54 protein-coding genes and 1 riboswitch (2 of these 55 cut by a window edge) are annotated in these 56,651 nt (G+C 71.5%); of the genes, 30 read left to right on the top strand and 24 right to left on the bottom strand.

Annotated features, from left to right (window positions below):
• The 4 genes in view from KBX71_RS05435 to pseB are tightly spaced (at most 10 nt apart) and all read right to left on the bottom strand, a layout consistent with a single transcriptional unit that may run on beyond the window.
• Positions 1–1,240 carry the 5' portion of a class I SAM-dependent methyltransferase gene (locus KBX71_RS05435; protein WP_210816825.1) on the bottom strand. Its footprint begins 587 nt before the window's first position, so 1,240 of the gene's 1,827 nt are visible here — the first part of the coding sequence; its start codon is at positions 1,238–1,240; its stop codon lies beyond the left edge, outside the window.
• Positions 1,230–2,078, bottom strand: a complete 849-nt coding sequence (locus KBX71_RS05430) for a hypothetical protein (protein WP_210816824.1) — start codon at positions 2,076–2,078, stop codon at positions 1,230–1,232. The genes KBX71_RS05435 and KBX71_RS05430 overlap by 11 nt, the downstream gene beginning before the upstream one ends.
• Before the next feature lie 10 nt (positions 2,079–2,088).
• Entirely contained in the window at positions 2,089–3,246 is a 1,158-nt protein-coding gene (locus KBX71_RS05425) for a DegT/DnrJ/EryC1/StrS aminotransferase family protein (protein WP_210816823.1), read from the bottom strand.
• Positions 3,243–4,226 (bottom strand): UDP-N-acetylglucosamine 4,6-dehydratase (inverting), encoded by a 984-nt coding sequence (gene pseB / locus KBX71_RS05420; protein WP_210816822.1) that lies wholly within the window; start codon positions 4,224–4,226, stop codon positions 3,243–3,245. Before pseB ends, KBX71_RS05425 begins: the two co-directional genes overlap by 4 nt.
• Before the next feature lie 366 nt (positions 4,227–4,592).
• Between pseB and KBX71_RS05415 the strand changes: the two genes are divergently transcribed.
• Positions 4,593–6,329 (top strand): hypothetical protein, encoded by a 1,737-nt coding sequence (locus tag KBX71_RS05415; RefSeq protein ID WP_210816821.1) that lies wholly within the window; start codon positions 4,593–4,595, stop codon positions 6,327–6,329.
• A gap of 102 nt (positions 6,330–6,431) precedes the next feature.
• Here the strand turns inward: KBX71_RS05415 and KBX71_RS05410 are convergent, their stop codons facing one another.
• Positions 6,432–6,968: a GNAT family N-acetyltransferase gene (locus KBX71_RS05410; RefSeq protein WP_307846967.1), complete on the bottom strand. Its 537-nt coding sequence runs from the start codon at positions 6,966–6,968 to the stop codon at positions 6,432–6,434.
• A 73-nt stretch (positions 6,969–7,041) separates the two neighbouring features.
• On the opposite strand from KBX71_RS05410, the gene KBX71_RS05405 reads away from it, so the two are divergent.
• The 4 genes from KBX71_RS05405 to KBX71_RS05390 are packed head-to-tail and all read left to right on the top strand — an operon-like array spanning position 7,042 to position 9,793.
• Complete coding sequence (locus tag KBX71_RS05405) at positions 7,042–7,293, top strand: acyl carrier protein (protein ID WP_091401397.1); 252 nt, start codon at positions 7,042–7,044, stop codon at positions 7,291–7,293.
• Positions 7,290–8,573, top strand: coding sequence for an AMP-binding protein (locus KBX71_RS05400; RefSeq protein ID WP_210816820.1), 1,284 nt, complete (start codon positions 7,290–7,292; stop codon positions 8,571–8,573). The genes KBX71_RS05405 and KBX71_RS05400 overlap by 4 nt, the downstream gene beginning before the upstream one ends.
• Positions 8,566–9,321 (top strand): SDR family NAD(P)-dependent oxidoreductase, encoded by a 756-nt coding sequence (locus tag KBX71_RS05395; RefSeq protein WP_196927507.1) that lies wholly within the window; start codon positions 8,566–8,568, stop codon positions 9,319–9,321. The genes KBX71_RS05400 and KBX71_RS05395 overlap by 8 nt, the downstream gene beginning before the upstream one ends.
• Positions 9,305–9,793, top strand: a complete 489-nt coding sequence (locus tag KBX71_RS05390; protein WP_307846966.1) for a hypothetical protein — start codon at positions 9,305–9,307, stop codon at positions 9,791–9,793. Before KBX71_RS05395 ends, KBX71_RS05390 begins: the two co-directional genes overlap by 17 nt.
• A 30-nt stretch (positions 9,794–9,823) precedes the next feature.
• Here KBX71_RS05390 and pseI read toward each other — a convergent pair whose 3' ends face one another.
• Together pseI and KBX71_RS05380 are read right to left on the bottom strand one after the other, a co-directional pair.
• Positions 9,824–10,876, bottom strand: coding sequence for a pseudaminic acid synthase (pseI, locus tag KBX71_RS05385; protein WP_210816819.1), 1,053 nt, complete (start codon positions 10,874–10,876; stop codon positions 9,824–9,826).
• A gap of 133 nt (positions 10,877–11,009) precedes the next feature.
• Entirely contained in the window at positions 11,010–12,173 is a 1,164-nt protein-coding gene (locus tag KBX71_RS05380) for a glycosyltransferase (protein ID WP_307846965.1), read from the bottom strand.
• A gap of 299 nt (positions 12,174–12,472) precedes the next feature.
• Between KBX71_RS05380 and KBX71_RS05375 the strand changes: the two genes are divergently transcribed.
• The 5 genes from KBX71_RS05375 (at position 12,473) to KBX71_RS05355 (ending at position 17,492) form a co-directional block, all read left to right on the top strand.
• A complete protein-coding gene (locus KBX71_RS05375; protein WP_247682955.1) occupies positions 12,473–13,708 on the top strand; it encodes an acyltransferase in 1,236 nt (411 codons plus the stop codon).
• Positions 13,709–13,800: 92 nt separating this feature from the next.
• Positions 13,801–14,199 carry a hypothetical protein gene (locus KBX71_RS05370; RefSeq protein WP_210816818.1) on the top strand — a complete coding sequence of 133 codons (399 nt, stop codon included), beginning with the start codon at positions 13,801–13,803 and terminating at the stop codon, positions 14,197–14,199.
• A gap of 132 nt (positions 14,200–14,331) precedes the next feature.
• Entirely contained in the window at positions 14,332–15,102 is a 771-nt protein-coding gene (locus KBX71_RS05365; protein ID WP_210816817.1) for a hypothetical protein, read from the top strand.
• A 284-nt stretch (positions 15,103–15,386) separates the two neighbouring features.
• Positions 15,387–15,528, top strand: a riboswitch (cyclic di-AMP (ydaO/yuaA leader).
• A gap of 243 nt (positions 15,529–15,771) precedes the next feature.
• The gene (locus KBX71_RS05360; protein ID WP_210816816.1) at positions 15,772–16,608 is read left to right on the top strand and encodes a C39 family peptidase; all 837 of its coding nucleotides are present in this window, start codon (positions 15,772–15,774) and stop codon (positions 16,606–16,608) included.
• A gap of 137 nt (positions 16,609–16,745) precedes the next feature.
• Positions 16,746–17,492 carry an alpha/beta fold hydrolase gene (locus tag KBX71_RS05355; RefSeq protein WP_210816815.1) on the top strand — a complete coding sequence of 249 codons (747 nt, stop codon included), beginning with the start codon at positions 16,746–16,748 and terminating at the stop codon, positions 17,490–17,492.
• A gap of 4 nt (positions 17,493–17,496) precedes the next feature.
• Here KBX71_RS05355 and KBX71_RS05350 read toward each other — a convergent pair whose 3' ends face one another.
• The 4 genes from KBX71_RS05350 to KBX71_RS05335 all read right to left on the bottom strand — a co-directional run bounded on the left by KBX71_RS05350 (position 17,497) and on the right by KBX71_RS05335 (position 22,570).
• On the bottom strand, positions 17,497–19,167 hold the full coding sequence (locus tag KBX71_RS05350) for a CDP-glycerol glycerophosphotransferase family protein (protein WP_210816814.1): 1,671 nt from the start codon (positions 19,165–19,167) through the stop codon (positions 17,497–17,499).
• Positions 19,168–19,201: 34 nt separating this feature from the next.
• The gene (locus KBX71_RS05345; RefSeq protein WP_210816813.1) at positions 19,202–20,719 is read right to left on the bottom strand and encodes a bifunctional cytidylyltransferase/SDR family oxidoreductase; all 1,518 of its coding nucleotides are present in this window, start codon (positions 20,717–20,719) and stop codon (positions 19,202–19,204) included.
• A 146-nt stretch (positions 20,720–20,865) separates the two neighbouring features.
• A complete protein-coding gene (locus KBX71_RS05340; protein WP_112585647.1) occupies positions 20,866–21,642 on the bottom strand; it encodes an ABC transporter ATP-binding protein in 777 nt (258 codons plus the stop codon).
• Positions 21,643–21,676: 34 nt separating this feature from the next.
• Positions 21,677–22,570, bottom strand: coding sequence for an ABC transporter permease (locus KBX71_RS05335; RefSeq protein WP_124822709.1), 894 nt, complete (start codon positions 22,568–22,570; stop codon positions 21,677–21,679).
• Between the two features lie 180 nt (positions 22,571–22,750).
• On the opposite strand from KBX71_RS05335, the gene KBX71_RS05330 reads away from it, so the two are divergent.
• The 3 genes from KBX71_RS05330 (at position 22,751) to KBX71_RS05320 (ending at position 27,618) form a co-directional block, all read left to right on the top strand.
• Positions 22,751–23,389: a TetR/AcrR family transcriptional regulator gene (locus KBX71_RS05330; RefSeq protein ID WP_210816812.1), complete on the top strand. Its 639-nt coding sequence runs from the start codon at positions 22,751–22,753 to the stop codon at positions 23,387–23,389.
• A gap of 125 nt (positions 23,390–23,514) precedes the next feature.
• A complete protein-coding gene (locus KBX71_RS05325; protein WP_210816811.1) occupies positions 23,515–25,632 on the top strand; it encodes a DUF6077 domain-containing protein in 2,118 nt (705 codons plus the stop codon).
• Between the two features lie 228 nt (positions 25,633–25,860).
• Positions 25,861–27,618 (top strand): CDP-glycerol glycerophosphotransferase family protein, encoded by a 1,758-nt coding sequence (locus KBX71_RS05320; RefSeq protein WP_210816810.1) that lies wholly within the window; start codon positions 25,861–25,863, stop codon positions 27,616–27,618.
• 73 nt (positions 27,619–27,691) lie between these two features.
• Here KBX71_RS05320 and KBX71_RS05315 read toward each other — a convergent pair whose 3' ends face one another.
• Positions 27,692–28,030, bottom strand: coding sequence for a DUF952 domain-containing protein (locus KBX71_RS05315; protein WP_124822712.1), 339 nt, complete (start codon positions 28,028–28,030; stop codon positions 27,692–27,694).
• Between the two features lie 113 nt (positions 28,031–28,143).
• Between KBX71_RS05315 and KBX71_RS05310 the strand changes: the two genes are divergently transcribed.
• The 3 genes from KBX71_RS05310 to KBX71_RS05300 all read left to right on the top strand — a co-directional run bounded on the left by KBX71_RS05310 (position 28,144) and on the right by KBX71_RS05300 (position 30,649).
• Positions 28,144–28,455, top strand: coding sequence for a hypothetical protein (locus KBX71_RS05310; RefSeq protein ID WP_210816809.1), 312 nt, complete (start codon positions 28,144–28,146; stop codon positions 28,453–28,455).
• Positions 28,456–28,552: 97 nt separating this feature from the next.
• Positions 28,553–29,209 (top strand): response regulator transcription factor, encoded by a 657-nt coding sequence (locus tag KBX71_RS05305; protein WP_210816808.1) that lies wholly within the window; start codon positions 28,553–28,555, stop codon positions 29,207–29,209.
• 9 nt (positions 29,210–29,218) lie between these two features.
• Positions 29,219–30,649 (top strand): HAMP domain-containing sensor histidine kinase, encoded by a 1,431-nt coding sequence (locus tag KBX71_RS05300; protein WP_210816807.1) that lies wholly within the window; start codon positions 29,219–29,221, stop codon positions 30,647–30,649.
• A gap of 10 nt (positions 30,650–30,659) precedes the next feature.
• Here the strand turns inward: KBX71_RS05300 and KBX71_RS05295 are convergent, their stop codons facing one another.
• From KBX71_RS05295 to KBX71_RS05280, 4 genes are all read right to left on the bottom strand, one after another.
• Positions 30,660–31,577, bottom strand: a complete 918-nt coding sequence (locus KBX71_RS05295; protein WP_247682999.1) for a TAXI family TRAP transporter solute-binding subunit — start codon at positions 31,575–31,577, stop codon at positions 30,660–30,662.
• Between the two features lie 103 nt (positions 31,578–31,680).
• The gene (locus tag KBX71_RS05290; RefSeq protein WP_210816805.1) at positions 31,681–32,397 is read right to left on the bottom strand and encodes a hypothetical protein; all 717 of its coding nucleotides are present in this window, start codon (positions 32,395–32,397) and stop codon (positions 31,681–31,683) included.
• Between the two features lie 106 nt (positions 32,398–32,503).
• Entirely contained in the window at positions 32,504–33,301 is a 798-nt protein-coding gene (gene yaaA, locus KBX71_RS05285; protein WP_210816804.1) for a peroxide stress protein YaaA, read from the bottom strand.
• A gap of 65 nt (positions 33,302–33,366) precedes the next feature.
• Complete coding sequence (locus tag KBX71_RS05280) at positions 33,367–34,992, bottom strand: hypothetical protein (RefSeq protein WP_247682953.1); 1,626 nt, start codon at positions 34,990–34,992, stop codon at positions 33,367–33,369.
• A gap of 119 nt (positions 34,993–35,111) precedes the next feature.
• Between KBX71_RS05280 and KBX71_RS05275 the strand changes: the two genes are divergently transcribed.
• The 5 genes from KBX71_RS05275 (at position 35,112) to KBX71_RS05255 (ending at position 38,255) form a co-directional block, all read left to right on the top strand.
• Complete coding sequence (locus tag KBX71_RS05275; protein ID WP_124823489.1) at positions 35,112–36,152, top strand: App1 family protein; 1,041 nt, start codon at positions 35,112–35,114, stop codon at positions 36,150–36,152.
• Positions 36,153–36,210: 58 nt separating this feature from the next.
• Positions 36,211–36,456 (top strand): Arc family DNA-binding protein, encoded by a 246-nt coding sequence (locus KBX71_RS05270; protein WP_210816802.1) that lies wholly within the window; start codon positions 36,211–36,213, stop codon positions 36,454–36,456.
• Positions 36,453–36,878 (top strand): type II toxin-antitoxin system VapC family toxin, encoded by a 426-nt coding sequence (locus KBX71_RS05265; RefSeq protein WP_210816801.1) that lies wholly within the window; start codon positions 36,453–36,455, stop codon positions 36,876–36,878. The genes KBX71_RS05270 and KBX71_RS05265 overlap by 4 nt, the downstream gene beginning before the upstream one ends.
• A gap of 488 nt (positions 36,879–37,366) precedes the next feature.
• Entirely contained in the window at positions 37,367–37,900 is a 534-nt protein-coding gene (locus tag KBX71_RS05260; protein WP_210816800.1) for a hypothetical protein, read from the top strand.
• Between the two features lie 10 nt (positions 37,901–37,910).
• Positions 37,911–38,255, top strand: coding sequence for a hypothetical protein (locus KBX71_RS05255; RefSeq protein ID WP_210816799.1), 345 nt, complete (start codon positions 37,911–37,913; stop codon positions 38,253–38,255).
• A 57-nt stretch (positions 38,256–38,312) separates the two neighbouring features.
• Here the strand turns inward: KBX71_RS05255 and glgB are convergent, their stop codons facing one another.
• Positions 38,313–40,415: a 1,4-alpha-glucan branching protein GlgB gene (gene glgB, locus KBX71_RS05250; RefSeq protein ID WP_210816798.1), complete on the bottom strand. Its 2,103-nt coding sequence runs from the start codon at positions 40,413–40,415 to the stop codon at positions 38,313–38,315.
• Positions 40,403–42,598, bottom strand: coding sequence for an alpha-1,4-glucan--maltose-1-phosphate maltosyltransferase (locus tag KBX71_RS05245; protein WP_210816797.1), 2,196 nt, complete (start codon positions 42,596–42,598; stop codon positions 40,403–40,405). The genes glgB and KBX71_RS05245 overlap by 13 nt, the downstream gene beginning before the upstream one ends.
• 128 nt (positions 42,599–42,726) lie before the next feature.
• Here KBX71_RS05245 and KBX71_RS05240 point away from each other — a divergent pair, with 128 nt between their 5' ends.
• Entirely contained in the window at positions 42,727–42,984 is a 258-nt protein-coding gene (locus KBX71_RS05240) for an AbrB/MazE/SpoVT family DNA-binding domain-containing protein (protein ID WP_307846964.1), read from the top strand.
• Positions 42,985–42,997: 13 nt separating this feature from the next.
• Complete coding sequence (locus tag KBX71_RS05235; RefSeq protein ID WP_307846963.1) at positions 42,998–43,429, top strand: type II toxin-antitoxin system VapC family toxin; 432 nt, start codon at positions 42,998–43,000, stop codon at positions 43,427–43,429.
• 513 nt (positions 43,430–43,942) lie between these two features.
• Here KBX71_RS05235 and KBX71_RS05230 read toward each other — a convergent pair.
• On the bottom strand, positions 43,943–44,170 hold the full coding sequence (locus KBX71_RS05230) for a winged helix-turn-helix domain-containing protein (RefSeq protein ID WP_112699780.1): 228 nt from the start codon (positions 44,168–44,170) through the stop codon (positions 43,943–43,945).
• Positions 44,171–44,638: 468 nt separating this feature from the next.
• Here KBX71_RS05230 and KBX71_RS05225 point away from each other — a divergent pair, with 468 nt between their 5' ends.
• On the top strand, positions 44,639–45,817 hold the full coding sequence (locus KBX71_RS05225) for a helix-turn-helix transcriptional regulator (RefSeq protein WP_307846962.1): 1,179 nt from the start codon (positions 44,639–44,641) through the stop codon (positions 45,815–45,817).
• 29 nt (positions 45,818–45,846) lie between these two features.
• Here KBX71_RS05225 and KBX71_RS05220 read toward each other — a convergent pair whose 3' ends face one another.
• A complete protein-coding gene (locus tag KBX71_RS05220) occupies positions 45,847–46,416 on the bottom strand; it encodes a TetR/AcrR family transcriptional regulator (protein WP_210816794.1) in 570 nt (189 codons plus the stop codon).
• A gap of 100 nt (positions 46,417–46,516) precedes the next feature.
• Here KBX71_RS05220 and KBX71_RS05215 point away from each other — a divergent pair, with 100 nt between their 5' ends.
• Together KBX71_RS05215 and KBX71_RS05210 are read left to right on the top strand one after the other, a co-directional pair.
• Complete coding sequence (locus KBX71_RS05215; RefSeq protein ID WP_124823469.1) at positions 46,517–46,933, top strand: nuclear transport factor 2 family protein; 417 nt, start codon at positions 46,517–46,519, stop codon at positions 46,931–46,933.
• Positions 46,930–47,760: an NAD-dependent epimerase/dehydratase family protein gene (locus tag KBX71_RS05210; RefSeq protein WP_210816793.1), complete on the top strand. Its 831-nt coding sequence runs from the start codon at positions 46,930–46,932 to the stop codon at positions 47,758–47,760. The genes KBX71_RS05215 and KBX71_RS05210 overlap by 4 nt, the downstream gene beginning before the upstream one ends.
• Positions 47,761–47,775: 15 nt before the next feature.
• On the opposite strand, the gene KBX71_RS05205 is transcribed toward KBX71_RS05210, so the two are convergent.
• Entirely contained in the window at positions 47,776–49,026 is a 1,251-nt protein-coding gene (locus KBX71_RS05205) for an HNH endonuclease signature motif containing protein (RefSeq protein WP_210816792.1), read from the bottom strand.
• A 141-nt stretch (positions 49,027–49,167) separates the two neighbouring features.
• On the opposite strand from KBX71_RS05205, the gene KBX71_RS05200 reads away from it, so the two are divergent.
• Positions 49,168–50,112: an inositol-3-phosphate synthase gene (locus KBX71_RS05200; RefSeq protein ID WP_210816791.1), complete on the top strand. Its 945-nt coding sequence runs from the start codon at positions 49,168–49,170 to the stop codon at positions 50,110–50,112.
• An 11-nt stretch (positions 50,113–50,123) separates the two neighbouring features.
• Here KBX71_RS05200 and glgA read toward each other — a convergent pair whose 3' ends face one another.
• On the bottom strand, positions 50,124–51,329 hold the full coding sequence (glgA, locus tag KBX71_RS05195; RefSeq protein WP_247682952.1) for a glycogen synthase: 1,206 nt from the start codon (positions 51,327–51,329) through the stop codon (positions 50,124–50,126).
• 72 nt (positions 51,330–51,401) lie between these two features.
• Between glgA and glgC the strand changes: the two genes are divergently transcribed.
• Both glgC and pgm read left to right on the top strand, forming a co-directional pair.
• Positions 51,402–52,634 carry a glucose-1-phosphate adenylyltransferase gene (gene glgC / locus KBX71_RS05190; RefSeq protein ID WP_124823459.1) on the top strand — a complete coding sequence of 411 codons (1,233 nt, stop codon included), beginning with the start codon at positions 51,402–51,404 and terminating at the stop codon, positions 52,632–52,634.
• Positions 52,635–52,665: 31 nt separating this feature from the next.
• A complete protein-coding gene (pgm, locus tag KBX71_RS05185; protein ID WP_210816790.1) occupies positions 52,666–54,309 on the top strand; it encodes a phosphoglucomutase (alpha-D-glucose-1,6-bisphosphate-dependent) in 1,644 nt (547 codons plus the stop codon).
• 36 nt (positions 54,310–54,345) lie between these two features.
• Here the strand turns inward: pgm and KBX71_RS05180 are convergent, their stop codons facing one another.
• Both KBX71_RS05180 and wecB read right to left on the bottom strand, forming a co-directional pair.
• A complete protein-coding gene (locus KBX71_RS05180) occupies positions 54,346–55,257 on the bottom strand; it encodes an NAD(+)/NADH kinase (protein ID WP_231397250.1) in 912 nt (303 codons plus the stop codon).
• Between the two features lie 58 nt (positions 55,258–55,315).
• A complete protein-coding gene (wecB, locus tag KBX71_RS05175; RefSeq protein ID WP_210816789.1) occupies positions 55,316–56,398 on the bottom strand; it encodes a non-hydrolyzing UDP-N-acetylglucosamine 2-epimerase in 1,083 nt (360 codons plus the stop codon).
• 178 nt (positions 56,399–56,576) lie between these two features.
• On the opposite strand from wecB, the gene KBX71_RS05170 reads away from it, so the two are divergent.
• Positions 56,577–56,651: the 5' portion of a Gfo/Idh/MocA family oxidoreductase gene (locus KBX71_RS05170; RefSeq protein ID WP_210816788.1), read on the top strand. The gene runs 2,094 nt beyond the window's last position; the window shows 75 of its 2,169 coding nt (coding positions 1–75); the start codon lies at positions 56,577–56,579; the stop codon falls past the right edge of the window.

Raw genomic sequence — 56,651 nt, 5'->3', positions numbered from 1 at the left:
CCGCGTACCGCTCGCCGTCGACCACGACGTTGTCGGTGCCGGCCAGCGCCGCCGCGCCGGCGATCCGACCGTCGGTGTCGGCCTGGTCGGCGAGCCAGCCCGCGTACCCGTGCAGCAGCGCGCGCAGGGTGGCCAGGTCGCGGCGCAGGGCCGCGTCGAGCAGCAGGGTACGCAGCAGCCGGCCGGACGGCACCGGCCCGGACAGCGCGTCCACGTCCCGGTAGGCAGCCTCGCGGCTGGCGAACGGCGCTCCGGCCGGCGTCGTCGCGTCGACGGCCGGGATGAGCCCCCAGCGCCAGCCGGAGGGGCCGTGCAGCACCTCCAGCACGCCGATCCCGGGGCGACCGGTCTGCACGAGAGCCACCGGCAGGTCCGGATCGGCGGTCGGCGTGGTCGGGTCCGTGGGGTCGGCGGGCCGGCGGGCGAGGGTCAGCCAGCTCGGTGCGAGGTCGGCGGCGCGTCCGGCGTGCAGCGCGTCCACCGCCAGCCGGGCCGGGTCCTGGAGCACTGTGGCGCTGGTGAAACCCCCCGCGCAGGCGCCGTGCAGCACCGCGTCGAACAGACCGGAGCCCGCGTCCCGGTCGAGGTGGTCGGCGTCCAGCAGCGCCGTCGGGGTGTTGACATCGGGGTACGCGGCCCAGCACGCGGCCGGCCGCAGCCCCACCGCGCGGAGCCGCTCGCGCAGCTGGTCCCGGTTGGCCGGGTGGGCGCGGTCCAACACGCCGCCGATCATCCAGGCGGAGTCGTCCCGGAGGGCGTACCAGGGGGTGGTGTCGACGAGCCGGTGCAGGCCCAGCGGGTTGTCCAGGCGCAGCAGCAACGCGCCACCCGGTCGTACCGCGGCGGCGAGTCGGGCCAGCACACCGTCCCAGCCGAGCCGGGCACCCTCCACCGACTCCACCGGGTCCAGCCCGGCGGCCGCGATCACCACGTCGTACGTCTCGTCGTCGGGCAGCCCGCCCGGGCCACCCACCACCACGCGGGCCGCCCGGTGCGCCAGCGCCACCGCGTCCGGGTGGCTGCGCAGCAGGCAGGTCACCTCGGCATGGGTGAGCCTGTCGAGCAACGCCGGGTCGTGTGGACCGGCCACCAGGACCCGGGCGCCGGGCGGCACCAGCCGGGCGGCCAGCGCGGCGAGGGGTCCACCGTTGGCCAGCCGCTCCTGCGGCAGGTCCGACCAGGCCAGCATCTCGCCGCCCGGCAGGGTGATCCGGCCGGCGGGTGCCGTCTCAGTCGTCACGGTCTTCCTCTTCCTCCTGGAGGTGCGCCCAACCGAGCAGCTCGCGGAGCTCGGCGGGCGTGCAGCGGTGGTCGGTGCCCAACTCGGCGCGGGCGATCTCGACAGCGGTGGGCAGGTCGACACTGGTGCCGTGCAGCTGTGGCCACTGCCGTCGGATCCGGGCGGTGCCGCCGAAGGTGGGGTCCTCGTTGGACAGGATCATCGGGTCGCCGTAGACCGCCGGCTCGCACCCTGCCGCGATGCCGTAGAAGATCGCGCTGGTCAGCCGGTTGGATGCTACCCGGCGGTGACGGCGCAGCTCGGTGAGCTGTCGGTCGAGGAACTCCGGGTCGGTGTCCTTCCACCAGTGTCCCCGGTAGCCGTGGCAGATCACCCGGAACCCGGCGCGCTCGTAGAGCCGGCGCACGTTGCGCATCCGGTACTCGTGCCAGTAGAGGCAGACCGTGACCGGACCGGGCTCGGTGTCCTGGATGAGGGCGATCAGTTTGCGGTGGTCGCCCTTGACGTGCTGACCCTCCCAGCCGTGGAACGGGTACCAGATGGTGCCCTCCCGTTCCTCCGCCGGGGGTTCCTCGGGTCGCAGGGCCAGCAGGTAGCTGAACGGCGCGCCGATGACGACCACGTTGCGTCGCCCCACCGACCAGGCCCGGCGGCGGGTCTGCTCGGACCAGAGCAGGCTGGGGGTGCGTTCGGCGTACGGGTGGCCGGGGGCGAGGCCGTCACCGATGTTCCAGCCGTGCTGCACGTACCCGTTGATCCGGGGTGGGTGCCGGTCGCCGAGGCCGGCGTACCGGGCCAGCACGTGCGCGTGGCCGTAGAAGTGGTTGGCGTGGTGCATCAGGTTCCCATCAGGCGGCGGAACGCACCGAGCCGACCCGCACCGCGGCGGTCAGCGCGTCGATGACGCGGTCCTGGTCGGCGTCGCTGAGCCCCGGGTAGAGCGGTAGCGACAGCTGTTGGGAGTAGAACGACTCGGCCACCGGGCAGGATCCGCGCCGGTAGCCCAGGTCGGCGAAGGCCGGGTGCCAGTGCACCGGGAGGTAGTTGACCTGGACCCCGATGCCGGCGGCCCGCATCCGGTCGTACACCTCGCGACGGCGACCGTCGAGCACCCGGATCGGGTAGAGGTGCCAGGCCGGGTCGGCCCACGACCTGCGGGTCGGCAGCAGCACGCCGTCCAGGTCGGCCAGCGCCTCGTCATAGCGGGCGACCAGGGCGGCGCGGCGGGCGGTGAACTCGCCGAGCCGACGCAGTTGGCTGCGGCCCAGGGCGCAGAGCACGTCCGGTAGCCGGTAGTTCAGCCCGAACTCGTGCACCTCCTGATGCCAGCCACCCTCGTCGGGGAAACGCAGGTCGTCACGTTCGCGGACCACGCCGACGCCACGGAACCGGCGGGCCCGCCTCAGGATCTCCGGGTCCAGCGCCGCGACGGCGCCGCCCTCGGCGGTGGTCAGGTTCTTGGTGGGGAAGAACGAGAACGTGGTCAGGTCGGCGAGCGAACCGACCGGCCGACCGTGGTACGTCCCGCCGATCGAGTGCGCCGCGTCGGCGAGCAGCAGCGCGTCGCTGCCCTCGACCGACGTGCGCAGCGCGTCGTAGTCGGCGGGGTGCCCGGCGTAGTCGACAGCGGCGACGACCTTCGTCCGTGCGGTGACCGCGGCGGCGGCCGCCGCCGGGTCGAGGCAGAACGTCTCGTCGTCGACGTCGGCGAACACGATGGTCGCGCCGAGGGCGACCGCGCTGCTGGCGGTCGCCACGAACGTCATCGGCGGGACGACCACCTCGTCGCCCGGTCCCACTCCGGCCGCCGCGTACGCCACGTGCAGCGCAGCGGTGCCGTTGGAGACGGCGGCGACACCGACCCCGCCGGTCCACCGGGCGAGGTCGGCCTCGAAGGCGTCGACCTGCGGGCCTGTGGTGAGCCAGTCGCCGCGCAGCACGTCGGCGACGGCCGCGACGTCGTCCTCGCTGATCGACTGCCGGCCGTACGGGAGCATCCCCGTCATCCGTTGATGCCGAGCATGTCGCGCAACTGCTCGACGGTGAGCCACTCGTCGTTGGTGTCCGACTGGTAGGCGAAGCCGTCCGGCACCGGGTCGCAGTCCACCGGCGCCTGGTAACCCCAGGTGGCGATGGTGGGCTGGACGATGAACCGGCCGTCGGCGCGCAGCGTCCGCCGGCTGTCGTCGGGCGCGATCATCTCCTCGTGCAGCTTCTCGCCCGGCCGGATCCCGATCTCGTGGGTGGTGGCGTCCGGGGCCACGGCCTCGACCAGGTCGAGGATGCGCATGCTCGGGATCCGCGGCACGAACAGCTCGCCGCCCTGCATCTGGTCGAACGAGTCCATGACGAACTGCACGGCCTGGTCCAGGGTGATCCAGAAGCGGGTCATCCGCTTGTCGGTGATCGGCAGGCTCTTGCCCTCGGCGGCCAGCCGACGGAACAGCGGGACCACCGAGCCGCGGCTGCCCACCACGTTGCCGTAGCGCACCACCGAGAACCGGGTCGGGTGCTGGGCGGCGTAGTGGTTGGCCGAGACGAACAGCTTGTCGCCGACCAGCTTCGTCGCGCCGTACAGGTTGATCGGGCTGGACGCCTTGTCGGTGGAGAGCGCGATGACCTTCTTGACGCCGGCCTCGATCGCCGCGTCGACGACGTGCTGGGAGCCGGTGATGTTTGTGGCGATGTACTCCGAGGGGTTGTACTCCGCGGTGTCCACCTGCTTCAACGCGGCGGCGTGCACCACGTGGTCCACGCCGTGCATGGCCCGGGTCAGGCGGTGCCGGTCCCGGATGTCGCCGATGAACCAGCGCAGCCGCGGGTCGTCGCCGAGTTGCTGACGCAGCTCGTACTGCTTGAGCTCGTCGCGGGAGAACACCACCACTCTGGCGGGGTCGGCCTCGTTGAGGATGTGCCGGAGGAACGTCCTGCCGAAGGAACCAGTTCCTCCGGTGATCAGAATGGACGATCCATTCAACTCACTCAATGTGGGGCTCCCGTGTTCGTGGATGAACGAGCGGCCCTGGGCCGGCCGACCGGGGTGACACGCTAGCCATGGCGGGTTAACTCCTCGGCGCTCGCGGGTGAACCGCAACCTCTGCTCCCGTGAATGCCGGACACCGCGTAGGCGAACACTTCCGACCGCCCCGGATGTGGGCTGACCTGGCCGGATCGGGCCGCTACAGTGACCGCGCGAACGACCCGGCGGCCCCTGCGCCCAGCCGGGTCCCGCGTTCACCCGACATCCACACCGGCTCGGTGCGAGCGGGTCACCCCGTGCGTCACCGACGCCGGCCGGCGGGCCCGTCGGGTCGGCGTGGGCCCGGTCCGGCCGGCAATTCTGGAGGCGTTGATGGCACCCGGTAGTGACGTGATCGAACGGCCGGTGGTGGCGGCCGAGACGCCGAGCGGCCCGACCGCCCGGCGTTGGCTCGTGCCGCTGCTGCTGGTCGTCGGTTGGGTGCTCAGCGTGGCCTGGCGGCTGTGGTGGTCCCGGCACATCGTGCTGCCGATCGCGCACACCGACGAGGACAGCTACCTGAACACCGCCCGCGCGCTCGCGGGCGGCCCGGGGGGCTTCAGCAGCGAGAACGACCTTTTGCGCCGGGTCGGCTACCCGATGCTGATCTCGCCGGCGTTCCTCGGGGACCGGGACTTCACCGACAGCTACCGGATCGTCCAACTGATCAACGCGATGGTGAACTCGACGCTGCTGCCGCTGGCGTACCTGTTCGGTCGCCGGCTGTTCCAGCTGCGCCGCTCGTACGCGCTGCTCGGCGCGGTCGGGGCGGCCACCCTGCCGGCCACCGCCTTCTACGCGGGCGTCGCCATGATCGACGCGGTGATGGCGCCGCTGGTGGTCGCCTGGCTCCTCGCCGTGCACCGCTGGATCTCCCGGCCCGGCCCGCTCGCCGCCGCCACCGTCGGCCTGCTGGTCGGCGGGTTCCACCTGCTGCACTCCCGTGGCCTGGTGATCGTGGCCGTACACGCCGGGCTGGTCCTGCTGCTGTTCATCCGTCGACGGATCAACCCGCCAGTGGTGCTCGCGGCGCTGCTGCCGGTCCTCGCCATGGCGCTCGTCAACGAGGCCGCCATCCGCCACCTCGGCGGCAAGGTCTACCTGCTCGGCAGCACCCCCGGCGGCAGCACGCTCGAGGCGCTCGCCTCCGCCCAGGGGGTGGCCCGGGTGAGCGCGGCGGTCACCACCCAGCTCTGGTACCTCGTGGTGATCACGTTCGGAATGGCGGGGGTGGCCTGGGCCGGAGCCGTGCGCGAGCTGTGGCGCCCACGGCACGGCGACGCGGCCCGCTGGACGATGGGCGTGGCGCTTGTGGTGACCGTCGGGGTGGCCGGCGGCGCGTCGGTGATCCTGTCCGGCATCACCGGCAAACCGCTGGACGCGATCTACGGCCGCTACGTGCAGATGCTCGCGCCGTTCTGGCTGCTGGTCGGGCTGGGAGTGCTGTTCACCGCCGGGTGGCGGGTGGTGCTGCGCCGGGCGGCCGTCGCGGTGGCGCTGCTGGTCGGTGGCGGCGCGCTTGTCGCGGCCCGACTCGCGTACGTGGCCAGCCAGGGCCACCAGCTGCGCTACGGCGGTTTCAGCGCGCCGGACCTGGTGGCGTTGACCGGGGGCTGGCGGGAGCTGCGACCGGTGGTCGGCTCACTGGTCGGCATCGCCGGCTGTGCGCTGCTCGTCGCCGCGGTCCGGGTGCCCCGCCTGCGGCTGCCGATCCTCGGCGCCCTCGTGGTGGTCAACCTCGTCACCATGCAGGTGATCGACAAACGGATCGTGCAACCGGCCGCCGCGAGCACCGCGCCGACACCCCGGGTGGCCGACGTCGGCGTACGCCCCGGCGAGCGGGTGTGGGCCTCGACCGGCGTGCACTACGTCCTGCGGTTCAACCTCAGCCACCAGGTGACCTGGACCGACGTCCGGTGGTTCGGCGTCGGGCAGCCGCCGGCCGCGGCGCAGGTGGTGTTCGCCCGCTGGGCACCCGGGCAGGCCGACGACTGGAACGGCACGGCGTACGGCTTCGTTCGACTCGGTGGCAACCCGGCGCAGCACTGGGCGGCCTGGCGGCGGGTCTGATCCGCCGCGCCCCGGTGGACACCGCTATTCGTGAACGGCGGATGTCCACCGGGAGCACGGCCGGTTAATGGTTCCGGTCCATTGCGGAGAAGTGTCCGGCAATCAGCGCTGACGGCGGTCTGCCCGAGCCAGGGAAATCGGGATGACGGTGATTCCCCGACCGTCGGACAACTCCTGTCGTGGGGTGCCCTCGACAAATCGGAAACGTCGGTTCATCTGTCGTACGACGGTATTGTGGCCGAGCACCTCGCCGTCGAGCCGGTCCAGGTGCAGCCCGTCGAAGGCATACTCGACGGCCTCCCGCATGACCCCCAGCCAGGCCGGCAGCGTCTCGTCCCGCCCGGCCAGCCCGTCGGCGTCGAGATAGAAGCCCCACGCGCCGGTGCGAGGGCCATCCAACCGCAGGTCGAAGAAGGTGACCACACCGCAGGGCCGGTCGTCGCGGACGTACACCAGGACTCGCCGGGACCTGTCGTCGCGGACCGTCGACCACCACCGGGCGTGCTCCTCGGCGGTGATCTCGTGACTGGTCTTGCTGACCTGTCGATTGGTTTCCTGATTACGCCAGGACAACATCAGATGAACGTCGTCCGTCGTCGCTTCGCGCAGCACGTACGTCTCGCTTTCCTCGCCGTTCACGTCGGGTCGAGGCACCTTACCCGGGCCTACCGGGAAATCGGATATCCATTCGTTGGGTTGTAGACTGCGGCGCATGAACGAATTGAGTCGCGCGCAGATCCGCGACCTCATGGCTCAGGTGCTGAAGAACCAGGACAAGGAGCTGCCCGCGGACGACGCGGCGCAGTTGCGGGAGATCGGCTTCCGGTCGCTCGACTTCTCCGAGCTGGCCCTGCGGGTGGAGGACGAGACGGGGGAGGAGCTCAACTTCGACGCCCCCGGGCTGCGGCGCATCGCCACCGTCGGGGACGTCCTCGACTTCCTCGTCGAGCTTCAACACCAGTGACCGTCGCGACGTCGCGCCACCCCGCGCCCGCGCACCCGGAGCCGGCCGGAGTCGACAATCGACTCGTCGTCGGTGGCGCCGAGCTGACCTGGCGCTCGCTGCCGACGCCCACACTGCCCGACCCGGCGGCGGTGCTCGCCCACTCCGCCGTGCACGCGCTCACCGCGGCGCGGCAGCACGCCGTGCACGGCACCGAGCTGCTGCTGAGCACCGCCAGTCGGGTCGACACCGCGATGCGTGCCGAGCTGCTGGAGGCCGGGTTCACCGTCAGCGTCCTCGACGACGACGGAGTGCGCCCGAGTGTGCCGGCCCGGCCGCGAGCCGCCGAGCCCGGCCGGCTGTGGCTGCTGACCTCGGGCTCGACGGGGCGTCCGAAGCGGGTCGGGCACACCCTCGACACGCTGACCACCGTCCGGGCGGACCAGCCCCACCGGACCTGGCTCTGCCCGTACGCCCCCGGCACGTACGCCTGGTGGCAGGTGGTCACCCTGTCGCTCACCCAGCCCGGTCAGCACCTGGTGGTGGTCGAGCCCGACGAGTTGGACGACTGGCCCTCGGTCGCGGCCGCGCACGGGGTCGACGCCGCCTCCGGCACCCCGACCTTCTGGCGGCGCACCCTCTACCGCGACGCCGACGCGCTGGCCCGGGTGCCGCTGCGTCAGATCACCCTCGGCGGAGAACCGGTGGACCAGGCGATCCTGGACCAACTGCGGGAGGTCTTCCCGGCGGCCCGGATCTCCTGGATCTACGCGTCCTCAGAGGTGGGGGCGTCCATTGTGGTGCACGACGGGCGGGCCGGGTTCCCGGTCGACTGGCTGGACCGGGAAACCCCGGGCCGGCCGACGCTCTCCGTCCGCGACGACGAACTGGTGGTCACCTCCCCGTACCACGGTGCCGGTCTCGCCGGCCCGATCCGCACCGGCGACCGGGTGCAGGTGCTCGACGGCCGGGTGCTGATCACCGGCCGACTGGACTCCGACGAGATCAATGTCGGTGGCAGCAAGGTCTCCGCCGGTGTGGTCCGTGGCGTGCTGGCCGGTCATCCGGCGGTGGCCTGGGCCCGCGTGACCGGCCGCCGCGCCCCGGTGCTCGGGCGGATGGTGGTCGCCGAGGTGGTCCTCGCCCCCGCCGACCCGGCGGCCCCCGCCGACGCCGGCGTGCCGGACGAGGCCGCGCTGGTCCGCTGGTGCGCCGACCGGCTTCCCGAGCACGCGGTGCCGCGCCGCATTCGCGTCCTGACCGACATTCCCGTCAAGGAGACCCTGAAGAGCGATGTCTGAGCCCGCCGACACCCAGCTCGTCCCGCCCAGCTCCGTGGTCCTCGTCTCCGGCGGTTCCCGCGGCCTGGGCCTGGCTATCGTCACCGACCTGCTCGACGCCGGCGTCAAGGTGGCCGCGTTCGCCCGCACCATCACCCCGGAGCTGGAGAAGCTCGCCGCCGAGCACCCCGACCGGGTGCACGTCGGCGCGGTGGACGTCACCGACCTGCGCGCCGCGCAGAGCTTCGTCCGCGAGGTGGAGCAGCGTCTCGGCCCGATCGACGGCATCGTCAACAACGCCGCCATGGGGCAGGACTCCCTGCACGCGCACACCGCCACCGACGACATCGCCCGGATCATCGAGACCAACCTGACGGCCCCGCTGCAGCTGACCCGGCTGGTGATCCGCCGGATGCTCGCCAAGGGACTGCGCGGCCGGATCGTCAACATCACCTCGATCTGCGGACAGCGCGGTTTCCCCGGCCTCGTCGCGTACTCGGCCACCAAGGGCGGCATGGACGCCGCCACCCGCTCGCTCGCCCGCGAACTGGGCGGCCGGATGCTGGTCAACTCGGTCGCGCCCGGCTTCTTCGCGTCGGAGATGTCCGCGGTGCTCGGTCCGACCCAGCTCGACCAGATCGTGCGCCGCACCCCGACCGGTCACCTGACCGAGCCGGTGGAGGTCACCCCGGTCGTACGGATGCTGCTGCGCGAGCACACCAACATCAACGGCCAGGTCATCGTGGTGGACGGTGCCGCCGCCATCTGACCTGGACCGGCTGGTCCGGCCCCGTCCGGTACCGGGGTTGCTCGTCGCCGCCGAGCGGCACCTGCGCATCGGCCCTCCCGCCGACCTGGCCGACGCGGTGACCCGCAGCCACCTCGACGACGGACGGTGCGTCGGCTGGTACGGCCCATCGGCGCCCGGTTGGCGGGTGGCCATCGACGCGGAGCGCGCCGACGCCCCGGTGCCCTCGGCGCTCGCCCGCCGGTTCGGCGTGCAGGACTTCTGGGCGCGGTGGACCCGCGCCGAGTGCTGCTGCAAGCTGACCGACGTGCCGATGGCGGTCTGGTGGCGGCGCCACGGTCTGGGTACGCCGGCCGACGGATCGGCGGTCTGGCGGACCCTCGCCGTGGCCGACCTGGTGGTAACCGTCGGCTTCGCCCCGACCCTCCCGCCCCGCGATCTTGCACTTTCTGACGCCGAATCGCGGCTTACACGCCTTTCGCCGGGACAGTAAGTGCAAGATCGGCGGGGAGAGGGTTACGGGTTAGATCTGGTCCCAGCTCAGGGGGGTGCCGCGGGGGACGTCGGTGGTGAAGGCGCGGCCCAGGACCCGGTCGATCTCCACGGGGGCCAGCCCGCCGGCCGGCCGGATCGAGCGGACGTTGTGCGAGGTCACCAGGTCGCCGGCCCGGACGTCCTCGACCACGAAGAGCGACCGGCGGAACCGTAGCCCCTCCCGCTCGGCGGGGGTGGGGCCGATCGCGGTGCCGCCCAGTGCCGCGTACGCGCGGCCCGACTCGGCGACCAGGGCCGTGAGCTCGGCCGGGTTCAGGGAGAAGTCCGAGTCCACGCCGCCGTCGGCCCGGTCCAGCGTCACGTGCTTCTCGATGAAGCAGGCGCCGAGCGCCACCGAGGCGACCGCCACCCCGATGCCGGGCGTGTGGTCGGAGAGCCCGACCGGGACGTCGAACGCGCCGGCCAGCACCGGCAGCCGGCGCAGGTTGCTGTCGGCCGGCGGCGCCGGGTAGGACGCGGTGCAGGCCAGCAATACGATGCCCGCCGCGCCACCGGCTCGGGCGGTGCGTACGGCGGCGTCGATCTCGGCGACCGTCGCCATTCCGGTCGAGATCACCATCGGCTTGCCGGTGCTGGCCACGAGCCGGATCAGTGGCAGGTCGACCAGTTCCGACGAGGCGATCTTGTACGCGGGCGCGTCCAGCGACTCCAGCAGCTCCACGGCTGTCGCGTCGAACGGCGACGAGAACACGGTCAGGCCACGCTCGCGGGCCCGTTCGAAGATCGGGGCGTGCCACTCGTACGGGGTGTGCGCGCGCTCGTACAGGCGGTACAGGTTTTCCCCGCCCCACAACTCGTGCCCGCTGGAGATCCGGAACGCCGGGGTGTCGACGTCGATGGTGATCGTGTCCGGCCGGTACGTCTGGAGCTTCAGCGCGTGCGCCCCGCTGTCGGCCACCGCGTCGACGATGGCCAGCGCCCGGTTCAGATCGCCGTTGTGGTTGCCGGACATCTCGGCGACCACGAACGGTCGCTCCCCGGCACCGACCGCGTGCGGTCCGATCTTGATTGTCGCCGTCATTCCGACCTCTGCTCGGGTACGCCCACACCGGGGTGCGGTGGTGCTGTCGTCGTCCACCCGGCGGGCGGACGACCTGGAAAACGAGGGCGCCGGGAGCCGCCCCGGCTCCCGGCGTGCGGTGTGGTGGGGCCGTTCACGGCAGCCGGCCCGCGGCCAGCACGTCCCGTCGCTCCGGCGTGAGTCCACCGTCGCGTGTCGGCGCGGCGCCCGCCCCTCGGCCCGGGTCCTCGTCGGCGGCGACCGAACCGTTGTCGGCGCCGACCACCGGGCCGGGCCGACGCAGGCGACCAGCGACCCGGTGGGCCTGGCGCAGCGCCGAGTACGCCAACCAGTCACCCCGCCCGACGAGGCGGTGCTTGAACCCGGTCACGCCGGGGGGCAGCGGGTAGCCGCCGGTGGGCAGGTACCGACGGTAGTGCGCGGCGGCCCGGTGGAAGAAGGCGCGCCGCAGGTGTGGGTGCAGCCGGCCGTCGTTGCCCACCACCACCAGGTAGTGGCTGATCATCAGCTCGAACAATTCGGCCTGCAACCGCTCGTCCGGGTGCTTCCGTGCGACCCACCCCATCAGCCGCTCGTACTGGGCGAAGGCGTCGAAGTGCCGGCCGCTGCGGGTGGAGGTGATCGCGCCCTGTCGGCCCTGGCGGTACAGGTAGCAGACCCGGTCCAGCACGGAGACCTTCTCGGCCCCGATCAGCAGAGGGTGGCTGAACGGGATGTCCTCGTACCAGCCGGGGAAGAATCGCAGCTCCAGCGCGTCCATGAAGTCCCGGCGGACCACCTTGTTCCAGGCGGTGTGTTGCACCCGCAGCAGCTGCGGCTGGTCGGCCAGCCGGGTCACGCCGGTGATCCCGCGCAGCAGCGGGCTGCTCGCGTCGACCTCCCGCCGGCCGTCCTCGTGGACCCGCAGGTGGTCGAGCATCAGCACGTCGGGCTGGTGCTGGCGCAGCCGGTCCAGCACCGCAGCGATAGTGCCCGGCGGCAACCAGTCGTCGCTGTCGACGAACCAGACGTAGCGGCCGGTGGCCACGTCGAGCCCGGCGTTGCGGGCCAGCCCCAGACCCACGTTGCTGCTCAGGTGCACGACGCGCACGCCGTCGCGGCTGACCGCGTACGAGCGGAGCATGGCGCCGCAGCCGTCCGGGGAGGCGTCGTCGACGGCGATCAGCTCGACCGCGTCCGACTCGCCCGCCGGGATGTCGGCCCGGATCGACTCGAGGCACTGGTACAGGTACGCCTCGACGCCGTAGACGGGCACGACGATGCTCAGCAGCAGTGCGTGCGTCGGCTCATTGACCACGTCCGCCACCTTCGACGACCCGGGTGGCCGGCCCCGGAACCTGACGTTGCCGCCGATTGTGGAATCTCTGAACTCCCGCCCAGCGGAAGGTTAACGCCGTCCGGAGGCCGGTTCCCGGCCCGGGGAACGAGGGGCTGGTGGGGCGGGTGGGATGCGTCCGGTTCACCCGGGAGTGACCCGGTAGGGTGCCTCGGTGCGGCCCTGCCGGGCCGTCGCGGGCGTCGCCGTCGCGGCGTCCGACGCCGCGCCGAGGAGGATACGACAGTGCTGGTGACCCTGCCGAGCGTCGGGATCCCGGCATGACGAGCGTCGCCGCGGTGTCGGCCGTCCGGCCCGCACCGGCCCCGCCCCGGCTGCCCTCGCTGACCGGGTTGCGGTGGATCGCCGCCCTTGTGGTTTTCGGCTTTCACGCGGGCACCATGCGGATCATCGCCGAGCCGGACTACAAGGCAGTGGTCGACGAGCTGTTCACCCTGGGCCTCTCCGGGGTGCAGTTCTTCTTCATCCTCAGCGGGTTCGTGCTGGTCTGGTCGGCCCGCGAGGGGGACTCCCGGCGTACCTTCTGGCGGCGACGGATCGCCAAGATCTACCCGAACCACCTGGTGCTGTTCGCGGCGACGCTGGTGGTCGCCTGGTGGTTCGCCGACCCGGTCCTGCCGGCGGCCGCGCTGGAGAACCTACTGCTGTTGCAGGCGTGGGACCCCCGGCCGGGCTGGTTCTACAGCATCAACACCGTCAGCTGGTCGCTGTCCTGCGAGTTCTTCTTCTACCTCTGTCTGCCGCTGGCGCTGCCGCTGCTGCGCCGGGCCCGGCCGAAGGTGCTCTGGGCGCTGATCGTCGCGCTGCCGCTGCTGATCCTCGCGCTCTGGCCGGCGCAGGAGTTGGTGCCGGAGGTGAGCCGGTGGTGGTTCACCCAGATCTTCCCGCCGGCGCGGTCGCTGGAGTTCTGGTTGGGCGCGGTGGCGGCCGAGTTGATGCGCCGAGGGCTCTGGCGCGGTCCCAATCTGACAGTGGCCAGCGGAATCTTCCTGGTCACCTGGGTGACGGCCGCGCAGTGGATCCGCGCCGAGCTGTGGACCACGCTGCTCGCGGTCGTGTACCTGTTGGTGATCACCGCTGCCGCGGACGCGGACGTGCGGGGTCGGCGCTCGCCGTGGCGGTCCCGGCCGCTGGTCTGGCTCGGTGAGGTCTCGTTCGCCTTCTACCTGGTGCACGTGCTGGTGATGACGAGCGTGCTGCGCTGGAGCGAGACCTGGGGGATCGGCTTCGCGGGCTGGCGTGGCCCGGCCGTGGTGCTCGGCTTCCTGGTGGCGAACCTGGTCCTCGCCGGGCTGCTGCACCGCTTCGTCGAGACCCCGATGATGCGCCGGCTAGCGCCGCGCCGTCCGGCCCGTCCGGCACCCGTCCCCCGACCACGCACGGCCGGCCACGACGACGCACAGGCCCCCGCGAGCAGCGCCCGCGACGAGGCCGACGGGGCCGCCGACGAGGTCGGTCCGGCCGGGGGTCGATCAACGTACGTCGACAGGCGCTGACAGCGTCCACCCTGGTCAACGGGGTCGGCGCGGCGTGATCCGACACGCCCGTGGTCGGTGCGTCCGGGTCGGCGCGACGGTAGCGTGGGGACGTGCTTCCGGTCGCGTTCACCTGTCCGTTGTGGTGGGTGGCGCGCTGGGCGACGCGGGTGCTGACCAGCCTCGCCGTCGTCGCGGCCCTGACGCTCGGCGCGGGCCCGGCCACGGCCGCCGCGCCAACGTCCAGCCCGGTGCCGGCCCCGAGCGCGATGCCAGCCGGCGGGCCGCTGGCGGCCTCCTTCCGGCACGTGGGGGCGCACAGTGCGGCGATACCGCCGGAGGCCGCCGAGGACTCGGTGCCTGCATGGTCGGTCGACACGTCGGCGGTGCTCCCCGCTGACCGGGGCACCGCCGCGGCGGGGTTGCTGCCGATCCGCGCGGCCGAGTCCGACCGGCTGCCCCTCGTCGACGCTGCGAGCGGCCGGGCCTCCCGGGCCCCACCCCGGCGCTGAGCCACCGGGACGACCGTCCCGTCACCGCGCCCTGTCGACCCACCCGCTTCCTACCCCGCCGACCCGTGGTCCTCCGTGGCCCGCTGGCCGGCGCGGCTCCCATCGCACTGCTCTCTCCCCGAGGTGCCGACCATGGAGACCGTCGTCTTCTACCAGTTCGTGACCGAGGTGCCGCAGGCCGCCGCCATCTGGTCGACCCTGTTCCTGTTGACCCTGGGCCTCCTCACCGTGCTGGCCGCCCGCCCCGAACGGGACCAGCCCACCGACGACCCGCCCCCGGCCGTACCCACAGCGCGGGAGTTGGCCGCCGCCGAGGCCGTCGACAGGCGTCGCTACGCCGAGGAGGTGGCCGTCGCCGCGGCCGGCGCGGCCACCACCGCCCGGCGGCGACGCGCCGCCTGGCTGACCGCTCAGGAGCAGATGGAACGGGCCTGGATCGGGTACGACGAGGCGGACATCGCCGCGCGTCGCTTCGCGGGCGCCGGCGCACTGCCCACTCCGCAGACTCCGCACACCCCCTCCGAGTACGCGGCCCGGGAGCGCTATCTGCACCGCGCGGCGATGGCGGCGTACTGGCGGGGCGATCTGACCATGGCTCAGCTCGGCGACGTGTTCGGGCACCGGCACGGCTGGGATCCCCGACGACACCCGGTCGAGCAGGAGGCGCTGATCAGCCGGGTGATCCGGGATGCGCGGCTGGTCGACTACCAGGTGGCCACCGGCCGCGAGCGGGCCGCCTGGCGCGACGCCGAGTTGGCCGCCGAGTCGGCTCGCACCCTCGCCGAGGAGGCGTACGCGGCGGAGGCCCGGCTGCGTCCGACCCCGGCGCCCACGCGCCAGACGGTGGCCAGGGCGTTGCGTCCCGCCGTCGTGGCACGGTGGCGGCCGGCCCGGGTGGGTTGAGCCCGATCCGTGATGTGAGGCCGGTCACCGGATTGCTGAACCGGACGTCCGGCGCGATCGGCGTCATTGTTCCCGCGATTGTGGTCGCGTTCTTTGCGGCCTGTCCGGTTGTCGCCCGGAGGCGTCACCGTAACCGGTTGTCCCATCGAGTCACATCATCTGCAATACGCGCAGAAATTGGCGCGTCAATTGGGGTTTACGCAGGTGAACCTGGCTTGGCAGGGCGCGAAGTGGCCAGTAGTGTCGTCCCGTCCGGTGCGGTAACCGATCGCAAGACGCGACGCCGCATCGACCCGCTCAATCGTGATCTACGAACCGGGGACCCATCAGTAAGTCCGGGGTGAATCCGCGAGCCACGGCCCGCGGTAGGGCGATCTTCCCGCCCGAATCCGTCAGCTAACCCGGTAGGCGGTGTCGGAAGGAGTCAACTCCTCGTGCAGCACCTTTCCACCCCTCGGTTGTTCCCTCGCCTCCACGGCGCGGCGGTGCGCCCGCTCATTCGTCCAGTGACGGTGAGCTGACCCCCGGGTCATCGCCTTTCCCGCCCGGCCACTCCGGGCGTTCCCCTGAGCGGTTCACCATCCGCGGGCCACGGTCCGCGCGCTGGCGCCTGCCCGGATACCGGTCCGGCCCCGGTGTGCCGCTCTCCCCCCGATCCGTGGAGGACCCGTGAAGCACACCCTGCAGCGTCAGCTCCGCCGCCTCGCCACCGAGCGTCCGTACCAGATCGTCGCCGCCTCCGCCGCGGCCCTCGCGATCGCCACCACCACCGGCGCCCTGCTCACCACGGCCGACGACGCCCCGGCCGGCCAGCGCACCGCGACCACGGTCGCCGAGATGCGCAGCGACGTCGCCGCCTCCCGCGGTGACGTTCGGGACGCGTCCCCCTCGGCCAGCGCCGCGCCGAGCACGGCCGCCCCGGCCACCAGCGCCGCGTCACCCGCCGCCAAGGCCAGCAGCAACCCGGACCTGACCCGGAAGCCGGAGCGGCCGAAGCCGCCCGCGACCAAGGTGCTCGACTACGACTACGAGGCGCAGAACACCTACTACAACTGCGGCCCGGCGGCCACCCGGAACGCGCTCAGCGCCGCCGGCATCGACCGCACCCAGGAGGAGCTCGGCGCCGAGCTGGGCACCACCGAGATGGGCACCAACTCGGCCGAGGACACCACCCGGGCGCTCAACGCCGAGGTGAAGGGCTCCCCGTACCGGACCAGGATGTTCCCCGGCGCGCCCAGCCCGGCACAGATGGACCGGCTCCAGGCCGACGTCGTGAAGGCCATCACCGACGGCCGGGGCGTGGTGGCGAACGTCGTCGGCGACGCCACCGACACCGACGGCGGCTGGCACTCGTACGGCGGTGGGCACTACATCGCCGTCGTGGGTTACAAGGACAACGGTCGCACCGTGCGGATCGCCGACTCGGCGAACCCGGCCGACCCGTCGTACTGGGTCACCACGATCGACCTGGCCAACTGGATCACCAGCCGGGGCTACTCCGCCTGACCCGGGCACACCGACCGCCGCGGGCGTCGTCTCCCACAAGGAGCCGGCGCCCGCGGCATCTTCGCGCGGTGGCAGCCGGGCGTGCGCCGTCGTCGACGACTCTCGTGGCGGGCCGTGAACCGTGGGAGACTGCGGCCGTGGTGGAGAAAACGGGTGGTCACGCCGGCCGCAGGCCGGTCCTGCTGCTACTGCACGGCATGGGCGCGACCGGCGACGTGTGGTTGCCCTGGGCGCCGTACCTCGAGCAGCACTGGCCCGGTCGGTGGCTGGCACCGGACCTCGCCGGCCACGGCTGGGCGCCGCCGCTGCCGTCGTACTCCTTTGTGGGCTTCGCCCAGCAGGTCGCGCAGGCCCTCGCCCCCGACGACCGGCTGGTCGTGCTCGGGCACTCGCTGGGTGGGGTGGTCGGCCTGGCGCTGGCCGCCCGTGACGCCGGAACGCCTGTGGACGCGGTGGTCGGGCTGGGCATCAAGGCGCTGTGGTCACCCGCGGAGCTGACCCGCGCCGCCGAGGTCGCCGCCCGCCCGGTGAGCTGGTTCGCCAGCCGCACCGAGGCGGCTCGCCGCTACCTGCGCGTCTCCGGACTGGCCGGCCTGCTGTCACCGGACCACCCGGTGGTGGACGCCGGTCTGCGGCAGGTCGACGGCCGCTGGCGTCTCGCCATGGACCCGACCGCCTTCGCCGTCGGCGAACCCGATGTGGCCGCGCTGCTCGCGGCGACCGACGTGCCGGTGGTCCTGGCGCGCGGGGAGAACGACCCGATGGTCACCGACGAACAACTCAAGGAGTACGGCGTACCTGTCGCCACGCTGCCGGGTCTGGGCCACAACGCGCACGTGGAGGACCCGGCGGCGGTGCTGGCGCTGCTCGACAGGTACCGCTGAGCGGCTAGGCCGACGCCGACGCGGTAAGTGTCTCCGCGGGCGCCAGCTCCCGGCGGGCGGCGGTCAGGAACATCTCCGCGTACGACTCGGCCGGGAAGTCACCCAGGTAGCGGCGGCGGGTGGCCCAGCGGGCCTCGGCCAGCGGGTCGGTGTCCAACAGTGCGGTCAGCACCTCGTCCACGTTGGACATGTCCCGGCGCAGCACGTAACCCGACCCGGCCAGCGGGAACCGCTCCACGAACCGGTCGCCCTCGTCGCCCATGTCGGTGACCGCGTACGGCTTGCCGGAGTAGAGGAAGTCCGAGATCACGCCGGACACGTCGGAGACCAGCGCGTCGGCGGAATTGACGCACTCGGTCAGGCTCAGCTCCCGGGCCGCCGCGCCGACCACGTGCTGGCGGCCGGTGCGGGCCCGGTCGGCGACGAGCAGCTCGGTCAGGCGGCCCAGCTGGCGGGCCGACGCCGGGTTCTGCCCGGTGTACGGGTGGGCCCGCAGGATCACCGTCGCGCCGCGCTCCAGCAGCCGGTGCAGCAGCTCCTCGGCCACCGGTAGCGAGCAGTAGTCGGCGTCGGCGTGGTGCCCGGTCCAGGTCGGTGTGTACAGCACCGTCGGGTGCGCCAGCCCAGGAGCGGGCTCCGGGCGTACCTCGATCGACTCGACCTGTGGGCGACCCACCACCACGAACTTGTCCGCCGGGATCTGCACCCCGGCGCGGCCGTACCTGTCGATCGCCGCCTGCCCGGCCACGAAGATCCGGTCGAAGATCCCCGACACCGGGTTGGCGCTCGGTGCCTTGTCGCTGTCGCCGTGGTGCAGCTGGATGTGGGTGAGCTGGGTGAAGCGGACGCAGTGGCTGTTCTTCGCACCGTGGTTGACGTAGAACGCCACTCGCAGGCTCGGCACCAACGCCTCGTCCAGCGCACCCAGGGTGGGGCAGTAGACCACCGGCGCGTCGGTGGCCGCAGCGATCGGGGCCAGGAACTCCGGCTCGCGCAGCACGACCAGGAACGGCCGGCCGATCCGTTCCAGGTACGGCAGCCACATGGTGACCTGGTATTCGGACCCGGGAGGCGCGGAGAAGTAGAGCAGGAACTCCGGCTGGTACCGGCGCAGCGCGGCGGCCACCGACCCGCCGCCGGCCCTCGGCCGGAACCGCCGCCGGGCCAGGTCCAGTGCGACCGCGCCGGCGCCCGCGCCGACCAGCAGGCTGGCGGCGAGCGCCACGCCGGCCGGCAGGGCGAGCGCGGCGGCGAGCGCCAGGGCGGCGAGCAGCCCGAGCAGGGCCGTGCCGAGCCGGTCGGCGATCAGCGGCGTCCACGCGCGGACCGGCAGGTTGACCGTCCGGATCTCCAGGCTGCCGGCGGTACGCAGCGGCCCCACCAGAAGCACCAGCCCCAGCAGGACCAGCCCGGTGGCGACCAGCGCGAGGTTGAGCCCGTCATCCAGTCGTCGGGAGTAACCGGCCAGGATCGCGGCGGCGATCAACGTGGTCTCCGCCACGAGGTCGGCGCTGGGCCGGATCCGTTGCTCGGCGGCCGAGGCGGCCAGCGCGGCGACGGCCAGTGCCAGCCCCCAACCTGTGGCGCCGGTGAGCGCCAGCACGACAAAGGCCAGCACGGCCAACCCGGTGGTCAGGCACCGGGCGGCCAGCTTTCGGACCAGATCGCCGCGCATGTCGCTCCGTTCGTGGTTCCGCCGGCCGTCGGCGTCAGTTCGTGGACGTCGCGCCGGCCGGTGCCTCGACCCGACCCGACCCGGCCTGGGTCGGCACGCTCGGCGTGGGCCCGTCACCGGGCGCCCGGCGTACGTCGATCACCTGACCGGTCAGGTCGGAGATCAGCACGTCCAGCGACGACTGGGCGACGGCCTCCGCGGCGAGCAGGGTGTGCTCCGGCTCCTCGCCGAAGGCCCGCGTCCGCATCGGGGTGGCGGTGCGCTCCGGGTTGATGCAGTTGACGCGGACGCCGACGTCGGCCCACTCGTCGGCGAGCGCCTGGGTGAGGTTGACCAGGGCGGCCTTGGTGGCCGAGTAGAGCGCGTAGCGGGCCCGGCCCCGGGTGTAGGAGCTGGAGGTGTAGAGCAGCAGCTGACCCTTGGTCTGCTGGAGGTAGGGGAGGGACTGGCGGGCGATGGTCACCGGGCCGACGAAGTTGACCTGGAGCAGTCGGTCCATCGTCTCCTCGTCCATCTCGGCGAGGGCGCCCTTCTCCAGGATGCCGGCGGTGACCACCACGTGGTCGATCCGGCCGGTGGCCTCGAAGGCGGTGGTCAGCGCGGCCTCGACGTCCTCGGCCCGCTCCACGTGGGTGCCGGTGCTGGAACGGCTGAACGGGAAGACCTGGGCGCCGTAGCGTCGGGCCAGCTCGGTCAACTCGTGGCCGATGCCGTAGCTGCCGCCGAACACCACGATGGTGCGGCCGGTCAGCTCCTCGCTGTAGCTGCGGTGGTCGGTCAGCCGGGGCGCCTGCGCCGCGGCGAGCTGGAAGAGCTTGTCCGCCAGGTGCACGTCGACCGGGTGGGTGACCTTGATGTTCTCGTCCGAACCGTCGATCACCTTGATCGGGGTGCCGGGGAGGTAACGCAGCACCACGCCGCAGTCGTCGGTGGCGGCGAAGTCCGTGTCGTCCTCGGCGATCCGGTACGCGGCACGGATCGTGGGGGAGCGGAACGCCTGCGGGGTCTGGCCCCGGCGCAGCCGGGAGCGCACCGGGATGTCGGTGATGCAGTCGTTGTCGTCGACCTGGATGATCGTGTCCGCGGAGGGGATGGCCACGTCAACGGCGTCGTAGCTCCAGAGCGCGTTGACGCACTCACGCACGATCCGGCCGCTGAGCAGCGGGCGCACCGCGTCGTGGAAGAGGATGTTGCAGTCTTCCGGGCCGACCGCGTCCAGAGCGATCCGGGTGGTGGCGTTGCGGGTGTCACCGCCCTCGATCACCTTGGTGACCTTGCGCAGGCCGGCCTTCTCGACGATCTGCCGGGCGTCCTCGACGTGGCCGGTGGCCATCAGCACGATGATCTCGTCGATCTCCGGTGCCGTCTCGAAGACCGCCAGGGTGTGCTCGATGATCGGCTTACCGGCGATCTTCAGCAGCTGCTTCGGGATGCCGAGACCCAGCCGCGTTCCGGTGCCTCCGGCCAGAACCACCGCCACTGTCCGCGAGGGCCGCCACGGCGTCGGGGTCTCCGCTTCGGCGTCCGGGCCAGTGGTCTGGTCCTGCGTCATTGCCGGATCCTCACTCTCAGGGATGCGTTAACGGAAGGTTCCGCCCGAGCGGCGACGGAATGAACCTTAACGCGCGGACCGCGCCGCCCCAACGCGGGCGACGCGGTCCTCGGGTGCCATGTCGATGCCGGACGTTCGCCGGAACTCTACTTGCTGTTCGCGTACGCCTCGTACGCCCGGATGACCTCGTCGGTGGGGCCGTCCATCCGGATGACGCCCGATTCCAGCCAGATCGTCCGTTCGCAGGTGTCGCGTACCGAGGAGAGCTGGTGGCTGACCAGGAACACCGTTCCCGCGCCCTCCCGCAGCTCCCGCACCCGCTGCTCGCTGCGCCTGCGGAAGCCCTTGTCGCCGGTGGCGAGTGCCTCGTCGATGAGCAGCACGTCGTGCTTCTTGGCGGCGGCGATGGAGAACCGCAGCCGGGCCGCCATGCCGGACGAGTACGTCCGCATCGGCAGGCTGGCGAAGTCACCCCGCTCGTTGATCCCGGAGAAGTCGATGATCCCCGCGGCCTGCTTGGCCACGTCATCGGGGTGCATGCCCATGGCCAGGCACCCGAGAACGACGTTGCGCTCCCCGGAGAGGTCGTTGAGCAGGGCGGCGTTGACGCCCAGCAGCGACGGCTGCCCCTGGGTGTGGATGGCGCCCCGGTTGACCGGCAGCAGGCCGGCGATGGCCCGCAGGATGGTGGACTTGCCGGAGCCGTTGCTGCCGATCAGCCCGATCGCCTCGCCCCGGTACGCGGTGAAGGAGATGCCCTTGACCGCGTGCACCTCCCGGACGTTCGGCGCGTGGGTGCGCTTGACCAGCCGGCGCAGCGCCGCCACCGGCGTGGTGCCACCGGCCGCGCCCTGGTGCACCCGGTAGATGATGTGCGCGTCGTCCACGACCACTGTCGGGATGCGCTCCTGCGTCCGGGTCATCGTCGCGCTCGCCTCGATGGGGGCGTCGAAGTGCTCAACCACGGCCGTACTCCTGTTCGCCGCGCCAGAAGTAGATGAAACCGCCGATGCCGGCCACCAGCGCCCAACCGGCGCCGACCAGCCAGAGCTGGGTCAGCGACTCGTTGAGCAGCGGTGCCTCCTCGAGCAGCGTGTACCGCGCCAGCTCGATGTAGACCAGGAGGGGGTTGTACTGCACGAGCGTCGTCGCCCAGCCGGGCAGCCGGTCGAAGAGGCTGACGCTGTAGAGGACGCCGGAGCCGTACATCCAGGTCCGCATGATGAACGGCATGACCTGCTTCAGGTCGCTCGACTTGGCGCCCAGCCGGGCCACGAGCAGCACCACTCCGGCGTTGAACACCGCCTGCAGCAGCAGCGCCGGCACCAGCAGCAACCACTCCCAGGTGAGCGGCTCGCCGGTGACCAGGACGATGCCGATCAGCACCACCATCGAGGCCAGCAGTTGCTGGAACTGGGTGATCGTGGTGGACAGCGGCAGGCTGGCCCGGGGGAAGTGCAGCGCCCGGATCAGCCCCAGGTTGCTGCTGATCGACTGGGTGCCGGCCAGGACCGCGCTCTGGGTGAAGTTGAAGATGAACAACCCGGTGGTCAGGTACGCGATGAAGTTCGGGATGCTGTTCTGTGCGAGCACCACCCCGAAGATCAGGTAGTAGACCGCCGCGTTGGTCAGCGGGGTGAGCACCTGCCAGAGTTGACCCAGCTTGGCGTTGCTGTACGAGGCGACGAGCTTGGCGTTGGCGTACGCGGCGATGAAGTGCCGGTAGGCCCATAGTCGGCGGCTGTACTCGACGAGGCTGGGTCGCTCACCGGCGACCCGTAGCCCGTGCCGAGCGGCCAGCTGCGCCTGGGTCAGGCCCGTGGCGGGGTCGACCAGCGCGGTGGTGGCCATGGAAATGGCGCTCCGATCTTTCGTGCAGACGGGGGTTGCTCGCGACGATCGAATCCTAGTGGGAAATTTGCGCGGGGCGCCGCCTCGTCGCTGCGAGGACAGTAGTCCGAAACACGTCGGGACGCAACCGTACCGTCGTTGCGCTACGCTATCCGGCGTGACCTGCGATAAGAGCCCTCGATGACTCCCGAAAAGAGGCGGGCGCCGGCCGGCGCGGCGGTGCTGCGGGACGAGATCACCACGGCGATCCGCCGCGCGCTGATGCAGGAGCTCGCCGCGGTCGGCTACGGCCGGCTCTCCATCGAGGCGGTGGCCCGGCGGGCCGGCGTCAGCAAGACGGCGGTCTACCGACGGTGGAGCTCGAAGCTCGACCTGGTGCTGGAGATGGTCGCCGCCGCGGCACACGGCAAGCTCCCCGCTCTGGACACCGGCACGCTGCGCGGTGATCTTGCGCTGCTGTTCCAGGCGGTGGCGCACGCGCTCCGGCACCCACTGGCGTCGCAGATCATCCCGGACCTGCTGGCCGAGGCCGCCCGCAACCCCAGCATCGACGCCACCCTGCGTCAGGTGCTGCACGCCCGGCAGCAGGAGATCGGCGGTCGCCTGGTGACCCGTGCCGTGCAGCGTGGCGAACTGCCCGCCGACACCGAGCTGGACGCCGCCATCGACCTCATCGTGGGTCCGCTCTACTGGCGGCTCGCCATCGCCCGTCTCCCGCTCACCGACGGTTACCTCGACAGCCTGGTCGAATCCGTGGCGGCCGGGCTCGGCGCCGACGGCGTCCTGCCCCATCCCCGGGCGGCTCCGATGTCGGGCTGACCAGCACCCCGACACTCGGCCACAGCTAACAGCGGTGCCCCTGCCCGATTCCGCTACGCTGCCCCCTTGACACCCGGCCGTCATCCTGCCGATGCCCCTCATCCGCCTGACGAGTAAGGACGCCCGTGGCCAACGTCGACAGCATCGCCGTAGCGCCCGCCAAACCGGATCCGACGCCGCCGACCGGGCCGGCATCCCGGCCCGCCGGCGCTCGCGCGGGGCTGTCCCGGGTACGCACGCTGGTGGCCGTCGCCCCGGCGGTGCTCACCGATGGCGCCGTGATCGCGTTCGCGCTCTTCACAGTGCTCTACCACCTGGCCTTCCTGGGGGACCTGCGTCCGTCGGTGACCTTCCGGATCTGGCTGCTGGCCTGTGTGGTGCTCGCGGTCGTGGCCGTGCTGCGCGCCCGCCGCCGCGCCGGCGCCCCGGCCGACACCACCACGGCCGACAGCGCTCCGGCGGCGCAGGATGCGCCCGGCGGCGCACGTCCCTCAGCCGACCGCCGCCTGCTGATCGGGGTTCTGGTCGCCGCCGCCGTGGCCGCCATCTCCGCCGGTGTGGCCGGCACCGGTGTCAGCGTCTCCTGGTGGATCCCGGCCGTGGCCGGCCTGCTCGCCGCCGTCGGTGGGCTCCTGCTGGTGCGTCAGGCCTGGCTGAGTGGCCCGGCGCCCACCCCGGCCGCCCCGGCGCCCACCACCGTGCAGTCGGCGTACGCGCTTGTCGTCTCGGTCCTGGTAGGCATCTCCTCGTTCTTCCTGGCCCGCAACACCCCTGACGACGTCTACTACGTCGGCAAGTCGGTGTGGATCGCCGAGCGCGACCTGATCCCGCTCAACGACTTCCTGTTCTCCGAGAACGTGCTGCCGGCCATGGGCTCGCAGCCGCCCATCCCGTCGATCGAGGTCTTCGACGGCGCGTTCGCCAATGTCGTCGGCATCCATGCCAGCTCGGCCCTCTGGTACGTGCTGCTGCCGATCATGGCGGTGCTCGCGGCGCTGGCGCTGTGGCGGCTGACGCACCGGTGGGCCCCGCGCCGTCCGCTGCTCGCCTTCACCGTGGCGATCGCGTACCTGTACCTCGTCGCCGGTGGCGATGCCGCACTGGGCACGTTCCACCTTCCCCGGCTGCACGAGGGCAAGGGCATGTTCGTCTCGGCGGTCATCCCGCTGATGTGGCTCTACCTGACCGAGTGGTTCGACAACCGATCGCGGCGCAGCCTGCTGCTCATCGTGGCGCTCTCGATCACCGCGATCGGGCTCACCAACACCGCGGCGATCATCCTGCCGATGCTTGTCGGCGCCGCCGGCTTCGCCATGCTGCTGGTCGGCCGCTGGAAGGCAGCCGTCGTCGCGGCGGTCGCCGCCCTCGCGTACCCGATCGGTTCGCTGGTGGTCTCCCGCCTGCTGCTCGGCGGGATGACCGCGACCGGCGCGGACGACGCCTTCTTCGACGCGGCGTACACCTACAAGCGGACCCTGCTGTTCGGCGTGGTCGGCGTGATCAGCGGCCTCGCGCTGTGGTGCGGTGCGTTGCTCGCCCGTCGGCGTACGCCCGCGCTGCTCGCCGCCGGCGCCACCCTGGCGTTGAGCGTGTTGTTCGTGCCCGGCGTGCTGGAGCTGCTGAGCGCGTTGAGTGGCATCTCGGTGGTGCTGTGGCGGGTGCCGTGGCTGCTCGCCCTGCCGACGCTCATCGGTCTGCTCTGCACCGTGCGCGTGCCGGCGCCGACCCGGGCGCTGCGCCGGGTGGCGTCCGGGGGGATCGCGGTGCTGCTGGTCGCCTCGTTCGCGCTGTTCGCCACCCCGATGTGGTCGCCGAAGAGCTGGGTCGACGTGCACGACCGCCCCACCTGGAAGCTCCCGCAGCAGCGTCAGTCGATCGCGTTCTGGATCAAGGGCCTGGACCGCCCGCAGGGCCTGCTGCTCGCCCCGAAGACGATCATGCGCACCACTCCGATCGTCACCAGCGAGGTGAGGGTCGTCCTGCCCCGCGACTTCTATCTCGTCGAATACGACCTGAACTCCCAGTTCGCCAAGGACAGACTGCTGCTCTCCGGCTTCGCGGACGGCGCCGCCAGCCCGACGCCGGCCGAACTGAAGCCGGCACTGGACCGCCTGGACGTGGGCACCATCTGCGTCTACAACGGCAACCGTTACGCCCGCGACACCGCGCCGCGACTGGGCTACCAGGAGTTCGCCAAGCGCAAGGCACCTGGCGCGATGACCTGCTTCCGGCGGGCCGACTGAACGCTCTTCCCGCACCGGGCGCCCGACCCCCTGGTGGGGTCGGGCGCGCCACCGCACGGAGCTTTGCCCGAAATGGTGCCGGATACCCGAGCGACACCGAGCTGTCCCCTCGCGTTAAGGTCGCAGTCACACGCAGCCGGCCTCGATTGAGTCGCTGCGCTACGGGGGAGTGACGTCCGTCCATCACGGGCACCGCCCGCAATGAAATCTCGTAGGGAGCGAACTCGTTTGTTCGGCACGTTGACAGGACGCCTCGGAGTGGCCGCCCAGAGTGCGCTACTGGTACTGGCCTACCTGGTCATGCTCGTCGGCGGCGTATTCGGCTGGATCGGCCTGTTCGCCGTCGCCGGGTTGGCCGCCATCATCGGCGAGTTCGCCGTCGCCCGCTGGTCACCGCCGTCGCAGCTGCTGTTGGAGAAGGTGGGCCTGCACTGGTCGTACCGACAGCTGACCCGGGACCTCGCCGCCGTGTTGCTGGTCGTCGCCGAGGTGCGGCTCAGCGGCGGCGAGCTGACCCTGCTACTCGTACTGCCGGCCGCGGTGTGGGTCGTGTCGGTCTTCGCCGGTGCGTTCTCCACCATGATCGAGCGTCGTAACCCGCTCTCCGCCATGGTGCGCAACATCGAGCTGGGTCCACTGTCGAGCGCCCCCCAGCCGCCCGCCTGGGCGGCGGCGGTCGCCGGCGACCGGATGCCCCTGCTCAACCTGCTGCTGGTGCCGGCCGGCGTGGCCGCCGCGGTGCAGCACGATGCGACGCCGTTCTTCGTGGCCGGCGCGGTGGCGGTGGTGGCGACCGGTCTGGTGGGCGCCATCATCGCGCTGACCTGGCTCCGGGGTCGGGGCGCGGGGCAGGGCCCGCTGCTGCCGGCGGTCCAGCGTTGGCTGGACAACTACCGGCCGGAGGTGGGGCTCTACTTCGCCGGTCCGGCAAAGGACGTCTACCAGGCGAACATGTGGCTCGCTCCGACCGAGGCGCTGCAGCAGCGCGCGGTGGTGCTGATGCGCAGCCGGGAGGCGTTCATGGAGCTGGCCGACACCCGGCTGCCGGTGATCTGCGTACCGGCCGGGGTCGACTTCATGAACCTCGACCTCGGCGGCCTCCGCGCGGCGCTCTACGCCGCCAACGTCGGCGCGAACATCCACATGCTCCGCGAGCCGGGTACGAAGCACGTCTTCGTCGGGCACGGCGACAGCGACAAGCAGGCCAGCGTCAACCCCTACAGCAAGGTGTACGACGAGGTCTGGGTCGCCGGTCTGGCCGGTCGGGAGCGCTACGCGCGGGCCGGCGTTGGTGTGCTCGACTCGGACATCGTCGAGATCGGTCGGCCGCAGCTCGCCGGGGTGCACACCTTCGGCGCCGAGTCGGTGGACCGGCCGTTCACAGTGCTCTACGCGCCCACCTGGGAGGGCTGGCTCGACGACGACCCGTACCACACCTCGCTGGTGCTGATGGGTGAGCGGATCGTCAAGGGGCTGCTCGCCACGAATCCCCGGGTCCGCCTGATCTACAAGCCGCACCCGCTCACCGGGTCGCGGTCCAAGGCGGCGAAGGCCGTGCACGAGCGGATCCTGACGGCGATCCGCGCCGCCGGCGGCAACCCGGACGCGTCCTCGCTGGACGGCACCGCGCACCTGGTGGTCACCGGCCGCACGCCGGCGCTGTTCGACTGCTTCAACCAGACCGACCTGCTGATCAGCGACGTGTCCAGTGTGGTGTCCGACTTCGTGCAGAGCCAGCGGCCGTACGTGGTTGCCAACCCGGCCGGCCTGTCCGAGGACGAGTTCCGCCGCGAGTACCCGACGGCTCGGGCCGCCTACCTGCTCTCCAAGGACTGCGGCGAGCTGGAGAAGATCGTGACGGTCACCCGGGCCGGTGACGACCCGATGACCGAGGCCCGCCGGGACCTGAAGACCTACCTGCTCGGCCCCGCCGAGGCGAACCCGATGGACCGGTTCCAGCAGGAGATCGACAGGCTCTGCCACTGAGCTCCGTCTCCACGGCATCGCGCCCGGCCCGACACTGTCGGGCCGGGCGCGTCCGTGTCAGGCGGCTACCTGCTCAGCCCAACAGGGCGGCTACCGCGTCGGCGGCCGGAAGGTCCGCCGGCAACGCCCGCGCCTCGACCACCGCCGCGACCGGCAGCGGGCCGTACACGTGGGGGAAGAGTTGCCCGCCGCGCGACGGCTCCCACCGCAGCGCGTCACCCAGTCGCTCCTCCTCGACGCTGAGCACTGTCAACCCGGTGGCCCCGGTGAAGTGCCGCCGCGCCGTCTCCACCACCTGGTCGCCCCCGGAGAGGTGGATGAACCCGTCCTGCCGGTCCACGGCGGAGCCGGCGAAGGCGCCGGCGGCGAGGGCGTCGTCCCATTCCGCGTTCGACAGCAGTTTGTAGATCATCACAGCAGCGTACGGGGCCGCCGGGGGCGCGCTCGCCCGGTTTTCGCCGGTACCGCCGCGCCCGTCGCCTCCCGCCGGGCATGCTCAGGTCAAGGGCCGCGGAGGGATGGGCGATGCAGAGCTACGACGATGACTGGACCGACAGCCAGCGCGCGCTGTACGACGAGTGTTACCGGGCCGGCGGCGAGTGGGCCGAGGACCCGGACACTCCGTCCGACGACGTACAGCACGTGATCAACCTGGCCGAGGCGGACGACGACGCCTTCCAGGACGCCGAGATCGACTTCCCGCCCCTGGTCGACGCGGTCACCCAGGCCGGCGGGGTCAACGTCACAAGCGTGCCGGCCAGCCACGAGGACCCGGGCTTCCGCGGGTTCACCGACGGCGTCCGGGACGCCACCGCCGAAGACGTCTTCGGTCTGTAGCGGCAGGTAGCCCGCCCAGCGCGGGCGGGTGGCCTCCCGGTCCGCGCGCGCTTCTGCCACCATTCGCAGAACAGCGCTGCGACGGACGGGGGCACGGGTGCGGATCCTGCTGGTGGAGGACGACCGCCGGGTGGCCGCCGCGCTGTCCTCCGCCCTGACCCGCCGGGGGTACGAGGTCGAGCACGCGGCCACCGTCGCCGCCGCGCTCTCCGCCGCCCCGTGCGACCTGGTGCTGCTCGACCTGACGCTGCCCGACGGGGACGGCACCGACCTGTGCCGGGAGCTGCGTCGGCGCAGCAGTCAGCTCGGCATCATCGCGGTGACCGCCCGGGGTGAGGAACGCGACCGGGTGCTGGGTCTGCGCCTCGGCGCGGACGACTACGTGGTCAAGCCGTTCTCGATGGTGGAGTTGCAGGCCCGGATCGAGGCGGTGCTGCGCCGCGCCGCGAACGCCGCGCCGGAGCGGCACCTCATCGAGGCCGGGTCGGTCCGCATCGACGTGGCCGCGCGGACGGTGACCGTCGACGGCCGGGCCGTCGCGTTGACCCGCAAGGAGTTCGACGTGCTCCTCTCGCTGGCCCGCCAGCCCGGGGTGGCGGTGCCCAGGGACCGGATCCTGCTCGACGCCTGGGGCACCACCTGGGCCGACCGGCACACCGTCGAGGTGCACGTCGGGTCGCTGCGCGGCAAGCTCGGCGACGCCCGGCTGGTGGAGACCGTGCGCGGCGTCGGCTACCGGCTGCGCGACGCGTGAGGAGCTGACGTGCGCCGTCGCCTGGTGATCAGCTATCTGCTGCTGATGGTCCTCGTCCTCATCGCGTTGGAAACCCCGCTGGCCGCCACCATGGCCAGCCGCGAGACCGAACGGGTCCGCGCCGACCGGCTCGCCGACGCCACCCGGTTCGCCTCGCTGGCCGGGCCGGCGTTGCGTGACGGCGGGCCCGGCCCGATCGAGTCGGAGCTGACCAGCTACGACAACCTGTACGCGATCGGCGCCGCGATCGTCGACCGGGACCGGAAGATCCCGGTCTCGTCGCCGAGATGGCAGCCCAGCCCGGGGACCGCGACGGTGCTGGACGTCGCGCTGTCCGGGCAGCAGACCAGCGCCCCCGAGTCGGTCTGGCCCTGGACGACCGACCCGGTGGTGGTGGCGGTGCCGATCAACGACGGAGGTGAGGTGCTCGGCGCGGTGGTGATCGTGACCCCGGCCGGCCCGATTCGCCGAGCTGTCGTCGCGTGGTGGCTGCTGCTCGCCCTGGCCGGCCTGCTCGCCGTGCTGGCCTGTGTGCTCACCGCGTTCGGGCTGGCCGGTTGGGTGCTGCGCCCGGTCACCGAACTGGACGCGGTCACCCACGAGATCGCCGAGGGCGACCGGGGCGCCCGGGTGCAGCACCGGCTGGGACCGCCCGAGCTGCGCCGCCTCGCGGCCAGCTTCAACCACATGGCCGACGTGGTGTCCGACGTGATGGACCGGCAGCGCGCCTTCGTCGCGCACGCCAGCCACCAACTGCGCAACCCGCTCACCGCGCTGCGGCTGCGGGTGGAGGAGTTGGGGCCCAGCCTCACCGACCCGGACGGTCGGTCCGAGCATCGGCTGGCCCTGGAGGAGACCGACCGGCTCGCGCTGGTGCTCGACGCCCTGCTGACCCTCGCCCGGGCCGAACGGGAGGAGAACGAGCGCGTCACAGTGGACGCTGTCGCGGTGGCCGCCTCCCGGGTGGCCGCGTGGGCGCCGCTGGCCCGGCACCGGTCGGTCGCGTTGCGGCTGGCCACCACCGACGCCCCGGCGTACGCCCAGACCGTGCCGACCGCCGTCGACCAGGCGCTGGACGCGCTCATCGACAACGCGGTGAAGTTCAGCGGGGCGGGCGGGGCGGTGACGGTGACAGTGGCCCGCCGCGACGGCGGGGTGGCGCTGGAGGTTCGCGACTCCGGTCCCGGCATGACCGAGAGTCAGCTCGGCCAGGCGACCGAGCGGTTCTGGCGTGCCCCGGACGCGCAGAACGTGGACGGCGCGGGGCTCGGCCTGACCATCGCCGCCGTGCTCGTCGACGCGTCGGACGGGCGGTTGACAATGCGTCCGGGGGAGTCGCGGGGGCTGGTCGCCGCCCTGTGGTTCCCGACGCCGGCCCTGCCGGTGGAGCCGGCGGAGGAGGAACCGGCCGCCGACCTGCGACCCAGCCCGGCGCTCTGAGGCCAGGCCGTCACGGTTTGGTGGCCCGGTACCAGGCGGCGGCGCCCGGGTGCAGCGACAGCGGCGCGGTGACGATCGCCGAGCGCGGGCTCATCCGTCCCGCCGCCGGATGGGCGGCGGCCAGTTCGGCGCGGCGTTCCATCAGCAGCCGGGTCACCTCACGGACCAACGGCTCCGGCAGGTCGGCCCGGACGATCAGATAGTTCGGGTCGGCCACAGTGGTCACCGCGTCCACCCCGTACACCGAGCGGGGGATGTCCCGGGAGACGTAGACCTGGCCGTAGCGCGAGCGCAGCGGCTCGGTCCACTCGCTGAGGTCCACGATCCGGATGGCGCTGGCCTCGGCCAACTCCTCGATGCCCCGGACCGGCAACCCGCCGGAGAAGAAGAACGCGTCGATCCGCCCGGAGCGCAACGCCATCACCGAGTCGTCCAGACCGAGCCGTTCGCGGCGCACCTCGTCACCACCGAGGCGGGCCACCTCCAGCAGTCGGGTCGCGGTGATCTCGGTGCCCGAGCCGGGCGCGCCGACGGAGACTCGCCGGCCGCGCAGGTCGGCGACCGTGCGGACCGGGCCACCGCTCGTGGTGACCAGGTGCAGTTGGTCGTCGTACACCCGGGCGACGGCGTCGACAGTGGGGCTCCCCACCGTGCTGGTGGGCAGCACGTCGGCCTGGGTGAAGCCCAGCTCGGCCCCTCCGGAGCCGACGAGCTGGACGTTCTCCGCCGAGGCGGCGGTGATCACCACGCTGGCCCGTACGTCGGGGAGTTCCCGGTTGAGGATGGCCGCCAGGGACTGCCCGAACGCGTAGTAGACAGCGGTGGGGCTGCCGGTGGCGATCCGGATCGACGTCGGCTCGGTCGGGGTGTCCCGGCAGCCGGCGACGGCCAGGTTCGCGATCAGCAGCACCGTCGACAGGGCGGCCAGGCCGGCGCGGCTGGACGGGGTACGACTCACGCGGTGCACTGTGCGCCGTCGGACCGGTGCGCGCAAGCCCGGGTCGGCGACGTCCCGGACGATCGGAACCCGATCAGCAGGCCCGGCGACCCGCCGGCGCCACGACCGCGCCCCGCGCCGAGGCCGGGCTCACCCCGCGCGCCGGCTCCAACGCCGCGCTGCGCAGGATCCGCTGCCGGTCCGGGCCGTCGGCCACGCTGACCAGGAAGCAGCCCGTGCCGGGGCGGAGCCGGGCCGGCACGTCGAGCACGGCCGCGCCCCGGATCAGCACCGCGGCCAACTCCCGGTCGGTCAGCCGGACACCGAGGATGTGCCGGCGGACGTGCCGCCCGGCGGCCAGCAACGCGGAGCGCCAGGCCGCCTCCGCCAGCCGGGTCACCAACCGCCGGCGGGCCGGCGAGGCGCCGGGCAACGGCCCGCCGAGCAGCTCGCGCCGCCCCTGCCACCAACCCGCGTCCAACATCCGGGTGTACGCGCCCTGGTGCTCGCGGGGCACCCACAGCCGGTGCAGCTCGTAGCGGCGGCGCAGGCCACCGACGGCCACCTCGTGGGTGACCGGGATGTCCAGCCGGTTGAGCAGTTGCCGCATCCGTTGCGCGGCGTCCTCCCTGTTGAACTCCACCCCCGGGGTGTGCTCGGCACGGACCGCGCTCGGCCGGGCGGCGGTCGGCGGCGGTGTGCACCGCAGCAGGCAGGCGGCCTCGAACGCGTCGCCCAGTGTCAACCAGCCCAGCGGGGATGGGGGTGTCGGGGAGTGGGGCCGGTCGAGCAGGGCGGGTTCGCGGGTCAACGGAGGCTCCCTTGTCGGAGTCTGGGTTGCCCTACCGTGGCCCCTGCCACGCCGTTATGGAACCGGTCCGGCCCAGCCTTGAGCAAATCTTGCGGCTGAGGTGCCGCTACAGGTCGCTGACCACCAGATCCACCTGCCGCACCCGGCCCGCGGCGGTGGCCTGCTCCAGCACTGTGTGCTTCAACTCCCGCAGGGTGCCCACCAGTTCCGCGGCGGTGCGCGGCCGGGCGCCGGCGACGAGCAGGTCCCGGACCAGCCGCCCCTTTGTCGCCTTGTTGAAGTGGCTGACCACCGAGCGGACCGGCACGCCGTCGACCTCCCGCTCGTGCAGTACCCGTACGGTGACCGTCCGTTCGGCCAGCTCACCGCGCGGCGCCCAGGTGGCGGCGTACGCGCCGGAGCGCAGGTCGAGCACCGGGCCCCGCCCGGCGGCCTCGTCCACCGTCGGCGTCAGCACTCCGCGCCAGTACGTCGACAGCGCCCCGACGTCGGGCAGGCGAGCGCCGATCGGGCAGCGGTACGGCGGGATCCGGTCGGCGAGCCGGACCACGCCCCACAGCCCGGAGCTGATCAGGATCGACCGGCGGGCCGCCCGTTGCGCCGCGGCCGGCAGGGTGGCCAGGTCCAGCGCCTCGTAGAGCACCCCGGTGTAGAGCCGCTCGGCCGGCGCGGTGGCGGCCTCCCGCAGCCGGGCGTTGCGCCGCAGCTCGCCCCGCTGGCCCGCACTGAGGCCGAGCGCCGCCCGCGCGGCCTCCTCGTCCGGCCCGGCGCTCAGCGCCACCAGGGCGTCCAGCACCCGCTCGCGGGCCGGGTTCAGCGCCGGTAGCGAGAGCCGGTCCGGCGTCCAGCGCCGTCCCGTGCCGGCGTCGGCCTTCCCCTCCGAGGGCGGCAGCAGGATGAGCATGGGTCTCCTCGACGGGCGAAACGGCGGCGCCCCACGCGCCGGCCCGGCCAGCGTACGACCAGCCCCTACCGCCAGGGCCGTACCGGGGTGTCGGGGTGGTACACGCGATAGCCGCCGACCTCCCGCACCGGCGAGGCGTCGGCCCGGTCGGCGAGCAACCGGCGCAACCGCCGGTCCATCGGCGAGTCGACAGCCACCACGTAGCCGGGCCGCTCGGCCCGTCCCACCTGCCGCCAGTACGGGCGGTAGCGGTTCTGCCCCGGCGACAGGTCCCCGTCGAGCACCCCGCAGATCACCGACTCGTCCGTGTTGAAGATCAACCGGTTGCAGGTCCAGTAGTCCCCGTACACCTCGTGGGGTCCGTCGGCGCGCAGCGCGGCGGCCAACTCCCGGGCCTGGCGCTCCTCGGTCCGCGACGCGGCGGTGCCGGTGGCCGCGAAGAGCACGGTGACCACGAGCGTGGTCACTGTCAGCGCGGCCAGTACGGCGGCGGACAGCGCGCCGGTGAATCGCCCCAGCACGCTGCTGGTGCCCCGCCAGGCGGTCAGCGCCGCCACCCAGAGCGGCCAGAGCACCGCCGGCAGCGACAGTTGCAGCACCGACAGGTAGCGGGCGTTGTCGAGCGGGCTGGTGGCGGCGAGCGGGCTGCGCACGTACGACAGCAGTGTCAACGCGGCGCCGACGATCAGCGCGAGCTGCACGACCGGCCCGACCCGCTCCCCGCGCGGCGCCCCGGCCGCTCGGCGGTACGCGAGCACCGCGAGTGCCGCGCCGGCCACCAGCAGCACCGGGTACAGCACGCCGAACCACTGTTGCCAGCGTCCGCAGCCGTCCACCGGGCAGAGCCCGTGCGCCAGCGGCACCCCCTCCAGCAGGCCGCCCCGGATCCGGTCGGACCACTGCGGCTGCGGCCCGGCCTTGGTGCTGACCTCCCGGAACACCGTCAGCGAGTCGTCACCGGGCCCGGCCCGCAGGTTGTCGACGATCATCGGGGCCACGCCGACGACCACCCCCGCCACCAGCAGCAGGCCGGACCAGCCGAGCACCTCCCGCCGCACCGCCCACACCAGGGCCAGCCCGGCCACCGCGAGGTACGGCAGGATCAGCCAGTCCGACCAGACGGCCAGCCCGACGAGCAGCCCGAACAGGCCGACCGCGAGCCGTCGGCGGTGGACCGTGCCGGCCGCCAACCCCACGGTGATCAGCAGCATCAGCAGCACCGCCGGCTTCACCTCCGGCCGCCCACCGACGACGGTGAGCTGGTCGCGCACCACCCGCTCCGGCCCGAGCGCGAGCAGACCCACCACGAAGGCGGCGAACCACGGGGTGCAGAGCCGGCGGGTCAACCGGTGGATCAGGTAGAGGAAGACCGCGTACAGGGCGAGCATCGGCAGCCGCAGCACCGGCCAGCTCGGCCCGGCCACCGCCACCAGGGGAGCGGCCAGGTACGACTCCAACATCCCCATGTAATGCTGGCCGTAGAGGAAGACCGGGTGTTCCCGACCCCGCGCGATGTGCAGCGCGGCGAGACCGAAGGTCGCCTCGTCGCTGTTCGACACCGGCACCGTGAAGAGCGTCAGGACCAGCCGGTAGACGACACCGGCGAGCCCGAACAGCAGCGCGACGAGCGCCGGCCGGTCGAGTCGCGGACGCCGTCGCCCGCGGTGCTGCTCTGGATGCGACACGACCAACGCCCCCGTCGTCGTCCCGACCGGAGTGTTTCACGTTCGGCGGGGCCGCCGAGGTGGATCGGCGCAGCCCGAGTTGGCTCGCGTGGCCGTGGCTCTCGACGTGTGGCAGGGTTGGCGCCGTGCCACCCACTCCCGCCGGCCAACTGGCCGTCACGAACCTGCACCGGGCTGCGCGGATCGAGGACGCCGTGCACCAGCTCGTCCAGCGTCGACTGCGGCGCACCGGCTGGCGGGTCAACATCGTCGCGTACACCGGCTACGGCGCGCCGGGGTGGGTGCGGGTGATGTGTCGGGTGTTGCTGGGCCGTCCGGACACCCGCCAGCGGGGTCGGCTGGACAAGGTCCGCGGCTGGCGCAGCTTCACCACGCTGCCCAACAAGCACGTCACAGTGACCATCGAGGCCGGCGGGGTGCGGCACGAGACGCAGGCCGACCGCAGCGGCTTCGTGGACACCCTGGTCGAGGCGGACCTGCCGCCCGGTTGGGGCACGGTCCGGCTCAGCGTGCCGGACGCCGAGCCGGTCGACGCCCCGGTGCGCATCCTCGACCCGGAGGTCAAGTTCGGCATCATCTCCGACATCGACGACACGGTGATGGTCACCGCGCTGCCCCGACCGCTGCTCGCCGCGTGGAACACGTTCGTGCTCGACGAGCACGCCCGCGCGGCCGTGCCCGGCATGGCGGTGCTCTACGAGCGGCTGGTCACCGCTCACCCCGGCGCGCCGGTCTTCTACCTCTCCACCGGGGCGTGGAACGTGGCGCCCACGCTCACCCGCTTCCTGTCCAGGCACCTCTACCCGGCCGGGCCGCTGCTGCTCACCGACTGGGGCCCGACCGCCGACCGGTGGTTCCGCAGCGGCATGGAACACAAGCGGGTCACCCTCGCGCGGCTGGCCCGGGAGTTCCCCGACGTGCGCTGGCTGCTCGTCGGCGACGACGGCCAGCACGACCAGGAGATCTACCGGGAGTTCGCCGCCGCCCACCCGGAGAACGTCGCCGGCGTGGCGATCCGCCGGCTCTCCCCGACCCAGTCGGTGCTGGCCGGCACCCTGCCCGCCCCGGCCGGCCGCCCGTCGTCGGGGCCGGTGGGGCAGAAGTGGCTGTCCGCCCCGGACGGCGCCGGCCTGTGGCAACTGCTCCGCGACGCGGGCCTGGTCTGACGCCGCCGACGCGCTAGCATTGCTATCACGCTAGCGGCTCATCGGGAGGAGATCAGCAATGGCAGCCCTCAGTATCCGAGACCTGGACGATACGGTGAAGGAGAAACTTCGGATCCGTGCCGCCCGACACGGCCGGTCGATGGAGGCCGAGATCCGTGCCATTCTGACCTCGGCCGTTACCGGCGAGGCACCTAGGGCCGACCTCTTCAGCGCGCTCACCGAGCGGTTCAGCGGGCTCGGTGGCCTTGATCTGGACCTCCCTGCCCGAGCCACCCCACCTCGCGCGGCTGACCTGCCGGGATGATCGTCCTCGACACCAACGTGGTCTCCGAACTCATGCGCTCCGAGCCGGCGTCCGTCGTCGTCGGGTGGCTACAAAGACGTTCTGGAGATGCTCTCTACACCACCACTGTCACCGTCGCCGAGATCCGCTACGGCATCGCCCGCCTGCCCGACGGTCGCCGTCGAGAGTCCCTACGGCAGGCCGCCGATGAGATCTTCGCCGCCTTTCCCCGCCAGGTTCTTCCCTTTGACCTTGCGGCGGCCAACGCGTACGCCGACATCGTGGCCGGCCGGGAGAGCCTCGGCAGTCCGATCGACGGCTTCGATGCACAGATCGCCGCCATCTGCCGCTCCCAGGCGGCCACCCTCGCCACCCGCAACGGCAAGGACTTCACTGACACCGGCATCGCCATCATCGACCCCTGGCACGGAACAGCCGACTGACAATTCGACATGCGACAGCTCAAAAGTCTTTCTCGCCTGCCCGGCCGGACGCCGATCTGGAGGTACGGCCGTCCGCGGCCGAGCTGAACGAGCACCTGAAGAACTGGCGGCGCAACCAGGACCGCCAGTCGAGGTGACCGCCTCTAGTCTCGGCGGAGCCAGACCGCGCCTAGTGGGGGGACCTGGAGGGCCGCTGACGCCACCATTCCATGCCACGGCACGTTCTCGGCGTGCACCGCGCCCGGCGTGGCGGATCTGGGCTCTCGCTCTGGCACCGCTGGGAATCGTGCGGACCGGCCTGGTTCTCCTCATGCTCATGCTCATGGGGTTCTATCTACTTCGGACGGTATTGGGTGTCCCGAGGTACTACGCCTGGGTCAACCGCCGTGGCAGAGGCCGTCGCTCCGCGTATCGACGAGGGAAGTGAGCCCAGGGACCCTCCGATCCGGAACCGTAAGCTGCCCAAGATCCTCAGCGGAGGTCACCCGATGTCGATGCCGATGAGGAACTGGGGCGTGTGGTTCGGCGGCTTGATGCTGTGGGCCGTGTTCGGCTTCATGATGGTGATGTTCAGCAGGAACCCGGCCAACGGGTGGGATCAGTTGTTGCTGGTCGCCGCGTTCTTCGTCGGCCTCTGTCACCTCGTCACGCTCGCCGCCATGTTCTCCTACGTGAAGGTGACTCCGGCCGCCCTTCTGGTGGTCAACCCGGGACTGTCGACCGCGATACCGTGGAGCCGCGTCCAGGAGGTGGTCGCGGAGCGTGGGCTCGTCGTCAGGGTCAAGGGCGCGGACGATGTCCACTGCTACGCGTTCCAACCCTCCGTCGTCGGCGGACTGATGGGCTACCAGGCCGCCCGACGAGCGGCCAGTAAGATCGACAGCTATAGGAAGAGCGTTGCCCTGACAGTCGGCAAGGACGACTCAAGGGGCGAAGTTCCCTGGCGACGTCACGTCCTGCGGTTGGTGGGTGGCTGGTCCGTTCTCGCGTTGCTCATACCCTCGTCGGTTCGAGTCCTTTGAGGAGCCATTCGTGTTCTGCGACCAGAGAGACGACATCCGTAGGCGCAGGTCGTACCGCTTGCACGTGCTGTCCTGGCGGGCGATGTTCTTGTCACTCGCCACGATCGCGTCGACTCAGGTCCTACAGGCTTATCACCTGATCAGCCATGGCGTTTCGGTGGGCATCGTCGCCCCGCTCGCTGCGGTCTTCGTCGTCTCCGCGCTGACGGTGATCGTGACGCTGGGCATCCAAGCCGCCTATCTTTCGGCCAACCCGCTGGGCAGAGGCATCCGCGAGCGCCAGATTCGGTTCAGCCGCATGCTCCTGGTGGATCTGGTGAGCCTTCCATGGAGTCTTAGAGTCCCCGAGAAGTGACTCGGGCCCCAGGAGCCGATCGCCTCCTGGGAACGCCGGCGCCGGTGGCGGCATGGGTCAGTTCTGGCGGAGCCAGACGGCGCCGAGCGGGGGGACCTGGAGGGCCGCGGAGGCGACCATTCCATGCCAGGGCACGTCCTCGGCGCATACCTCGCCGAGGTTGCCCACCCCGGACCCGCCGTAGTGGTGCGCGTCGGTGTTGAGCACCTCCTGCCACGTCCCGCCGGCCGGCAACCCGATCCGGTAGTCGTGCAGCGGCTGGGCGGAGAAGTTCGCCACGCACACCAGCGTCGAGCCGTCCGGGGCGATCCGGACGAACGACACTGTGTTGTTGGCGACGTCGTCGCCCGCGATCCAGCGGAACCCGGCCGGTTCGGTGTCCTGTGCCCAGAGCGCCGGGGTGTCCCGGTAGACCCGGTTGAGATCGCCGACGAGCCGTTGCACGCCGGCGCGGGCCGGGTCGTGCAGCAGGTACCAGTCGAGGCCGCGCTCCTCGCTCCACTCCCGGTCGTCGGCCAGTTCGGAGCCCATGAAGAGCAGCTGCTTGCCGGGGTGCGCCCACATGTACGCCAGCAGCGCCCGCACGTTGGCCAGCCGCTGCCAGGTGTCGCCGGGCATCTTGCCGGCCAGTGAGCCCTTGCCGTGCACGACCTCGTCGTGGCTGATCGGCAGCACGTAGTTCTCGCTCCAGGCGTATGCCAGGGAGAAGGTGAGCTGGTGGTGGTGGTGCTGGCGGTAGATCGGGTCCTTCGAGGTGTAGAGCAGGGTGTCGTGCATCCAGCCCATGTTCCACTTGAAGCCGAAGCCCAGCCCTCCGTCGGCGGTGGGGCGGGTGACACCCGGCCAGGCGGTGGACTCCTCGGCGATCATGACGACGCCGGCGTGGTGCTTGTAGACGGTCGCGTTCACCTCCTGCATGAACGCGATGGCCTCCAGGTTCTCCCGACCGCCGTACTTGTTCGGGGCCCACTCGCCGTGGTTGCGGGAGTAGTCCAGGTAGAGCATCGACGCGACCGCGTCGACCCGCAGCCCGTCGACGTGGAACTGGTCGCACCAGTAGAGCGCGTTGGCGACCAGGAAGTTGCGGACCTCGTTGCGGCCGAAGTCGAAGACGTACGTGCCCCAGTCGGGGTGCTCGCCGCGTCGCGGGTCGGGGTGCTCGTAGAGCGGGGTGCCGTCGAAGCGGGCCAGGGCCCACTCGTCCTTCGGGAAGTGCGCGGGCACCCAGTCCAGGAGTACGCCGATGCCGGCGGCGTGCAGCCGGTCGACGAGGTGGCGGAAATCGTCCGGGTCGCCGAACCGGGAGGTCGGCGCGTAGTAGCCGGTCACCTGGTAGCCCCAGGAACCGCCGAAGGGGTGCTCCATCACCGGCAGGAACTCCACGTGCGTGAAGCCCAACTCGGTGACGTACGCGGTGAGCTGCTCGGCCAGCTCGCGGTAGTCCAGACCGGGCCGCCACGAACCGAGGTGCACCTCGTAGACGCTCATCGGCTCCTGGTGCGGCTGCCGTTCGGCCCGCCGGGCCAGCCAGTCCGCGTCGTCCCACAGGTACGTCGAGTGGTGCACCACCGAGGCGGTGGCCGGCGGCACCTCGGCGTACGCGGCCAGGGGGTCGGCCTTGTCCCGCCACTGCCCGTCGGCGCCCAGCACCCGGTACTTGTAGCGGGCCCCGACCCGGGCGTTGGGGACGAACAGCTCCCACACGCCGCTGGAGCCGAGCGACCGCATCGGCCAGCCGTCGTCGGGTGACCAGCCGGTGAAGTCGCCGACCACCCGGACCCCGCGGGCGTTCGGCGCCCAGACGCTGAACGCGACGCCCTCGTCGAAGACCCGGGCGCCGAGCGCCTCCCACAGTCGCTCGTGCCGGCCCTCGCGGATCAGGTGCAGGTCCAGCTCACCGACTGTGGGCGGGTAGCGGTACGGGTCGTCGTGGGCGGTGCCGTCGACCTCCACCCGGTAGTCGAGCACTGTGCCGTCGACCTGCGCCTCGAAGACGCCCACGTCGTGCACCCGCTTCATCGGGTGCCGCTCGTCGCCGACGAGCAGCACCACGTCGCCGGCGCCCCGGCGCATCGTGCGGATCGTCGTCGAGGAGTCGGCGGGGTGCGCGCCGAGCAGCGCGTGCGGGTCGTGCGTCGCACCGGAGATCAGCTGGTCCATCGGTCGTCCTTCGGGGCGGCGTCGGTCGGTGCGGGGGCGGACGGGCGGGTGGCCGCTCGGCGCGGCGGGGTCGGAACCGGGCCCGACCGGCGGGGCGGAGTCGGTACGGGTGCTGTCCGTGCGGGTGCTGTCCGTGCGGGTGCTGTCGGTGCGGTGCCACCGGAGAGGTCGTCCGGCACGTCGGCGACGGTGAGGTCCGCCGGCTCGGCGCCCGCCGGCTGCGGCACGCTCGGTGGGGTCGGACGACGCACTGTCAACACGTGCGCGGGTTGCAGGTACGGATCGAGCCGGACCGCGTTGCGCTGACCCCAGTCGTAGCTGGTGCCGGTCAGCTCGTCGTGCACGGTGAACCGTTCGTGCCAGTCGAAGCCGAGCGCCGGCATGTCCAGGGTGGTGTTGCCCCACTGCACGATGCGCGGGTCGAACGAGCAGATCACGATGACCGTGTTGCCGGTCTCCGGGTCGTGCTTGGACCAGCAGAGCAGCGCCGGGTTGTCGATCTCGTGGAAGCGCAGGTTGCGGAGCTGGTGCAGGGCCGGGTTGTCGCGACGTACCCGGTTGAGGATGCTCAGGAACGGCGCCAACGAGCGACCCTGCGCCTCGGCGCCGGCCCAGTCCCGGGGGCGCAGCTCGTACTTCTCGTTGTCCAGGTACTCCTCCGCTCCCGGCCGGGCCACGTGCTCGAACAGCTCGTAACCCGCGTACAGGCCCCAGGAGGGGGAGAGCAGCGCGGCCAGCACCGCCCGGATCTTGAACATCGGCGGGCCGCCGTGCTGCAACGACTCGTGCAGGATGTCCGGGGTGTTCGGCCAGAAGTTCGGCCGCATGTAGTCGGCCGCCTCGATCAGCTCCTCGCAGTACGCCCGCATCTCGGCGGCCGTCGTGCGCCAGGTGAAATAGGTGTACGACTGCGTGAAGCCGATCTTGCCGAGGCCGCGCATGATGGCCGGCCTGGTGAACGCCTCGGCCAGGAACAGCACGTCCGGGTCGACGGCCTTCACCTCGGCGATCAGCCGGTGCCAGAAGTCGAACGGCTTGGTGTGCGGGTTGTCCACCCGGAAGATCCGGATGCCCTCGCCGACCCAGTGCAGCACCACCCGCAGCACCTCGGCCCGGATGCCCTCCGGGTCGTTGTCGAAGTTGACCGGGTAGATGTCCTGGTACTTCTTCGGCGGGTTCTCCGCGTACGCGATGCTGCCGTCGGCGCGGGTGGTGAACCACTCCGGGTGCTCGGTGACCCACGGGTGGTCCGGCGCGCACTGCAACGCCAGGTCCATCGCCACCTCCAGGCCCTGTGCCCCCGCCGCCTGGACGAACGCCCGGAAGTCCGCCTGCGTACCCAGATCGGGGTGGATCGTGTCGTGGCCGCCCTCGGCGGCGCCGATCGCCCACGGCGAGCCGACGTCGGTCGGCCCGGCGGTGAGCGCGTTGTTGCGGCCCTTGCGGTTGACCCGGCCGATCGGATGGATCGGCGGCAGGTAGAGCACGTCGAAGCCCATCGCGGCCACACCCGGCAGCCGCTCGGTGGCGGTCGCGAAGGTGCCGGACCGGCCGCCCGCCGCCCCTTCGGAGCGGGGGAAGAACTCGTACCAGGCCGAGTAGAGCGCCCGCTTGCGGTCAACCCAGATCGAGTACGTGTCGCCGACGGTGACCAGCTCTCGTACCGGGTGCTCCCAGAGCAGGTCGGCCAGGGCCAGCGCCCTGTCGACCCGCTGTGCCAGCGACAGGTCGGTGTCGACAAGCGCGGTGAGCGCGTCGGCGACCCGGGGGCGATCGGCGGCCGGGACGAGGCCCCGGGCGGCGGCGAGCACCCGCGCGCCCTCGGCCAGGTCGTTGGCCAGGTCCTCCGGCCCCTGCCCGGCGGCGATCTTCTTCGTCACCGCGTTCTGCCAGGTCAGGTACGGGTCCTGGAACGCCTCCACGGAGAAGGTCCACGAGCCGACGGCGTCCGGTGCGATGGTGGCGTGCCAGCGGTCCTGGCCGGGCTCGCCGGGGCGCATCCGGGTGAACGGCCGGCTCGTGCCGTCCGGACCAGCCCACACCACGTTGCAGCCCAGCGCGTCGTGCCCCTCCCGGTAGGCGCGCGCCGACACCGGAACCGGCTCGTCGACCACCGCCTTGGCCGGGTATCGCCCGCACGAGACGACGGGGGAGACGTCTTCGATCGGGAACCGTCCAGTCACCCCGCCAACCTACTGCGCGAGATCCGTTCGCGCGCGGCCAAGCACGCTGGTCCATCCCACCCGCTGGTCCCGCGTGGTGACATCGCTCAGACCGCGTGTCGAGGTGTGACACGTATCGTTGGTATTACGTGACGGAGGTTCAGAGCATGCGGTTGAACAGCAAGGGCCAGGTGACGATCCCGGCGGCGCTGCGGGCTCGATACAACCTGCACGAGGGCGACGAGGTCGACGTGGTGGAGGAGGGCGGGGCCCTCCGCATCGTCCGGGCCCACGGCGCCGAGACCCGGGGTCAACGCCTCGTCGGCCATATGCGGGGCCGGGGCAGCGCCAAGGAGACCGAGCACATGTCCACCGAAGAGCTGATGGAGATGCTGCGTGGCGAGTGACCGGCTCCGCGCAGTGCCTGTCCGATCACCGGACGCGACGACGACCCTGGTCGACACCAACGTGCTGCTGGACATCCTCACCGATGACCCCAAGTGGGCGGAGTGGTCCGGGACCGCCCTCGCCGAGGCCCGCGACGCGGGCAATCTGGTGATCAACCCCATCGTGTACGCCGAGGTGTCGGTCCGCTTCGACCGCATCGAAGAGCTGGACGAGGCGTTGCCGGCGGGGGATTTCCTTCGCGAGGAGCTGCCTTACCTGGCGGGCTTCCTCGCCGGCAAGGCGTACGCGCGATATCGGAGGCTGGGCGGCGCGAAGCGGTCACCACTGGCCGACTTCTACATCGGCGCGCATGCGGCCGTGTGCCGGTACAACCTGCTGACCCGTGACGGGACGCGATACCGCACGTACTTCCCGACCCTGACGCTGACCACGCCAGAAGACTGACCGCAACGAGATCGTCGCTGGTCCTTCCCGCGATCTTGCGTTTACTGTCGCGACATAAAGCGCATTCCGTGCATTTGGACGACAGAAACTGCAAGATCGACGCGGTCGGGGAAATCGCTCATGCAACTGCGTCGCTGGCCTCCCGACGCCCAGGCTCCACTACTCCGGGAATGACCCCACTCGCGCCGATCTTGCAGTTTCGGTTGCCGAACTGCGTGGAATGCGCCTTATGTCGCGACAGTAAACGCAAGATCGAGGCGAGCTTCGTCGATCATGGAGTTGTGGTGCCTGTTTTGACGCTATAACTTGCACTTCGTCGCCCACCACAACTCCATGATCGACGAGACGGTGCGGGCGGTGCGGGCGTTGACGAACGGCCACACCAGCGTCATGCAACGGTCTTGCCTGCAAGATCCACACGCGTTCAATGAAAGCGCGGTGTCGGCGCGACCCGGATGCGACGGTTTCCTGGAACCCGAGTGGATCTAGGCCGGGCGAGGGGCTCGAACGGAGTCAGGCGGGCGGGTTCGGCGCCACGAACGACCCCTTGCCCTGGTGCACCTCGATCCAGCCCCGCTCGTCCAAGATCCGCAGGGCCAGCCTGATGGGCGTGGCGCTGGCTCGGTACTGCTCGCCGAGTTCGGCGATGGACGGCAACTTGTCGCCGGGCTGGAGCGTGCCGGACTGGATCGAGCGGATCACGTCATCAATGACCTGCTCGTATACGGGTTGTCTCGGCATGGCAGGGCCACCTCTCGTCAGCCCTCTGAGCATGCCATCGAACATGACACTCTGTGCATCCTGTGTTGACTCTGTACTCACTGCACTCTAAGTTGGATTTGAAGGTTCTCTCGTCAGCAGCGGAGTACCTCCACGCGGTCAGGGTGGGTGGTGCCCCCGTGTCACCCACCCTGACCTGCACCCCGGTCAGCCGCCGATCCCAGCACTCGGTAGCTCCATCACCCATCAATTCGTCGCGCTGCGAGGAGGCTCAGTTGGACGAGCGTTTGCCGGATGGGCCGCTGCCGCCCGCATACCCCATTGCCGGAGCGCGGCCTCCGCAGCCGGACGGGGATCGGGTGCCTGGTCCGCGCCAGCCGGTGCGGGCGCCGCTCACCCGGTGGCAGTACTCCTACGGCATCGCGATCGCTGTGGTCGTACTCGTGCTGTTTGTGGTTGGGGTCCTGCGGTGAGCGCGACAGGCCGGCGGTGAACGAGCTGCCGGTGGGTCGCCGGGTCGCGCAGTGGCGGGTCCGGCGGAACATGACGCAGCAGCAGTTCGCTGACCGCCTCGGCAAGTCCAAGAGTTGGGTGGACAAGGTCGAGCGTGGGGTACGCCGGTTGGAGCGGTTGTCCAACCTCCGGGAGGTCGCCGAGACGTTGCGCATCGACGTGGAGGTCCTGTTGGCGGCCCGGCCCGTGCGGCCGGCTCCGGTCCCCGCCGGGGTCGACGGGGTCCGCACGGCGCTGGCCCGATACCACCTGCCGGGTGCGGACCGGCCGCCGCTGGTGGAGGAGTTGGCTGCCCGGCTGGAGCATGCCGAGCAGAGTTATCGGCACGCCCGGTACCCGGCGTTGCTGGCGCTCCTGCCCGGCCTGCTCGACGCGGCGCGTGAAGCGCAGGTAGCCCTCCCCGGCGCGACGGACGCGCTGCTGGTGCGGGTGTATGCGCTCACCGCGTTGGCGCTGGTCAAGGTCGACCAGGGGGAGTTGGCCTGGCTGGCCGCCGACCGTGGAATGACAGTCGCCCTGGCAACCGACGACCCGCAGGTGACCGGCATCGCGACCGTGGCACTGAGTCAGGCCCTGCGGTCCCGTGGTCGACGGCGGCCCGCCCTGGACGCCGCGCTCGTCGCCGCGGACCGCATCGGTGCGTTGCGGGCCGGCGATGACTCTCCGATCGGTTCATCGCTTCGGGGCACGCTGCTGATCCAGGCCGCGCTCGCCGCAGCGGGCGGCAAGGAGCAACCCCGCGCCCGCCGGGCGCTCGACCAGGCCACGGAGATCGCTCAAGAGTTCGGTGGCGACAGCAACAGGGCTGGCGTGGGTTTCGGCCGGGCGGTGGTCGAGGCCGCCCGGGTGGTGGCCGAGGCGGCCCTTGGCGACGTCACCACGGCCACCGCTCGCCACGAGTGGCTGATGGCCGGCGAGGAGTGGCGGTGGCTGCCGCCCGAGCACCGTGCCGCGTACCTCCTCGATGTGGCTCGCGCATACGCCCTGACCGGCGACATGCTTCGGGCTGGCCGGACGCTGCTCGACGCGGAACGCACCGCTCACAGTGAGGTGCACGACCGCCCGGCGGTACGCAAGCTGGTAGCCGTCGTGTGGCGGTCCGCCGACGCGCCCGCCGGCATGGTCCAGCTCGCCACCACCCTCGGCGTCGCCTGACGGCCGTCGCCTGGTTCCCCGGGAGTCAGTCAGCGCGCTGGACCTGCGGGGGATTGACCGTCGTCCCCGAGCACGGAGCCGACAAGTGCGTTCAGTCCCGCGTGCCACCGTGCTTCGGGCCAGTCGCGCAGGTGCTCGACCAGGTCGCTGCGGACGGCAGCGAGCAGGGCATGAGCCAGATAGTCTGCCGCCTGCGGACCGCGTGCCTCCGCGACGAGGCCGGCCAGCAGGGCGTGCCAGTGGTCGTACGCCTCATTGCGGTACGGACTGCCGCCCCCGGCGCTCTCGAGCGCCAGCGTGAGCACCCGGTTGTCGAGCTTGAAGCGCAGCATGGCCCGCAGCAGTTCGGCGGCCTGCTCCGCCGCCGGCAGGGTGGGCGACACCGTGAGCGCATCCCGCATCCGCAGTCCCCGCTCCTCGTAGAGGGCGCGGATGAGCCCGATGCGGTCGCCGAAGCGCCGGAACAGGGTGCCCTTGCCGACGCCGGCGGCGGCGGCGACGTCGTCCATCGACACCTGGTCGGGGTCGGCTGCGGCGTCGAAGAGACGCCCGGCGGCGGCCAGCACCGACTCCCTGTTGCGTAGTGCATCGGCCCGCACCGAGGCCCCCTCTCGCCAAACGGACTATCGGTCCGTATAGTTTAAGCGGACCGGCGGTCCGAATCTTATCGTGACCGTCCCGGACGACGAAAGGACGATCATGTCGGACGACCCCACCACGGTGTTCCATCGCGGCATGGAGCTGCTGCTCGCCAAGGACATGGCCGGATTCATCGCGCTGTTCGCCGAGGATGCGGTGCTGGAGCTCCCGTTCGCACCTTCCGGCCAGCCGCGTCGGGTAGCCGGACGCGCCGAGCTGCACGAGTACCTGATCAACTATCCGGCCCTGCTCGACGTCCGCGAGATCCGCGATCGAACCGTGCACGAGACCAGGGATCCAGAGGTCGTCGTCGTCGAGTTCGTCGCCTCCGGTGTCGTCGTCGCCACGGGTCGGCCGTACGAGCTGCGTTACATCGCCGTCCTGACCGTCCGTGACGGGAAGCTCGTGCACTATCGCGACTTCTGGGATCCGATCGCCGCACAGGAACTGCTCGGTGGCGGCCTGGTGCGCTCATGATCCTGGTCATCGGTGGCACCGGGACCACCGGCCGTCTCGTTGCCGCCAAGCTAGCCGAGCGCGGTCACCCCACCCGGATCGCCAGCCGACGCCCCTCCGCCGGAGGGGTCCGCTTCGACTGGCGCGACCCGACCACCCACCCGGACGCCCTCGGTGGCGTGCACGCGATCTACGCCATCCCCCCGGTCGGCGAGGTCGACCCGGCACCGGTCATGCTGCCCTTCCTTGAGCTGGCGCGCAGCGCCGGTGCCCGCCGGGTGGTTCTGCTCAGCTCCTCGGCCGTCCCGCCCGCCGAGCACGGGCTGGGCCTGGTGCACGCACGGCTGGGTGAGCTGTTCACGGAATGGGCGGTGCTGCGGCCGTCCTGGTTCATGGAGAACTTCGTGGGTGAGCAGCCGCATGCGGCGAGCGCCCGCGATCATGGTGAGATCGTCAGCGCCACCGGCACCGCCCGGGTCGGCTTCGTCGATCCTGCCGACATCGCCGAGGTGGCGGTGCGGGCGCTCACCGACCCGACGCCGCACAACACCGACCACATCATCACCGGACCAGAGGCGCTGACCTACGACGCTGTCGCCGCCGTCCTCACCGAGGTTGGCGGCCGGCCGGTCCGGCACCGTGCGATCGACGCGGCGGAACTGGCCGAACGCCACAGCGCGAACGGTATACCGCCGGACTTCGCCCGCTTCCTCGCGAGCCTGGACACGGCGATCGCGGCCGGCGCTGAGGACCGGACGACGTCGACCGTCGCAGATGTGACCGGTCGTACGCCACGATCCTTCCGGGACTTCTGCCGGGACCGCCTGCGCGCCGACAGTCCTGGCTGACGCTCTGTCGGCTGCCTAGTTGCGCCGGTGGTAGTGGTTGCGGCGGGGCAGTTGGTCGGGGTCGAGCCAGGCGGGTGGCACGAACTCGGGATGCCTGTCGCCGCCGAGCTGGACGACCCAGTCGCCGTGGTGCACGTGGCGGTGGTGGTGGCCGCAGAGCAGGACGGCGTTGGCCAGGCTGGTGTCGCCACCGTCGGCCCAGTGCCGGATGTGGTGGCCGTCGCACCAGCGCGGGGGGCGGTCGCAGCCGGGGAACGCGCAGCCTCGGTCGCGCAGCACCAGGGCACGTCGCAGGGGGCCGCTGATGAGGCGTCGTTGCCGGCCGACGTCGAGTGGTTGACCGGCGCCGCCGAGCACGGCCGGCAGGATGCTCGCGTCGCAGGCCAGGCGACGTACCGCGTCGGAGCTGAGGTGCAGGCCGCTGTCGAGCGCGCCGGTGCCCAACTGCCGCGTCAGCCCGTCGTAGCCGGTGGTGACGACGACCTGGGCGAGGTCGCCGCCGTTCTCGGGTAGCTCACCGGTGCGCAGGGCCAGTCGGCACACGTCGGCGAGGGCGTCATGGCGGCGTTGGCCTGGCGTGCGGGTGTCGTCGGGGCCGGTGGGTGTGGTGAGGGGGTCGATGGCGGCGCGTAACGCGGCGGCGGTTTCGGTGTCGAGGATGCCGGCGAGGCGTAGCCGACCGTCGGTCTGTTCGCTGATGGTGATGTGCCGGTCGCGGGCAGCCCGCGACTCCTGCGCCCGAAGCGCTGCCTCGGCGGCGGCGTCGGCGATGTCCGGGGCGACGTGGTCGAGGATGCGGGTGCCGAGTCTGCGAAGCAGAGTGGCGTCGAACTGCGCCGCCCAGTCGACGAGGACGCCGACGGCCTTGTCGGCGGCTTCCGTGCCGGCGGTGGTGCGGACGGTCTCGACCGTGGTGGCGATGACCCGGACCTGGTCCACGTCGACCGCTCCGCTGGTCAGCGCGGCCCGCACCCCGGGCGGGGCGTTGTCGAGCGTCGCTGCCAACTCGACCAGACGACGGGCGACACCGACGCCGAGGCGTAACCGGTCGCGCAGCCACACGGCCGTCGAGGTCGCGCCCTGCGCGGTCGCGGTGCCTCGACCATCAAGCTCGCGCACGAGGGTCAGCTTGACCGCGGCCAGCCGTTGCTCGATGCGGTGTGCGGCGTCCAACGCCGCGACGAGGTCGCGCTCGCCTGCGGCCCAGGCGGCCGTGTCGAAGCAGGCCGCCACCGCGGCCTCCGCCTGCTCCAACGCATCGATCACAGTGCGACACTAGAACAGCTGTACGACAACTTGGCTCGCCGTTGACGGCGGTGTCAGACAGCGACCGTCGCGCGGCCGGCAACGGTCCGGATGGTCCCGCTGGGGCAGCTCACCGACCCAGAGGTGCCGTAGCCTCCGGCCATGATCGAACGGGTGAAAGTCGCGGTTGTCGGCGTTGGTAACAACACGTCGGCACTGGTGCAGGGGCTCGCTCTCCACCGCCAGAGCGGCAGCCTGGTCGGAATCCGCCGGCCGATGATCGACGGTCTCGGGGTGGGGGACATCGACGTAGTGGCGGCCTTCGCCACCTCCGCGGAGAAGATCGGTCGGGACCTGACCGAGGCGATCTTCCTGGCGCCCAACAACTTCCCTCGGCTGGACTGCGACCTGCCCAGAGCGGGTGTGCCGGTCACCAAGGGTCTCGTCGACGCGAGGGAGGTGCAGCGGGTGGCAGCGGCGCTGGTCGGCGCGGAGGTGCTGCTCTACTCCGCGCCGAGTGGCCGGCCGGAGACCGCCCGGGCGTACGCCGCGGCAGCGCACGCGGCGGGTGTCGCCTTCATCAACACGACCTCCGACCCGGTCGCCCGCGATCCGCAGCTGCTGGCCAGCTTCGAGGCGGCCGGTCTGCCGCTGCTCGGCGACGACCTGGCCAGCCAGTTCGGCACCTCGGTGCTGCACAACGCGTTGCTGCGGCTGCTGAAGGAGCGGGGTCTCACACTGGTCAGCTCCTACCAGGTCAATCTGGGCGGCACCGAGGACTTCCGCAACCTGGTCGAGAACCCCAACACCAAGAAGCAGTCGAAGCTCAACGCCCTCTCGGCGGCCGACACGGTCGAGGTGGCTCCGCTCGGCTACCTGCCGCATCTCGCGTCGCAGAAGGTGGCTCACCTCAACCTGGAGGCACAGGGTTGGGGCGAGACGGCGGTGAGCCTCGACGTGAAGCTGAAGGTGCACGATCCCAGTGGTGCCGCCGGGGTCAACATCGACCTGATCCGCATCGCGGCCAGCGCGCTACGGAACGGGCGTGGTGGCCATGCCGCCGAGGCGACGCCGTTGCTCAAGTCGCCGCCGGGAACGGCGATCTGAGCCCGGCGCTCTCAGGCCGCTCCGACGGAGCGGTAGACCTCCAGGGTCTGCCAGGCGATGGCGTCCCAGGAGAAGTGCTCGACAGCACGCCGACGGCCGGCCAGGCCGAACCGGGCGGTACGCGCCGGGTCGGCGAGCAGCGTGTTGATCGCCGCCGCCAGGTCGGCGACGAACTTCTCCGGCTCCAGCGGGGTCCCCGACCCGTCGGTGACCTGCTCGATCGGCACCAGCAGGCCCGTCTCGTCGTCGGCCACGACCTCGGGAATGCCGCCGGTCGCGGTCGCCACGACTGCCGTCTCGCAGGCCATCGCCTCCAGGTTGACGATGCCCATCGGCTCGTAGATCGACGGGCAGGCGAAGACGGTGGCGTGCGTGAGCACCTGGATCACCTCGGGCTTGGGCAGCATCTCGGCCACCCAGACCACGCCGGAACGGCTGGCCCGCAGCTCGGCGACCAGCCCCTCCACCTCGGCGGCGATCTCGGCGGTGTCCGGCGCGCCGGCGAGCAGGACGAGCTGGGTGTCCGCCGGCAACTCCCGGGCGGCCCGCAACAGGTACGGCAGCCCCTTCTGCCGGGTGATCCTGCCCACGTAGACCACGCTGGGGCGGGACGGGTCGACACCGAGCCGGTCGAGCACGTCGGTGCCCTGATCCGGGGCGTACTGGATGGTGTCGATGCCGTTGTAGACCACCCGGACCCGGGCGGGGTCGATCTGCGGGTACGCGGTGAGCACGTCATTGCGCATCCCGCCACTGACCGCGATCACCGCGTCGGCGGCCTCCATCGCGGTGCGCTCGATCCAGGAGGAGAGCGCGTAACCGCCGCCGAGCTGCTCGGCCTTCCACGGCCGCAACGGCTCCAGGCTGTGCGCGGTCACCACGTGCGGCACCCCGTGCAGCAGCTTCGCGGTGTGGCCGGCAAGGTTCGCGTACCAGGTGTGGCTGTGCACCACGTCGGTGCCGGCCGCGCCGGCGGCCATCTCCAGGTCCACGCCCATCGTGCGCAGCGCGGCGTTCGCGCCGGTCAGGCCGGGCGGTTCGGCGTACGCGGTGACGCCCGGCTCGGTGCGCGGCAGACCGAAGCAGTGCACGCGTACGTCGGTGAGGTGGCGCAACTCCCGAGCCAGGTACTCGACGTGCACGCCCGCGCCGCCGTAGACCTCCGGTGGGTACTCGCGGGTGAGAAGGTCAACGCGCAGAGGGGTGCGTTCCGTCATGACCTCGCACCCTAGTGCAGAAGACTCCCCGTACGAGTGGTGAAGTGCGACGCGGATGGATAGCGTCGGGGCATGGCTGCCAAGGTGCTCGCGATCGTCCTGGCGGGTGGGGAGGGCAAGCGCCTGATGCCACTCACCACGGATCGGGCCAAGCCGGCCGTCCCGTTCGGCGGGATGTACCGCATGGTCGACTTCGTCCTCTCCAACCTGGCCAACGCCGGCTATCTCAAGATCGTCGTGCTGACCCAGTACAAGTCCCACTCCCTCGACCGGCACATCACCAAGACCTGGCGGATGTCCACGCTGCTCGGCAACTACGTCACCCCGGTGCCCGCGCAGCAGCGTCGTGGCCCGTGGTGGTTCGCCGGCTCGGCCGACGCCATCTACCAGAGCTTCAACCTCATCAACGACGAGCAGCCCGACTACGTGATCGTCTTCGGCGCCGACCACATCTACCGGATGGACCCGCGGCAGATGGTGGAGGACCACATCGCCTCCGGCGCGGCGGTGACCGTCGCCGGCATCCGCCAGCCGCTGTCGATGGCCGACCAGTTCGGCGTCATCGAGGTCGGCGAGGACGGCAAGCGGATCCGGGCGTTCCGGGAGAAGCCCACCGACGCGGTCGGCCTGCCCGACGCACCGGACGAGATCTACGCCTCGATGGGCAACTACGTCTTCACCACCCGGGCGCTCTGTGAGGCGGTCGAGCGCGACGCCGAAGACAAGACCAGCAAGCACGACATGGGCGGCAGCATCATCCCGATGCTCGTCGAGCGCGGCGAGGCCAACGTCTACGACTTCCGCGACAACGAGGTGCCCGGCAGCACCGACCGCGATCGCGGCTACTGGCGGGACGTGGGAACGCTCGACTCGTTCTACGACGCGCACATGGATCTGATCAACGTGCACCCCGTCTTCAACATGTACAACTTCGACTGGCCGATCTACACGGAGCAGCCACCGTGGCCGCCGGCGAAGTTCGTCCACCAGTGGGGTGAGCGGGTCGGCCGGGCGGTCGGCTCGATGGTCTCCCCGGGTGTGGTGATCTCCGGCTCGCTGGTGGAGAACTCGATCGTCTCGCCGAAGGTGCGGGTGCACTCCTGGGCGCACGTCGAGGGCTCGGTGCTGATGGAGGGTGTGGAGATCGGCCGACACGCGGTGGTCCGGCGGGCCATCCTGGACAAGAACGTCTTCGTCCCGGAGGGCGCCGAGATCGGCGTCGACCTGGAGAAGGACCGGCAGCGCTACACCGTCTCCGACAACGGCATCGTGGTGATCGGCAAGGGCCAGAAGGTCGAGCCGTGACCGACACGTACTCCCCGAGGAGGTTCCCGCAGTGACCCACCCCCGTGCCGGCCAGCCCGCCGAGCCCGCCGACCTGGTCGACGTGCCGCGCCTGGTGACCGCCTACTACGCCGAACATCCGGATCCCGCGGACCCGGCGCAGCAGGTCTCGTTCGGCACCTCCGGCCACCGCGGCTCCAGCCTGCGCAACGCGTTCAACTCCGACCACATCCTGGCGGTCACCCAGGCGCTCTGCGACTACCGACGCGAGCAGGGGCTGGACGGGCCGCTGTTCCTCGCCCGGGACACGCACGCGCTCTCCGCGCCGGCCGCGGTGGACGCCCTGGAGGTGCTCGCCGCCAACGGGGTCACCGTGCTGGTGGACAGCCGGGACGGCTACACCCCGACCCCGGCGCTGTCGCACGCGATCCTCACGCACAACCGGGGTCGCACCAGCGGGCTCGCCGACGGCATCGTCATCACCCCGTCGCACAACCCGCCCGACGACGGCGGTTTCAAGTACAACCCCACAAACGGCGGGCCGGCCGACACCGACGTGACCCGGTGGATCCAGGACCGGGCCAACACCATCCTCGCCGCCGGGCTCAAGGAGGTCCGCCGGATCACCTACGCGCGGGCGCGGGCCGCCGACACCACCGGGGAGTACGACTTCCTCGCCAACTACGTCGACGACCTGCCGGCGGCGATCGACATCGACGCCATCCGCGACGCCGGGATCCGGATCGGCGCCGACCCGCTGGGCGGGGCGAGCGTGGCGTACTGGGGTGAGATCGCCGAGCGACACCGTCTGGACCTGACAGTGGTCAACCCGACTGTCGATCCGACCTGGCGGTTCATGACCCTGGACGGTGACGGCAAGATCCGGATGGACTGTTCCTCGCCGAACGCGATGGCGTCGCTGATCGCCGCGCGTGCCGACTACCAGATCTCCACGGGCAACGACGCCGACGCCGACCGGCACGGCATCGTCACTCCGGACGCCGGGCTGATGAACCCCAACCACTACCTGGCGGTGGCGATCCGTCACCTGTTCCGCACCCGCACCGAGTGGGGTCCGGCCGCCGCGGTGGGCAAGACCCTGGTCTCCTCGTCGATGATCGACCGGGTCGCGGCCGACCTGGGCCGGCCGTTGTTGGAGGTGCCGGTCGGCTTCAAGTGGTTCGTGCCCGGCCTGCTGGACGGCGCCGTCGGCTTCGGTGGTGAGGAGAGCGCCGGGGCGTCGTTCCTGCGCCGCGACGGCTCGACCTGGACCACCGACAAGGACGGCCTGCTGCTCTGTCTGCTCGCCGCCGAGATCCAGGCCACCACCGGGCGCAGCCCGAGCGAGCACTGGGCGGAGTTGGCCGAGCGCTTCGGCGCGCCCGCGTACGCCCGGATCGACGCCCCGGCCACCCGGGAGCAGAAGGCCGTGCTCGGCAAGCTCTCCCCGGAGCAGGTCACCGCCACCGAGCTGGCCGGTGAGCCGATCACCGCGACGCTGACCACAGCCCCCGGCAACGGCGCACCGATCGGTGGCCTCAAGGTCAGCACCGAGTCCGGTTGGTTCGCCGCCCGCCCGTCCGGCACCGAGGACGTCTACAAGATCTACGCCGAGTCGTTCCAGGGCCCCGACCACCTCGAGAAGATCCAGGAGGAGGCCAAAGCCCTGGTGGACCAGGCCCTGGCCCAGTCCTGAGCCCTCTTGATCAACCGGGTGAGGGGTGGGGATGGGTCAGCAGGGCGGGGGGATTTCTTGTTGGGTCCGTCGGCGTAGTTCCTCGGGGAGCAGCTCCCGGAGCTGTTCGGGGAGGAACGGCAGGTCGAGCAGGGTCATCTTCAACTGGTTGCGCTCCTGGTAGCGCAGCGGGTCGAAACGGACCACCAGGCCGGCGTTGCGGCGGTACGTGATGTCCACCGCCCCCTCCGTCGCCGCGTCGCGGAACACCAGCCCGTCCATCTCCACCACGACCGGCGACGAGTCGGGTCGGAGCTCCAACCGGATCTTCTCGTCCGGTGAGAGCACCACGGACCGGGAGATGCCGGCCATCGGCGCCGACGGCGTGATCACCACCGAGTCGGCGGCGGGGGAGATCAGTGGACCACCGGCGGCGTAGCTGTAGGCCGTCGAGCCGATCGGGGTGCTGACCACCACGGCGTCACTGCGGTAGTAGCCGTACTGCTGGCCGTCGATGGCGAGGGTGACGCTGACGAAGCCGGAGCCGGGCTGGCGCAGCAGCGCGATGTCGTTGAACGCCACCACGTCGTCGCCACACACGTCGCAGGCGAGGCAGGCGTGCGACTCGATGGTGAACTCCTTCGACAGCAACCGGCTCAGCGCGTCGGGCAGCTCCGGCGGCTCGATCTCGACGAGAAACCCCAGATGACCCAGGTGTACGCCGAGCACCGGCTTCGGGTCGAGGACGGCGGAGCGCAGCGCACCCAACATGGTGCCGTCGCCGCCGACGCTGATCAGGGCGTCGGCGCGGGCCGCCACCTCGTCCGCCGGGATCGGTTCGATGCAGGACGAGACGCGGTGCTGGTCCTCCTCGCGCACGAACAGCGTCTTGTGGTGACGCTTCGCCCACCGTTCGATGATGCTGACCACCTCGGTGACATCCCGGGTGGGGTGCAGCACAAGTCCCAGCCCCGACACCCGTACAGCTCATCACATCGGGGGCGACCGCACCCGGCGTTCGGGGCGGCTAGCCGAGCAGCTTCGCGATGATCTCCGCGATCCGTTCGCCGGCCGCGCCGTCCCACAACGGCGGTGTCTGACGCCTGGCGGGTCTTCCCTCGGCCACGATGCTCGCCACGGCGTCGGCGAGCGTCGACCGGGTGACGAGGCGGTTGGTGCCGTGCGTGATGGTGATCGGGCGCTCGGTGTTGGGCCGCAGGGTCAGGCAGGGCACGCCGAGCATCGTCGTCTCCTCCTGCACGCCGCCGGAGTCGGTGACGACGACCACCGCGCCGCGGACCAGGCTGACGAACTCGAGGTAGCCCAGCGGCTCGACGACCCGGAGCGCGCGGTGCGAGAGCAGGCCCGCGTCCTCGAGCTGCTGCCGGCCGCGTGGGTGCAACGGCAGGATGACCGGCAGTTGGTCGGCCACGGCGTGCATGGCCTTCACCAGATCGACGACGTCTGCCGCGTCGTCGACGTTGCCGGGCCGGTGCAGCGTCGCCACCACGTAGCGTTCGGGGAGCGACAGGGCGGTGCGGACGCCGGCGACGTCGAAGCGGTCGAGGTTGGCCAGCAGCGTGTCGATCATCGGATTGCCGACCAGGTGGATCCTCTCGGCCGCGATGCCCTCGTGGTGCAGGTGCGACACGGCGTCGGGGCTGGTGGCGAACAACAGGTCGGACACGTGGTCGACGACTACCCGGTTGATCTCCTCGGGCATGGACCTGTCGAAGCTGCGCAGGCCCGCCTCCACGTGGGCGACCGGAATGTCCAGCTTGGACGCGGCGAGGGCGGCGGCGAGCGCGGAGTTGACGTCGCCGTACACGACTGTGAGCGCGGGGCGTTCGGCGACCATCAACTCTTCCAGGCCGGTCATCACGCGAGCGGTCTGGCTGGCGTGGCTGCCCGACCCCACGCCGAGGTTGATGTCCGGCTCGGGCAGACGCAGTTGGCGGAAGAAGACCTCGGACATCCGCTCGTCGTAGTGCTGTCCGGTGTGGACCAGGCGTTGCCGGACGCCGTGCCGGTCGAGCGCGCGGATCACGGGCGCGGCCTTGGGGAAGTTGGGGCGTGCGCCCGTGACGTGCAGAACGATCCCGGCTGGCATGTGTCTCCTCGTGGAAGCCGACGCAAATCAGGGGCGACGCGGCAATAGTACAAGTTATCCAGTTTGATGCCTGTGCTCTCTATACAATGTCGAATGACGGATGCGTCGCGGTTTGCGCTGCCCGAGGGGCGCCCTGCCGCGAGCGATGTTCCTACTCCCTGAAGGCAGGCGGGCCTGCATGAAGCAGATCGTCCAATCCGTGTCCGCCGGCGAGTTGAAGGTCGTCGAGGTTCCGCAGCCGGAGCCCGGCGCC

The organism is Micromonospora sp. D93, assembly GCF_018070365.1.
GTDB classification, from domain to species: Bacteria; Actinomycetota; Actinomycetes; order Mycobacteriales; family Micromonosporaceae; genus Micromonospora; species Micromonospora ureilytica.
The sequence above is the reverse complement of the archived record's forward strand: the minus strand, read 5'-3'. Positions and strand labels throughout refer to the sequence as shown.

Coding starts and splice junctions, on each gene's coding strand:
- KBX71_RS05430 (WP_210816824.1), bottom strand. CDS start 2,078: ATGCACCACGCCAACCACTTCTACGGCCACGCGCACGTGCTGGCCCGG.
- KBX71_RS05425 (WP_210816823.1), bottom strand. CDS start 3,246: ATGACGGGGATGCTCCCGTACGGCCGGCAGTCGATCAGCGAGGACGAC.
- KBX71_RS05415 (WP_210816821.1), top strand. CDS start 4,593: ATGGCACCCGGTAGTGACGTGATCGAACGGCCGGTGGTGGCGGCCGAG.
- KBX71_RS05405 (WP_091401397.1), top strand. CDS start 7,042: ATGAACGAATTGAGTCGCGCGCAGATCCGCGACCTCATGGCTCAGGTG.
- KBX71_RS05395 (WP_196927507.1), top strand. CDS start 8,566: ATGTCTGAGCCCGCCGACACCCAGCTCGTCCCGCCCAGCTCCGTGGTC.
- pseI (WP_210816819.1), bottom strand. CDS start 10,876: ATGACGGCGACAATCAAGATCGGACCGCACGCGGTCGGTGCCGGGGAG.
- KBX71_RS05375 (WP_247682955.1), top strand. CDS start 12,473: ATGACGAGCGTCGCCGCGGTGTCGGCCGTCCGGCCCGCACCGGCCCCG.
- KBX71_RS05365 (WP_210816817.1), top strand. CDS start 14,332: ATGGAGACCGTCGTCTTCTACCAGTTCGTGACCGAGGTGCCGCAGGCC.
- KBX71_RS05350 (WP_210816814.1), bottom strand. CDS start 19,167: ATGCGCGGCGATCTGGTCCGAAAGCTGGCCGCCCGGTGCCTGACCACC.
- KBX71_RS05345 (WP_210816813.1), bottom strand. CDS start 20,719: ATGACGCAGGACCAGACCACTGGCCCGGACGCCGAAGCGGAGACCCCG.
- KBX71_RS05340 (WP_112585647.1), bottom strand. CDS start 21,642: ATGACCCGGACGCAGGAGCGCATCCCGACAGTGGTCGTGGACGACGCG.
- KBX71_RS05335 (WP_124822709.1), bottom strand. CDS start 22,570: ATGGCCACCACCGCGCTGGTCGACCCCGCCACGGGCCTGACCCAGGCG.
- KBX71_RS05330 (WP_210816812.1), top strand. CDS start 22,751: ATGACTCCCGAAAAGAGGCGGGCGCCGGCCGGCGCGGCGGTGCTGCGG.
- KBX71_RS05315 (WP_124822712.1), bottom strand. CDS start 28,030: ATGATCTACAAACTGCTGTCGAACGCGGAATGGGACGACGCCCTCGCC.
- KBX71_RS05310 (WP_210816809.1), top strand. CDS start 28,144: ATGCAGAGCTACGACGATGACTGGACCGACAGCCAGCGCGCGCTGTAC.
- yaaA (WP_210816804.1), bottom strand. CDS start 33,301: ATGCTCATCCTGCTGCCGCCCTCGGAGGGGAAGGCCGACGCCGGCACG.
- KBX71_RS05270 (WP_210816802.1), top strand. CDS start 36,211: ATGGCAGCCCTCAGTATCCGAGACCTGGACGATACGGTGAAGGAGAAA.
- KBX71_RS05265 (WP_210816801.1), top strand. CDS start 36,453: ATGATCGTCCTCGACACCAACGTGGTCTCCGAACTCATGCGCTCCGAG.
- KBX71_RS05260 (WP_210816800.1), top strand. CDS start 37,367: ATGTCGATGCCGATGAGGAACTGGGGCGTGTGGTTCGGCGGCTTGATG.
- glgB (WP_210816798.1), bottom strand. CDS start 40,415: ATGGACCAGCTGATCTCCGGTGCGACGCACGACCCGCACGCGCTGCTC.
- KBX71_RS05230 (WP_112699780.1), bottom strand. CDS start 44,170: ATGCCGAGACAACCCGTATACGAGCAGGTCATTGATGACGTGATCCGC.
- KBX71_RS05215 (WP_124823469.1), top strand. CDS start 46,517: ATGTCGGACGACCCCACCACGGTGTTCCATCGCGGCATGGAGCTGCTG.
- KBX71_RS05210 (WP_210816793.1), top strand. CDS start 46,930: ATGATCCTGGTCATCGGTGGCACCGGGACCACCGGCCGTCTCGTTGCC.
- KBX71_RS05200 (WP_210816791.1), top strand. CDS start 49,168: ATGATCGAACGGGTGAAAGTCGCGGTTGTCGGCGTTGGTAACAACACG.
- glgA (WP_247682952.1), bottom strand. CDS start 51,329: ATGACGGAACGCACCCCTCTGCGCGTTGACCTTCTCACCCGCGAGTAC.
- glgC (WP_124823459.1), top strand. CDS start 51,402: ATGGCTGCCAAGGTGCTCGCGATCGTCCTGGCGGGTGGGGAGGGCAAG.
- wecB (WP_210816789.1), bottom strand. CDS start 56,398: ATGCCAGCCGGGATCGTTCTGCACGTCACGGGCGCACGCCCCAACTTC.